The 57,671-nt window shown below is 67.4% G+C and carries 46 protein-coding genes and 10 pseudogenes (1 of these 56 running past the window's edge); 27 read left to right on the plus strand and 29 right to left on the minus strand.

Going from position 1 to position 57,671, the window contains the following annotated elements; genetic code table 11:
* On the plus strand, positions 1-2,720 hold a 2,720-nt coding region (locus ACFWDI_RS27810), incomplete at its 5' end, for a Pls/PosA family non-ribosomal peptide synthetase (RefSeq protein WP_385307833.1).
* A gap of 456 nt (positions 2,721-3,176) precedes the next feature.
* Here ACFWDI_RS27810 and ACFWDI_RS27815 read toward each other — a convergent pair.
* Entirely contained in the window at positions 3,177-3,749 is a 573-nt protein-coding gene (locus ACFWDI_RS27815; protein WP_385307927.1) for an amidohydrolase family protein, read from the minus strand.
* Positions 3,668-4,063, minus strand: coding sequence for a hypothetical protein (locus ACFWDI_RS27820; protein ID WP_385307945.1), 396 nt, complete (start codon positions 4,061-4,063; stop codon positions 3,668-3,670). The genes ACFWDI_RS27815 and ACFWDI_RS27820 overlap by 82 nt, the downstream gene beginning before the upstream one ends.
* 394 nt (positions 4,064-4,457) lie before the next feature.
* On the opposite strand from ACFWDI_RS27820, the gene ACFWDI_RS27825 reads away from it, so the two are divergent.
* Both ACFWDI_RS27825 and ACFWDI_RS27830 read left to right on the plus strand, forming a co-directional pair.
* Positions 4,458-4,586, plus strand: a complete 129-nt coding sequence (locus tag ACFWDI_RS27825; protein ID WP_385307835.1) for a hypothetical protein — start codon at positions 4,458-4,460, stop codon at positions 4,584-4,586.
* Between the two features lie 113 nt (positions 4,587-4,699).
* Positions 4,700-5,182 (plus strand): hypothetical protein, encoded by a 483-nt coding sequence (locus ACFWDI_RS27830; protein ID WP_385307837.1) that lies wholly within the window; start codon positions 4,700-4,702, stop codon positions 5,180-5,182.
* A 152-nt stretch (positions 5,183-5,334) separates the two neighbouring features.
* On the opposite strand, the gene ACFWDI_RS27835 is transcribed toward ACFWDI_RS27830, so the two are convergent.
* The 3 genes from ACFWDI_RS27835 to ACFWDI_RS27845 all read right to left on the minus strand — a co-directional run bounded on the left by ACFWDI_RS27835 (position 5,335) and on the right by ACFWDI_RS27845 (position 7,970).
* Positions 5,335-5,460, minus strand: coding sequence for a hypothetical protein (locus ACFWDI_RS27835; RefSeq protein ID WP_385307839.1), 126 nt, complete (start codon positions 5,458-5,460; stop codon positions 5,335-5,337).
* Positions 5,461-5,747: 287 nt separating this feature from the next.
* Positions 5,748-6,434, minus strand: a complete 687-nt coding sequence (locus ACFWDI_RS27840; RefSeq protein ID WP_385307841.1) for a class I SAM-dependent methyltransferase — start codon at positions 6,432-6,434, stop codon at positions 5,748-5,750.
* 426 nt (positions 6,435-6,860) lie between these two features.
* On the minus strand, positions 6,861-7,970 hold the full coding sequence (locus tag ACFWDI_RS27845) for an alpha/beta fold hydrolase (RefSeq protein ID WP_385307843.1): 1,110 nt from the start codon (positions 7,968-7,970) through the stop codon (positions 6,861-6,863).
* Between the two features lie 292 nt (positions 7,971-8,262).
* Between ACFWDI_RS27845 and ACFWDI_RS27850 the strand changes: the two genes are divergently transcribed.
* The 3 genes and pseudogenes from ACFWDI_RS27850 (at position 8,263) to ACFWDI_RS27860 (ending at position 10,331) form a co-directional block, all read left to right on the plus strand.
* Positions 8,263-8,880 carry a TetR/AcrR family transcriptional regulator gene (locus tag ACFWDI_RS27850; protein WP_385307929.1) on the plus strand — a complete coding sequence of 206 codons (618 nt, stop codon included), beginning with the start codon at positions 8,263-8,265 and terminating at the stop codon, positions 8,878-8,880.
* Positions 8,881-9,041: 161 nt separating this feature from the next.
* A pseudogene (locus tag ACFWDI_RS27855) lies at positions 9,042-9,601 on the plus strand (transposase); the annotation flags it as partial.
* A gap of 67 nt (positions 9,602-9,668) precedes the next feature.
* Positions 9,669-10,331, plus strand: a complete 663-nt coding sequence (locus ACFWDI_RS27860; RefSeq protein WP_385307845.1) for a squalene/phytoene synthase family protein — start codon at positions 9,669-9,671, stop codon at positions 10,329-10,331.
* A gap of 8 nt (positions 10,332-10,339) precedes the next feature.
* Here the strand turns inward: ACFWDI_RS27860 and ACFWDI_RS27865 are convergent, their stop codons facing one another.
* From ACFWDI_RS27865 to ACFWDI_RS27885, 5 genes and pseudogenes are all read right to left on the minus strand, one after another.
* Positions 10,340-10,909 (minus strand): hypothetical protein, encoded by a 570-nt coding sequence (locus ACFWDI_RS27865; RefSeq protein ID WP_385307847.1) that lies wholly within the window; start codon positions 10,907-10,909, stop codon positions 10,340-10,342.
* A 16-nt stretch (positions 10,910-10,925) separates the two neighbouring features.
* A pseudogene (locus tag ACFWDI_RS27870) lies at positions 10,926-11,164 on the minus strand (lyase family protein); the annotation flags it as partial.
* A 65-nt stretch (positions 11,165-11,229) separates the two neighbouring features.
* On the minus strand, positions 11,230-12,192 hold the full coding sequence (locus ACFWDI_RS27875; RefSeq protein WP_385307931.1) for an asparaginase: 963 nt from the start codon (positions 12,190-12,192) through the stop codon (positions 11,230-11,232).
* 95 nt (positions 12,193-12,287) lie between these two features.
* The gene (locus ACFWDI_RS27880; RefSeq protein ID WP_385307849.1) at positions 12,288-13,754 is read right to left on the minus strand and encodes an amino acid permease; all 1,467 of its coding nucleotides are present in this window, start codon (positions 13,752-13,754) and stop codon (positions 12,288-12,290) included.
* Positions 13,751-14,370: pseudogene (locus ACFWDI_RS27885) on the minus strand (FadR/GntR family transcriptional regulator). Before ACFWDI_RS27885 ends, ACFWDI_RS27880 begins: the two are co-directional and overlap by 4 nt.
* Before the next feature lie 443 nt (positions 14,371-14,813).
* Between ACFWDI_RS27885 and ACFWDI_RS27890 the strand changes: the two are divergent.
* Positions 14,814-14,954: a hypothetical protein gene (locus tag ACFWDI_RS27890; protein ID WP_385307851.1), complete on the plus strand. Its 141-nt coding sequence runs from the start codon at positions 14,814-14,816 to the stop codon at positions 14,952-14,954.
* A gap of 327 nt (positions 14,955-15,281) precedes the next feature.
* On the opposite strand, the pseudogene ACFWDI_RS27895 reads toward ACFWDI_RS27890, so the two are convergent.
* Together ACFWDI_RS27895 and ACFWDI_RS27900 are read right to left on the minus strand one after the other, a co-directional pair.
* A pseudogene (locus tag ACFWDI_RS27895) lies at positions 15,282-16,173 on the minus strand (aminoglycoside phosphotransferase family protein).
* 890 nt (positions 16,174-17,063) lie between these two features.
* Complete coding sequence (locus ACFWDI_RS27900) at positions 17,064-17,267, minus strand: hypothetical protein (protein WP_385307853.1); 204 nt, start codon at positions 17,265-17,267, stop codon at positions 17,064-17,066.
* 754 nt (positions 17,268-18,021) lie between these two features.
* Between ACFWDI_RS27900 and fdx the strand changes: the two genes are divergently transcribed.
* On the plus strand, positions 18,022-18,360 hold the full coding sequence (fdx, locus tag ACFWDI_RS27905; RefSeq protein WP_385307856.1) for an ISC system 2Fe-2S type ferredoxin: 339 nt from the start codon (positions 18,022-18,024) through the stop codon (positions 18,358-18,360).
* 504 nt (positions 18,361-18,864) lie between these two features.
* Here the strand turns inward: fdx and ACFWDI_RS27910 are convergent.
* Positions 18,865-19,836, minus strand: coding sequence for an NADP-dependent oxidoreductase (locus ACFWDI_RS27910; RefSeq protein WP_385307858.1), 972 nt, complete (start codon positions 19,834-19,836; stop codon positions 18,865-18,867).
* 158 nt (positions 19,837-19,994) lie between these two features.
* Here ACFWDI_RS27910 and ACFWDI_RS27915 point away from each other — a divergent pair, with 158 nt between their 5' ends.
* Positions 19,995-20,381 (plus strand): winged helix-turn-helix transcriptional regulator, encoded by a 387-nt coding sequence (locus ACFWDI_RS27915; protein WP_385307860.1) that lies wholly within the window; start codon positions 19,995-19,997, stop codon positions 20,379-20,381.
* 118 nt (positions 20,382-20,499) lie between these two features.
* On the opposite strand, the pseudogene ACFWDI_RS27920 reads toward ACFWDI_RS27915, so the two are convergent.
* Positions 20,500-20,610: pseudogene (locus tag ACFWDI_RS27920) on the minus strand (anthranilate phosphoribosyltransferase); the annotation flags it as partial.
* 108 nt (positions 20,611-20,718) lie between these two features.
* On the opposite strand from ACFWDI_RS27920, the gene ACFWDI_RS27925 reads away from it, so the two are divergent.
* Positions 20,719-21,813: a M20 family metallopeptidase gene (locus ACFWDI_RS27925; RefSeq protein ID WP_385307933.1), complete on the plus strand. Its 1,095-nt coding sequence runs from the start codon at positions 20,719-20,721 to the stop codon at positions 21,811-21,813.
* A 396-nt stretch (positions 21,814-22,209) separates the two neighbouring features.
* Here ACFWDI_RS27925 and ACFWDI_RS27930 read toward each other — a convergent pair.
* A pseudogene (locus ACFWDI_RS27930) lies at positions 22,210-22,397 on the minus strand (IS5/IS1182 family transposase); the annotation flags it as partial.
* 325 nt (positions 22,398-22,722) lie between these two features.
* Between ACFWDI_RS27930 and ACFWDI_RS27935 the strand changes: the two are divergent.
* The 4 genes from ACFWDI_RS27935 (at position 22,723) to ACFWDI_RS27950 (ending at position 28,770) form a co-directional block, all read left to right on the plus strand.
* Positions 22,723-23,634: a patatin-like phospholipase family protein gene (locus tag ACFWDI_RS27935; protein ID WP_385307862.1), complete on the plus strand. Its 912-nt coding sequence runs from the start codon at positions 22,723-22,725 to the stop codon at positions 23,632-23,634.
* Positions 23,635-23,874: 240 nt separating this feature from the next.
* The gene (locus ACFWDI_RS27940; protein ID WP_385307864.1) at positions 23,875-25,119 is read left to right on the plus strand and encodes an MFS transporter; all 1,245 of its coding nucleotides are present in this window, start codon (positions 23,875-23,877) and stop codon (positions 25,117-25,119) included.
* Between the two features lie 107 nt (positions 25,120-25,226).
* A complete protein-coding gene (locus ACFWDI_RS27945; RefSeq protein ID WP_385307866.1) occupies positions 25,227-25,469 on the plus strand; it encodes a hypothetical protein in 243 nt (80 codons plus the stop codon).
* A gap of 541 nt (positions 25,470-26,010) precedes the next feature.
* A complete protein-coding gene (locus tag ACFWDI_RS27950; protein WP_385307869.1) occupies positions 26,011-28,770 on the plus strand; it encodes a TIR domain-containing protein in 2,760 nt (919 codons plus the stop codon).
* 173 nt (positions 28,771-28,943) lie between these two features.
* Here ACFWDI_RS27950 and ACFWDI_RS27955 read toward each other — a convergent pair.
* From ACFWDI_RS27955 to ACFWDI_RS27980, 6 genes and pseudogenes are all read right to left on the minus strand, one after another.
* Positions 28,944-29,471 (minus strand): annotated as a pseudogene (locus ACFWDI_RS27955) (hypothetical protein).
* 112 nt (positions 29,472-29,583) lie between these two features.
* The gene (locus ACFWDI_RS27960; RefSeq protein WP_385307871.1) at positions 29,584-29,910 is read right to left on the minus strand and encodes a hypothetical protein; all 327 of its coding nucleotides are present in this window, start codon (positions 29,908-29,910) and stop codon (positions 29,584-29,586) included.
* A gap of 322 nt (positions 29,911-30,232) precedes the next feature.
* Complete coding sequence (locus tag ACFWDI_RS27965) at positions 30,233-30,784, minus strand: YciI family protein (RefSeq protein ID WP_385307935.1); 552 nt, start codon at positions 30,782-30,784, stop codon at positions 30,233-30,235.
* A gap of 32 nt (positions 30,785-30,816) precedes the next feature.
* Positions 30,817-31,054: pseudogene (locus tag ACFWDI_RS27970) on the minus strand (transposase); the annotation flags it as partial.
* 23 nt (positions 31,055-31,077) lie between these two features.
* The gene (locus tag ACFWDI_RS27975; RefSeq protein ID WP_385307947.1) at positions 31,078-31,227 is read right to left on the minus strand and encodes a hypothetical protein; all 150 of its coding nucleotides are present in this window, start codon (positions 31,225-31,227) and stop codon (positions 31,078-31,080) included.
* A 358-nt stretch (positions 31,228-31,585) separates the two neighbouring features.
* The gene (locus tag ACFWDI_RS27980) at positions 31,586-32,047 is read right to left on the minus strand and encodes a UTRA domain-containing protein (protein ID WP_385307937.1); all 462 of its coding nucleotides are present in this window, start codon (positions 32,045-32,047) and stop codon (positions 31,586-31,588) included.
* A gap of 154 nt (positions 32,048-32,201) precedes the next feature.
* On the opposite strand from ACFWDI_RS27980, the gene ACFWDI_RS27985 reads away from it, so the two are divergent.
* From ACFWDI_RS27985 to ACFWDI_RS28000, 4 genes are all read left to right on the plus strand, one after another.
* Positions 32,202-33,314, plus strand: a complete 1,113-nt coding sequence (locus ACFWDI_RS27985; RefSeq protein ID WP_385307873.1) for a DUF1152 domain-containing protein — start codon at positions 32,202-32,204, stop codon at positions 33,312-33,314.
* Between the two features lie 464 nt (positions 33,315-33,778).
* Positions 33,779-34,384, plus strand: coding sequence for a helix-turn-helix domain-containing protein (locus tag ACFWDI_RS27990; protein ID WP_385307875.1), 606 nt, complete (start codon positions 33,779-33,781; stop codon positions 34,382-34,384).
* On the plus strand, positions 34,381-35,694 hold the full coding sequence (locus ACFWDI_RS27995) for an MFS transporter (protein ID WP_385307877.1): 1,314 nt from the start codon (positions 34,381-34,383) through the stop codon (positions 35,692-35,694). The genes ACFWDI_RS27990 and ACFWDI_RS27995 overlap by 4 nt, the downstream gene beginning before the upstream one ends.
* Positions 35,695-35,945: 251 nt before the next feature.
* Complete coding sequence (locus ACFWDI_RS28000; protein ID WP_385307879.1) at positions 35,946-36,734, plus strand: hypothetical protein; 789 nt, start codon at positions 35,946-35,948, stop codon at positions 36,732-36,734.
* Positions 36,735-37,367: 633 nt separating this feature from the next.
* Here the strand turns inward: ACFWDI_RS28000 and ACFWDI_RS28005 are convergent.
* Positions 37,368-37,811, minus strand: coding sequence for a MarR family winged helix-turn-helix transcriptional regulator (locus tag ACFWDI_RS28005; RefSeq protein ID WP_385307881.1), 444 nt, complete (start codon positions 37,809-37,811; stop codon positions 37,368-37,370).
* 103 nt (positions 37,812-37,914) lie between these two features.
* Between ACFWDI_RS28005 and ACFWDI_RS28010 the strand changes: the two genes are divergently transcribed.
* A complete protein-coding gene (locus ACFWDI_RS28010; protein WP_385307883.1) occupies positions 37,915-38,307 on the plus strand; it encodes a nuclear transport factor 2 family protein in 393 nt (130 codons plus the stop codon).
* A 261-nt stretch (positions 38,308-38,568) separates the two neighbouring features.
* Here ACFWDI_RS28010 and ACFWDI_RS28015 read toward each other — a convergent pair whose 3' ends face one another.
* The gene (locus ACFWDI_RS28015) at positions 38,569-38,949 is read right to left on the minus strand and encodes a hypothetical protein (RefSeq protein ID WP_385307886.1); all 381 of its coding nucleotides are present in this window, start codon (positions 38,947-38,949) and stop codon (positions 38,569-38,571) included.
* An 811-nt stretch (positions 38,950-39,760) separates the two neighbouring features.
* Between ACFWDI_RS28015 and ACFWDI_RS28020 the strand changes: the two genes are divergently transcribed.
* The 6 genes and pseudogenes from ACFWDI_RS28020 (at position 39,761) to ACFWDI_RS28045 (ending at position 45,672) form a co-directional block, all read left to right on the plus strand.
* Complete coding sequence (locus tag ACFWDI_RS28020) at positions 39,761-40,876, plus strand: PP2C family protein-serine/threonine phosphatase (protein WP_385307888.1); 1,116 nt, start codon at positions 39,761-39,763, stop codon at positions 40,874-40,876.
* A 63-nt stretch (positions 40,877-40,939) separates the two neighbouring features.
* Positions 40,940-41,086: pseudogene (locus tag ACFWDI_RS28025) on the plus strand (IS5/IS1182 family transposase); the annotation flags it as partial.
* Between the two features lie 197 nt (positions 41,087-41,283).
* Positions 41,284-41,616 (plus strand): transposase, encoded by a 333-nt coding sequence (locus ACFWDI_RS28030; RefSeq protein WP_385307890.1) that lies wholly within the window; start codon positions 41,284-41,286, stop codon positions 41,614-41,616.
* A gap of 76 nt (positions 41,617-41,692) precedes the next feature.
* Positions 41,693-43,093: a hypothetical protein gene (locus ACFWDI_RS28035; protein WP_385307892.1), complete on the plus strand. Its 1,401-nt coding sequence runs from the start codon at positions 41,693-41,695 to the stop codon at positions 43,091-43,093.
* 60 nt (positions 43,094-43,153) lie between these two features.
* Entirely contained in the window at positions 43,154-44,416 is a 1,263-nt protein-coding gene (locus ACFWDI_RS28040) for an AAA family ATPase (protein WP_385307894.1), read from the plus strand.
* Positions 44,413-45,672: a VWA-like domain-containing protein gene (locus ACFWDI_RS28045; protein ID WP_385307896.1), complete on the plus strand. Its 1,260-nt coding sequence runs from the start codon at positions 44,413-44,415 to the stop codon at positions 45,670-45,672. Before ACFWDI_RS28040 ends, ACFWDI_RS28045 begins: the two co-directional genes overlap by 4 nt.
* A gap of 303 nt (positions 45,673-45,975) precedes the next feature.
* Here ACFWDI_RS28045 and ACFWDI_RS28050 read toward each other — a convergent pair whose 3' ends face one another.
* The 3 genes from ACFWDI_RS28050 to ACFWDI_RS28060 form a co-directional block, all read right to left on the minus strand.
* Positions 45,976-47,775, minus strand: coding sequence for a hypothetical protein (locus tag ACFWDI_RS28050; RefSeq protein WP_385307898.1), 1,800 nt, complete (start codon positions 47,773-47,775; stop codon positions 45,976-45,978).
* 133 nt (positions 47,776-47,908) lie between these two features.
* Positions 47,909-49,750 (minus strand): APC family permease, encoded by a 1,842-nt coding sequence (locus ACFWDI_RS28055; RefSeq protein WP_385307900.1) that lies wholly within the window; start codon positions 49,748-49,750, stop codon positions 47,909-47,911.
* Between the two features lie 301 nt (positions 49,751-50,051).
* Complete coding sequence (locus ACFWDI_RS28060) at positions 50,052-51,476, minus strand: M1 family metallopeptidase (protein ID WP_385307902.1); 1,425 nt, start codon at positions 51,474-51,476, stop codon at positions 50,052-50,054.
* Between the two features lie 455 nt (positions 51,477-51,931).
* On the opposite strand from ACFWDI_RS28060, the gene ACFWDI_RS28065 reads away from it, so the two are divergent.
* Positions 51,932-52,798 carry a GNAT family N-acetyltransferase gene (locus ACFWDI_RS28065; protein ID WP_385307904.1) on the plus strand — a complete coding sequence of 289 codons (867 nt, stop codon included), beginning with the start codon at positions 51,932-51,934 and terminating at the stop codon, positions 52,796-52,798.
* 405 nt (positions 52,799-53,203) lie between these two features.
* Here ACFWDI_RS28065 and ACFWDI_RS28070 read toward each other — a convergent pair.
* From ACFWDI_RS28070 to ACFWDI_RS28080, 3 genes and pseudogenes are all read right to left on the minus strand, one after another.
* Positions 53,204-53,623: pseudogene (locus tag ACFWDI_RS28070) on the minus strand (DNA glycosylase AlkZ-like family protein); the annotation flags it as partial.
* A 20-nt stretch (positions 53,624-53,643) separates the two neighbouring features.
* A complete protein-coding gene (locus ACFWDI_RS28075; RefSeq protein ID WP_385307906.1) occupies positions 53,644-56,361 on the minus strand; it encodes a molybdopterin-dependent oxidoreductase in 2,718 nt (905 codons plus the stop codon).
* Entirely contained in the window at positions 56,358-57,185 is an 828-nt protein-coding gene (locus tag ACFWDI_RS28080; protein ID WP_385307908.1) for an FAD binding domain-containing protein, read from the minus strand. The genes ACFWDI_RS28075 and ACFWDI_RS28080 overlap by 4 nt, the downstream gene beginning before the upstream one ends.
* Positions 57,186-57,347: 162 nt before the next feature.
* Between ACFWDI_RS28080 and ACFWDI_RS28085 the strand changes: the two genes are divergently transcribed.
* A protein-coding gene (locus ACFWDI_RS28085) for a hypothetical protein (protein ID WP_385307910.1) crosses the window boundary here: on the plus strand, positions 57,348-57,671 show its 5' portion. Its footprint extends 60 nt past the window's final position; only the first 324 of its 384 coding nucleotides appear in the window; its start codon is at positions 57,348-57,350; its stop codon lies beyond the right edge, outside the window.

Raw genomic sequence — 57,671 nt, forward strand, 5'->3', positions numbered from 1 at the left:
TGCCGGTGGACGGCAATTTCTTCGCGGATCTGGGTGCTGATTCGCTGGTGATGGCTCAGTTCTGTGCACGGGTGCGCAAGCGGGACGACCTGCCGACCGTGTCGATGAAAGACATCTACCAGCACTCGACGGTTCGGAGCCTGGCTGCTGCGTTCACGGACAGCACCTTCTCCCCGGCGCAGCAGGACACCCCGCCCGATGCGGTGGTTGAGTCCCCAACAGATGTGCCAGTCGCCGGCACCGAGAGCCTGCTGGGGGACGTGCTGGCGGGAGTCTTGGGTACTGAGCAGGTGCCGGTGGACGGCAATTTCTTCGCGGATCTGGGTGCTGATTCGCTGGTGATGGCTCAGTTCTGTGCACGGGTGCGCAAGCGGGACGACCTGCCGACGGTGTCGATGAAGGACATCTACCGGCACCCCACGATCAGCAGTCTGGCCGCCGCGTTCGCGGACGCTCCCGCCGCTGTCCAGCCCACGGCACCGGGGCACGCGCCGTCACAGCCCTCCCAGCCCGCCCCGGGAACTGCCGACGCCCCGTCCGACGCATCGGGTGCGCCGCAGTCCGGCCCCTGGCGGTACGTGCTGTGCGGGACGGCCCAGATGCTGATGTTCCTCGTCTTCTCCTCCCTCGGCGCCACGATTGCCGTCCTCGGTTACGACTGGACCCTGGAAGGCTCGGGGACGGCCGGCGTCTACCTCCGGGCGGTGTTGTTCAGTACGGCGCTCTTCCTCGGCGTCTGCGCGCTGCCCATTGCGGCCAAGTGGATACTCATCGGCCGCTTCACCCCGCGCAGGTTCCCCGTGTGGGGTTTCGCCTACCTGCGCTTCTGGTGCGTCAAGACCCTCATCCGAACCAGCCCGGTGCGTCTGTTCACCGGTTCACCGCTGTACGTGCTCTACCTCAGGGCCCTCGGCGCACGCATCGGAAAGGACGTCGCCATCCTTTCCCGCACCGTCCCTGTCTGCACCGACCTCCTGTCCATCGGTGCCGGCACGGTCGTCCGCAAGGACGTGCTGCTGTCCTGCTACCGGGCGCGCGACGGCTGGATCGAGATGGGCCCTGTCACCCTCGGTGCGGATGTGACCGTCAGCGAGCAGGCCGTCATCGACATCGGAACGTCGATGGGCGACGACACCCAGCTGGGTCACGCCTCCTCCCTGCATTCCGGGCAGGCGGTTCCAGCCGGAGAGTCGTGGCACGGCACGCCGGCGCAGCCGACGACGACCGATTTCCGGGCTGTCGAGCCTGCCGCGTGCGGCTCCCTTCGCAGGGCCCTCTACTGCCTGTCGCAGCTGCTTGCCATGCTGCTGGTGTACCTGCCGCTGACGCTGGCGGGGGTGAGCCTTGTGTTCACCGTGGTGCCGCAGCTGAACGCGGTGTTCACCCTGGGGCCGCCGGCCTTCACCAGCCCCGCCTTCTACCTCGAGGCGCTCGTCGCTTCCCTGGTGGCCTTCTTCGGCGGCATATTGGTGGGCCTGCTGGTGGTGAGCACGGTGCCACGGTTGCTCAGCCTGGCGATCAAACCGGGCAAGGTCTACCCGCTGTACGGCTTTCACCACGGCATCCAGCGGGCGATCACGCGGCTCACCAACATCAAGTTCTTCACCACGCTCTTCGGGGACAGCTCCGCGATCGTGCATTACCTGCGGTGCCTCGGGTACAACCTGTCCCACATCGAGCAGACCGGGTCGAACTTCGGCACGCTGGTCAAGCACGACACCCCTTACCTCAGCACGGTCGGCAGTGGAACGATGGTCGCCGACGGCTTGTCGATCATCAACGCCGACTTCTCCAGCTCGTCCTTCCGCTTCTCCCCGACCTCGATCGGGCCGAGTAACTTCCTCGGCAACCGCATCGTCTACCCTTCACGCGGCCGGACCGGCGACAACTGCCTGCTCGCGACGAAGGTCATGGTCCCCATCGACGGGCCGGTGCGCGAAGGCGTGGGACTGCTGGGCTCACCCAGCTTCGAGATCCCGCGCACGGTGCTGCGCGACACCCAGTTCGACCACCTGGCCCACGGTGATGAGCTGCGCCGCCGTCTTGCTGCCAAGAACAGGCACAACGCGCTCACCGCGAGCGTGCACCTGCTGGTGCGATGGTTCCACTTCTTCGTACTCGCCCTCATCACCTTGGCCGCCGTCGAGCTCTCCCAGACCATCGGTGTGCCGGCCTTCGCGCTGGCCGGTCTGCTCACCCTGGTGTTCACCGTCGTCTACTTCGCGCTGGTCGAACGGGCCGTCATACGGATCCGCCCGGTGAAACCGCTGAACTGCTCGATCTACGAGGCCGACTTCTGGGGGCACGAACGCTTCTGGAAGCTGACGTCGCACCAATACATGCAGGCCTTCAACGGCACCCCGTTCAAGTCCATGGTCTGGCGGCTGCTGGGCGTGCGGATCGGCCGCCGGGTGTTCGACGACGGCTGCTCGATCACTGAGCGGACCCTCGTCAGCATCGGGGACGGCTGCACCCTCAACGCCGGGACGGTCATCCAGTGCCACTCGCAGGAGGACGGCGCCTTCAAGTCCGACCGCGCCACGATCGGCGCGGGCGTGACCCTCGGCGTGAACACGTTGGTCCACTACGGGACCACGATCGGCGACCGGGCACAGCTGGCCGCCGACTCCTTCCTGATGAAGGGCGAGGAAGTTCCCTCTCAAGCGCGGTGGGGCGGAAACCCGGCCCGAGAAGACACCGCCGTGGCCCGCGTTCCTTGAGCTTCCTGCGGTCGGCGGGCCCGCTTCACGTCACCGTTGCTGAGCAGCCCGGTGGGAAACGATCTCGCTGTTCGCGGGAAATGCTTACGCGGCGCCACCCGTAGCCCTGCCAGCGGATTTCGTCGATTCCCCCGGGCCAGGTGCGACTTGTCGTCTGGTTCCACTGAGCCCAGTGTCGGCGCTCGGACGGCCCGGGTCTTCCATTGAGCGCCACAGTTGGCCCATGAGCGTTCCAGTTGGCCCGGGTGAGCGCTTGAGGTTGCCCCGGAGAGCGGCTGCCCGAAACGTCGGCGAGAGCAACGCGGACTGCCAACCAGCGCGGACAGGCAAAGCCGGCAACCGGATGAAACGCCGCTCGCCTTGTGGTGGCCGAAGGGTCACGGCCCGGACAGGCCGAGCAGGTCTGCCGCATTGGTGTCGAGGATCATCGTGACCTCCTCCGGGGCGAGCCCCGAGTCAGCGATGTAGTCCACGGTCCCGCAGGAAGACCTCGCCGTCCTCGTACGGAAAATCCGTGCCGCGTACGAGGCGGTCCGCCCCGAATGACGCAGCGGCGGCGACCAGCGCCGGCGAATGCACGTGGCTGACCGTGTCGTACCAGAGGCGGCCGACGGCCACCGAAGGCAGCTCGGGCGTCTCAGGGGACTCGAACGCCAGATGGTCGTCAAGCCGGCGCGGCAACAATGGCAGCGCCCCGCCCAGGTGCGAGGCCAGGATGCGCATCCGCGGATAGCGCAGGGGGATGCCCGCGAGAATCAGGTGCATGACCGCCACCGTGTCCTCGACCGGAGCCCCGACCATCCACGTCATGCTGTGCCCGGTGATCAGCGGGCTGGCGGCCCCTTCGCCGGCCGGGTGGATGTACAGGACGGCACCGCGCCGGTCGAGCTCCTCGTAGAGGGGGTCGAAAAGCGGATCGGCGAGTGTGCGGCCGAGTACGGTCGTGGTCACGCCGACACCGACCGCACCGAGGTCGTCCAGGGCGTGGACGACCTCACGCAGGGCCGCGTCGACATGAGGGAGGGGCAGCGCGGCGAAGGCCCGGAAGCGCCCCCGGGGAAACGGGCCACCAGTTCTGCGTACGACTCGTTCGCCGCGCGCGCCAGCGCAACGGCGTCGGGCTCCCCCATCAGGTGCGGGGACTGCGGTGCCACGGAGAGCACCTGTAGGTCGATGCCTGCCCGGTCCATCAGCGCGAAACGGCGGTCCAGATCGGCCTCGGTCGCGTCGGCGCCGATCCCGCGCTGGGTGCCGGTATCGGCCTTCCCCAGGCGGCGTTCGAGGCGGTCCAGGTACCTCGTGGTCCACAGGTGAGCGTGCTCATCGATACGCAGATGGGTCACCCTTCGATGAAACGCCCCGCGCGCGATGCGGGCCAGCCGGCGGCACGAGCGGTCACGGCGTAAGGCGGCGCAGCCCGCGACGCGGCGTCACAAGTCCCTCGTGCGAAGGTGCGCCACGGATGCCGCGGATTCCGCGGATTCCGCGGCGCCCAAGCCTTGGGCAGTCGGATATGGCTGAGCACGCCCCTGGCGCAGCGTGGCAGTTCAGAGGCATCCGAGGTGGGCGTTTCACCTGGCGGGACGCGGCAGCCGTCCTGCGCGACGCTGCGCTGAACGACGAGCGGGCAGAGGTGCGCTCGGAGGGCCGGCAGGCCGCTGAACGGGCCACCTCGATAGAAGCCGTGTAGCTGGAAGCAAACTTGCCTTTGTCGGTGTGAAGGATGCTGGGTGACCTGTGGATCTGGAGAACATCGCGGACGGGCTGTACGGGCAGGCGCCTGAGGACTTCATCGACGCCCGCAGCCAGCATGCGGCTGCTGCCCGCAAAGCCGGAGACCGGGGGTTCGCGCTGCGGCACAGCTGAGGTGACCGTGTTCGGGGGCGGAAGGTTCTGGCGAGAGCCCACCATTCGCACCCGGCAAGCCTGTCACTACCGAACCAAGTCCCCCCAGGCTCAACCGTGTTGGAATGTCAGGCATGGCCACTCCTGCCAACGGATCCACGCGAATCGCCCCGGACGAGCCCTCGCGTCGCCTGCGTGCCGAGATCGAGCGGTTGCACGAAGAAGCGGCGCGACAGAAGGCACTGGCCCATCGAAGGGCCGAATTCTGGAACACGGCCCACATCGTGCTGGGTTTCCCCGCGGCTCTGCTCGCGGGCGTGGCCGGCGCTGCCGGACTGGCCACGGCGGACGCACGCGTCCCCGCGGCGCTGCTCGCCCTGGCCTCTGCCGGGTTCGCGGCCGGGGCCGGCTTCCTGCGGAGCGATGCCAGGCGCGTGGCCAACAAACGCGCCCGGCAGGCGTGGGCGGACGTGGAGGGCAAGGCAAGCGTGAGGCTGGCGCATGAGCACCTGACTCCCGAAGACCTGCGCGAGCTGCTGGAAAGCCGTCAGGCCGCGCTGGCCGCCTACGACGGTGGCGGCCCTCAGCCGGGCCCGTGGTCGGCGCTGCCCGGCTGAACGAGCGCTCCAGGCGTGACGCCGGGCCCAGCAGACGTCGCAGTGATGTGCGAGAGCGTGGGTGGGCGGCGGCGGCACGGAGGGTGGCCAGTCGCTTGGGGGTCAGACGATGCGCCATGGGATCTCCCCTCTCTCCTGGCTCGATGCCGGGGTTACAGCCAGCGGAAGGCGTCGTGGACCTGAGATGCCGCGCGGCTGAGGTTGTCGGCCTCCAGGCGCTCGTCGAAGTCGTACGGGTCGTCGACGCCGTTCGTGACGGCAGCCGCGGCGGCGTGCAACGGCTGGATCGTCTTCGAGGACGAGGCCGGTCAGTCAATGACGCCGCCGCGCGCCAGGACTTGGGGCCGCAAGGGCAGCACTCCGGTCGTTCGAGTCCGCGGTCGTGGCTCGGGCCGAGTCTCGATAGCGGGCATGGCCTACAAACCCGGAGAGCCGTCCCGCCTGTACGCGGTCCGCGAGTACACCGGCCGCAAAGCTCAGCCGAAGGGCTTCGGCCGGCGCGACCCGGCTGGCTCCACTGCCCATCACCCCTCCCGGCTCACGCGAGCCGCTGAACTGCCCGCAGCTATGCCCGCGCTTCCAGATCTCCGACAGGCTTCCCTGGCTTTCGGGCCAGGAGATATGCCTGCTGGCCCTGCCGGGGCTTCTCCGTCTCGGTGGGCTCGCGGATCAGCCGGGCGTCCACAACAAGCCCGCTCTGGCTCAGCAGCCCAGCGATTCGATCGGGAGACATCCAGTAGACGTCGAGGGAGAGCTCGTGTCCGTATGCATTCTCCAGGTGTCGGTGCTTGTCACCGGCCTTGAAGGCAATCAACAGATGGCCGCCTGGGGCCAGCACCCGGTGGAACTCTGCGAACACCACCGGCAACAGCTCTGGAGGGGTGTGAACGGTTGAGTACCAGGCGACAATGCCGCCGAGAGTGCCGTCCGCCAAATCCAGGTCGGTCATTGACCCTTCGTCGAACTGCAGGTCCGGGTGCGTGCGACGGGCAACCGCAACCGTCTCCGGCGACAGGTCGATGCCAAATGCAGTCACCCCGAACGAGTGCAGGTGTGCCGTCACGTGGCCGGGCCCGCAGCCGAGATCAGCGACGGGGCCGGCGTCGACGACCTGCGTGAGTTCAGCGAACGCGCTTATCATCGCGCGGCCGTATAGGTCGTCCTCGAAGGCGGGGGGCACGAGCTTGGCGTAGTCGACGGCGACGGTGTCATAGGACTCCCGGACTGTGGCGAGGTAAGCGAGTTCAGTCATGTCACGAATCTAGACGAGCGCACTGACAGAGCCTTGGCGTGGCCAACTCTCAAGTCGGCGTCCTCGCCGAAGGATCGCAAAAACAGGTACTCGGTACGTTCGGGAGTGGTTCGCTGGCAAGGACGTCGTGGTCCCGCGTTACACGACGCCGACGAAGGTCTGGCGCGATTGGTTCGGCTCGGACGGCGCCCCGCAGCGGTACCTTTGCTCTGCCGCTGTGGAGACCGGCACGTCCCCTCCACATCCGCATCTGGCACCCCGAGTCCACCCTCAAGCACCTCAGGAGCTGACTTACACGCCCATCGCCGGGCGTGGACTCGCACCACCCTCCCCTGAGGAACGATGAGCAAACGTGGGGTAGTTCAAGCGGCGACAACAGCGTCCGAGCGCTCGCCCTCCGAGCCGGTGACGGGCTGCAGGTCGTCGTCACCTGCGGTCGCGAAGGAAGGCGGGGATCTCGCCGCCGGTCGGGTAGTTCGACATGGGTGCTGGCTTGTCCTCAAGGAATGCGGTGACGATTGCTGCGGCTCGGTCGTTGTTGTCGTCGAGGCCGTTCCACATGTGGTGTCCAACGCCGGGCATGTACTGCGTGCGCTGGATGGCGGGATCATCGGCAAGGATGGCGGTCGCCCATTGACGGACCTGGGAGGAGCACTCGGCGATCATCAGCATCGCGGGGGTCCGGGAGCGTCTCAGTTGCGGGGCGATGGAGGGAGAGTCCTTGACCGTCTGCTGAACGCGGAGGCTGGCGGCGGGGCTGAAGGAGAAGTTCTGTGCCGTGTCCTCGACGGGGATGCGGTGCGCGTCGCGCGCGCAGTAGGCGGATGCGGTGTCGTTCCCGAGATCGGCGGCGGTGAACGCGTTGTCACCTTCGGCCTGTCCGATCAGCCCGGTGTCGGGGGTGAGGAGCCCGAGTCGCATGAGGCCGAATGCGACGGCGTACCGGGGGATGCGTGTCGACCGCGGTCCGGTCGTGGCCGGCGCGAGGCCGCGCGCGGATGGCCGACCCATGTGCCTGGTGATTTGCGCGGTGGGGCCGTCCATCGGGCCGGGCTCGGCAATGATCGCCCGGTGCAAGCGTGCGGCGACACGCGGATCTGCCAGGGCTCGCGTGAGCACGACCGCGCCTGAGGAGAATCCGAGGATGTTGACCCTTCCCTTGCCCAGGCGGTCGACGAAGGCGGCGAGGTCGCGGACCGACCTGGAGATCGTGTACTGGTCCATGGGGAGCAGGTCGCTTCGTCCGCCGCCGGCCTGTTCGTAGGTATAGACGTCGTAGCCCTGTCGCGCCAGGAGCTGCAGGAACCGGTGGTCAAGCACCGAGATGCCGCGAACTGGTCCGCCGTTGAGGTACACGAACGGAATGGGGTGTCGAGCACCGGCGTTTGCGGGCGGGTAGTGATACACCGCGACCCGGCTGCCCGTGGCCAGGGTCCAGCGCTGCGTGGCCACGAAAGGCACGTCGGGCGGGTACCGCCGTGCCGTGGGCACGGTCGGGATGCAAACCGACGCCGTCAATGCTGCCGCGACGACCACCGGCAGGAGCGGCAAGAGCCGCGCCGGCCAGGTACGGCGCCGACCCCACCACAGTGCGGCGACAGTCGCGATTCCAAGGGTTGTCAGCCACGCGGGGAGCCCCGAGCCTGCCCCGTCCGTGAGGACGATGAGCGCCAGGAAGAGGACGACGGGCCCCGCGATGGCAGCCAGGGCCAGCACCAGGCGACCGATCAAGCGGACAGGACCTATGACGGACGTTGGCATGAGGGTCTCCAGCAGTTTTAGAACACTGTTTCAGAACGACGTTATCAAAGGAGGTAAGCTGTTCGCCGTGGGTAGGCCGAGAACGAACGACGAGACCGTCAAAGAGCGGCTTGTGGCGTGCGCGACCGAGATGCTCGCCACTCGCCCGCGGGAGTCGTTCACAATCCGGGCCCTGGCCGCTGCGGCCGGGACGTCAACGACGGCGGTGTACTCCTTGTTCGGCGGCAAGGACGGGCTGATCGGCGAGGTACGCAACAGAGCCGTCGCTGGCCTGTTCCAGGATGTGTCGGCAGTGCCGACCTCCGAGGACCCCCTAGCCGACCTCTACGCGCTGGCCGCCGCATACCGTCGATGGGGACGCGAACACAGCCACCTCTACACGGTTCTGTTCGGTGGTGTGCAACCCTTCGACCCGTCAGGCACAGTCGGCACCAGTGACCCCATCCGACCGCTCCTCGCGGCGATCGATCGCGCCTTGACGGAGTCCGTCATCGCCGGCGAAGCGACGTTCATCGCCCTCTCGCTCTGGGTGACCCTGCACGGGCTTGTGACTCTCGAACTGGCTGGAGCCCTCGACACCGCCACGGCCGAGGCCGCATTCCGATCGACGATTCACGCTACGCTGCGCGGCTGGATGACCCCCGCGGTGTTCCGCAGCCTTCGGCACGCCGACCCCGCCCCGTGACCAACTTCCGTTCAGGCAGTTGACGAACGCTCAGGTCAACTGCCACGAATCCCTGCCACTCTTTGGGGTCTGCTGCAAGGTTGGGTGACAGGTTGACGTGCCCCACCTCTCAAGTTCCAGTTCTGGTGGATAACTGCCGGCCTTCACGAAAGGCTGCAGGCATGCCCCGCGCCTATCCCGCTGAGTTCCGCGCCCGTGCCATCGCGCTGGTTCGGGCAGGGAAAGAACAGAAGCAGACCGCCGTTGAACTCGGCATCCATCCGGTCACGTTGTCGAAGTGGTTGCGCCAGGACGACATCGACAACGGCCGACGGCCTGGCAGGATCTCGGAGGAGTCCGCAGAGCTGCGTGCAGCGCGTCGACGGATCCGTGAGTTGGAAACCGAGCTTGAGATCGTCCGCAAGGCTGCCAAGTTCCTCGGCGAGGACAAGCCGGCCCCAAAAGGCTCTACCCGGTGATCGACCGTCTCGTCGATGCCGGGGCACCGGTCGATCGATGCTGCCGGATCCTCGGGGTCGCCCGGCAGAACTACTACAAGCACAAACGCACCCCCACCACACCGCGGCAGCTGCGGCAGGAGTGGCTGACCGGGCTGATCCGCGAGGTCCATGTCGCCTCACGGGGCACCTACGGCTACCGCCGCATACACGCCGAGCTCACCATGGGAATGGGAATCCGGGTGTGCTCGAGGACCGTGTCGGTGCTGATGACACAGGCCGGGAGACCAAGGGCCACGACGTGAGCGCCTCGCCGCACTCACCGACTGGGACGGACAAGTCCGGACGGCCTTGGAGACCGGCACAGCCGATCAACCGGTTCTGCGAACACTGGCCCACACCATCACCAGACACCCGCAGCTGCGGGAGCACGTCGAGCACTACCTCGACGGAGCACCACTGGAGGTGGAGTGGGAAGGCTTCTCAACCGAGAGCGACTTCCAGCGCTACGTGGACGCATATTCGCTGCCCGCGTTCATGCTCATCGCCTGCTTACTCGCCTCCCCCTCCTCGACGGCTGCCTACCGCGCCGGCTGCCGAACCTTCATCGAGGCCAGCCAGCGGCTCGATTTCCTCGAAGACATCGCCGAGGACCTACACACCGGGCGACTCGGCATCCCCCATGACGCCCTCACCCTGCACGGCGTCACGCGCAACGACCTGCGCCAGGCCCACGCCACCGCTGGCGTCCGTGAACTGATTCACCATCAGATTGCACAGATCCGTCCCGGACTGACGACGTCGTACGGCCTCGTGGAACTCGTGGAACCGCACAGCCGACCGCTCACCCGCACTCTCGTCGCCTTGCAGGGTCTGCGGCTCCGCGCAGTGGACAACAAGGGCCCCGCCCTCCTTCGCGGGACCGCTCGCCCTTCCGTATCTGCAGCACTTCGTGTCCTGGTACGGGAATACCGCGCTTCACGCCATCAGCGCTGCGATCAGCCCAGCGTCTAGCTCCGGTGTCACCGTCCGCCGCTCGGCTTGACGGCACTGACCGGGCCGGATCCTTGGTCGTCTTGGGCACTGGCCAGGTCAATGGCACGGGCACAGGAAGCACCTTGCCGCACGGGGCCTTGTCCCGATCCGTCGAGCGGAGTCTCGCCGACGACCGCGTGAACGAAGGTCTCGGACCCGGAGATCTCTACGAAGGTGACGTCGCCCTCGACACCGGCGGAGGCCAGACTGACGTCCGTTGCCCGCAGGCCGAACTGGTAAGCGCCGTCGGGCAGGTCGGCGAGATGCGGGGATACGTGCGTGGCCTGGAAGCCGGCCACGGTGACCTGACCGCCCTCGATACGGCCCGTGAAGATATTCATGGGCGGGTCGTTGATGATGGACGCCACCGTGGTCGTCGCCGGGCGCTCGAAGACCTCCTGCGGAGGGCCGATCTGGAGGATCTGTCCCTCATGCATGACCAGTACCACGTCCCCCAGCATCATCGCCTCAGCGGGTTCGGTGGTCGTGTAGACCACTATCGTGTCGCCCTGGTCCGAGAAGAGGGTCTTGAACTCGTCGCGCAACTGCTCACGCAACTTGTAGTCCAGGTTCGCCAGAGGCTCGTCGGATCATGTCAACGACGATTGGTCGTGCAGGTGCCCATTACGGATCTCTCGGCAGGCGGCGACGATGGCCTGAGCTTTCTTTCGGTCTGGCAGACCAAGTTCTTCGTTGGCGCTTGCCGCGACCTCCTTCACCGCGGCAAGCGCGTCAACGAGGTGTAGGTAGGTGGAAATCGGCGTTCCGGTGATTGAGAAGTTCTCGCACGCGCGCTGCGTATGGACGCCCCAGGCCGAGTGTCATCGGCGCAGGTCTCCCTGTTTCAGCGTCGGGTGCTGTGCCTGCGAGTTCCTCTTTACGGCCCGGGAGCCGGCGGTCTCGCGGGGAAGCCGTAGGCCAGTGCCCCCACAGCGCTCAGGCTGCTGACCGTGGTCGTGCCGCTGAGTACGGACGTGCTGGCGAACTCGGCGAGGAGTGCGGGGTCGACTCCGCACAGCGCGAGGGCCGCTGCGGCCACTGGCATCCGGGCGCGGTCTGCACCGTCAGCAATCTTCACGCCGATGGCTCGGCCATCGGGCAGGGCGGCCACTTGGACTCCTTCAAATCCGTCTTTGGCCAGCAGGCCGGGGACGGCCCTCATAAGCCGTGCGACATCCCGCCAGGAGCCGGAAGCCATCTCCGGATACTCGCGTATCGCGTAGGCCACGCGGGATTCCTCGGTGCCCGGCGCCGCAGAGTTGATGCTGGCCACGGCTCGGGTGAGTCCGCGCAGGGACGTGGAGAAGAGGGGTGCTCCGCACCCGTCGACTGACACCCGGGCGATGCTCTCGCCGGTCAGCTCCTCAACCGTCCTGGCGATCGACCGCTGCAGCCGATGGCCGGGATCGAGGTAGTCCTCGAGCGGCCAACCCCGGGCCCGGGCCGTCATCAGCATGGCCGCGTGCTTGCCGGAGCACTTCTGAGCGAGCCGGGACGGGCCGCGCCCGCGGCGGACCCACTCCTCCCGCACTGCGGGATCGTAGGGCTGGTCGGGCGTATTGCCCAGGTCCTCTTCAGTCAGCCCGGCAGTGGCCAGGATGCGTCGGACTCCGGCGAGGTGGCGCTCCTCGCCGGAATGGCTGGCCGTGGCCAGCGCAAGCAATTCGTCCTCCAGCGACAGGCCGACGCGCAGCATGGCCACCGTCTGGAGCGGCTTGAGAGCAGAGCGCGGGTAGAACACGGCCTCGATGTCGCCACTTTGGAAATCCACGCTTCCGTCGGCGGCCAGGACGACAACCGATCCGTAGTGGACGCCCTCGACGATGTCTCCGCGCATCATATGGGCGAGCGGAGCGTAGCGGGGCTCGCGAATCACCGACGTCTTGGCCGACGGACGCTCCGGGAAGTCGTCGTCCCTGATGGGCTTCGCCACGGCTAGCGCTCGGTCTCGCTGCGCGTGGCCGCCTGGGTGCTGCGTACGGCCTCCACCCGGCCGCGCACCAAGAACCAGCCCCCGACCAGGGCCGCCGCGATCAGCGGCAGGCACAGCACGGTGGTGCGGCCCGCGCCCTCGTCGGCGTACATCAGGACCAACACGCCAGCGAGGAAGGCGAGCGTGATGATCTGGGTGTACGGGGCCCAGGGCAGCCGGTAGCCGGGGCGGGTGACCCGGCCGTCCTTGGAGCGGTTCCAGAAGAGCAATGAGCTGATCATGATCATGCCCCAGGTGCCGAGAATGCCGATCGCGGCGAAGTTCAGCACGATTTCGAAGGCGTTTTCCGGGACGACGAAGTTGAGGCCGACGCCCAGCACACAGAAGAAGGCTGTGAGCAGGATGCCGCCGTAGGGGACCTGCCCCTTGTTCATCCGGCCGGTGAAGCGGGGCGCGGAGCCGGACATGGCCATGGAGCGCAGGATCCGGCCGGTCGAATAGAGGCCGGAGTTGAGGCTGGAGAGGGCGGCGGTGAGCACGACGAGGTTCATCACGTCGGCCGCGGCCGGGACGCCCAGCTTGGAGAGGACGGTGACGAAGGGGCTCTCGTCGCCGGTGTAGGCGGTGTACGGCAGCAGCAGCGCGAGCAGGATGACCGAGCCCACGTAGAAGACGCCAACGCGCCACATGATCGCGTTGATCGCCTTCGGCATGATCTTCTCGGGGTTCTGGGTCTCGCCCGCAGTGACACCGCACAGCTCGACCGAGGCGTACGCGAAGACGACCCCCTGGACGACGAGCAGCATCGGCAGCAAGCCCGACGGGAAGAGGCCGCCGTGTTCGGTGATGGTGGAAAGACCCGGAGTGTTGCCGTCGATCGGGTGCTGGGTGAACAGCAGGACGATGCCGATACACATGAAGACGACGAGGGCGGCGACCTTGATGATCGCGAACCAGAATTCCATCTCGCCGAAGTACTTCACCGAGATCAGGTTCACGGTGAGGACGACCGCGAGGGCGATCAGTGCGAGCGCCCACTGCGGGATATCGCTGAAGATGCCCCAGTAGTGGGTGTAGGTGGCGACGGCCGTGATGTCGGCGATGCCGGTGGTGGCCCAGTTGAGGAAGTAGAGCCAGCCGGCGGTGAAGGCGCCCTTCTCGCCCATGAATTCACGGGCGTACGACACAAAGGCGCCGGAGGACGGGCGGTACAGGACCAGTTCGCCGAGGGCACGGACGACGAAGAAGGCGAACAGTCCGCAGACCGCGTAGGCGATGAACAGGGAGGGCCCCGCGTTCGCGAGGCGGCCGCCGGCCCCGAGGAAGAGGCCCGTGCCTATCGCCCCGCCGATCGCGATCATGTTGACGTGCCGGGACTTGAGGTCCTTGCTGTAGCCCTCGTCACCGAGGTCGACGTGCGCGTTCGGCGGGTCTTGGCGTACCGCCTGGTCCAGGGATTTGTCAGTCACGTCTGCTGTCCGCCTTGCGTAGAGGGTTGCGTGCGGTCGGGACGCACGATGGAGTTCAGGGTTGTGTTCACGCCGTCAAAGTGGTGGGCCATGGCGTCCACCACTTCGTATTCGGAACCGTGGATGAGTGCCTCGACGATCGCCCGGTGTTCGCGATTCGACTGCTCGCGCCGTCCGCCGAGCTCGTTGAGGAACGCCGACTGGCGTGCCAGGGCGTCACGGAGCTCCTCGATCATCTTGGGGAAGACCAGGTTGTGGGCCGCCTGGCGATGGTGTGGAACAGCGTGTCCATTGCCACCCACGCCGTGGTGACCCTCTCGCGCTCGATCCGTTCCAGCAGGTAGGACAGGTTGTCGAGGTCCTCGGCCGTATGCCGCGCGGCTGCGTAACCGGCCACCGGGAGCTCCACGTACAGCCGCGCCTCGAGCAGGTCGCTCGTCGGCATAGTTGCCGAAGTGGGGGTCCCCCACCGGCCCGTTGGACATGACGAATACTCCCTTTCCCATACGGGAGGCTGTGAGGCCCATGACCTGCGGAGCAGCAGGACCTCGTGGATCACTGGACGGCTGACCTCCAGCTGGCGGCCGAGCTCCGCTCTGGGGGAGCTTGGTCCGATGCGTCACGACACCCGATTACTTGTCTGGCTGTCTGACAAGTGAAGACCTGTCTGGCTGTCTGACAAGTTCTCGTGGAGATCCTGCGGCTATTCAGTGTCACTGTCAAGGGCTTGACTCGCCCCTGGGCGTGGGTAGTTGAAGGAGCGCTCGCGACATCTGCGGGCTGCGGAGGACTCCCGTCGAGGCGGCGGAAAGGCCCGGGCGGCGGTCGGCGTCGCCTCTCTTGGGTGGCCTGTTGAGCTGATCCCGGTGTCCCTGTCACCGAAGGTTGACCATCACCGACCGTTGACCGAGCTGCCGGGGTCCGGCGCACGCCTGCGGGGCCCGGGTGGTCAAAATCGGTTGAGCCGTTGGTCAACCTTCGGTAGGACGAGACACACCGCTCAGCGGCAGGATTACGGCCGGAGGATCAGGTCGCCGACGGGCCCTGACCCGGATCGGCATGATCACCCCGGCGGTGCGTACGGCTCTTCGGACGGTGAAGGGATTCGACCGGCGCCTGTCGTCGGAGTGGGACTACCAGGCGTTCCTCCAGGACGAGAAGCTTCGGGCTGCAATCGAAGACGTGCTCGCCCTTCCATGAGGCGAAGGCGTCGAGGCTCCGACAAAGCGCCCGTGCGCCGCAAGCCAGTCGTGGACGGGCGGCTGACGGCGGCTTCGGCGCCCCGGGCCATCGCCACATCCCGGTGACCGCCTGCGCCCCCGGCGCCCTCGCCGCTACCTGTGGCCTGCTCACCTCGATGCACCTCAAAATTCCCTGCGTTCTTGCCTGGGACCGGACAATCAGCTGGCGGGGCGAGGCCCGGATGCCAGTCCTGCGCGTCCGAACTTTCCGGGGTTGGGAATCACCTGCCGCGCGCCTGGATGATCAATGTCGACGTTCGATGTCACTGCGTGGGTGAGTCGCTCATCAGCTGGACGCCAGGACACGTTCAAGAGTCGCCCAGCCTGCGTGTCCCCATGTCGGCTGGCCGCCGGGAAGGCCCCGTTCCCATGCTTGGCCGATGCCGATGAGGGAGATGCCGCGCAGGACCGCCCATCCTCGTGCGCGTTGGACCGTCTCCCGATCCACGTGTCCGTATGCGTCGAAGAATCGTGAGGCGGCGCCGGCGGGAAGAAGCATCCATGCGGCCGCGAGGTCCGTGGCCGGGTCCCCTGCGCAGAGATCGCCGAAGTCGATCACTCCGGAGATCGTGCCGTCGGAGATGACGACATTGGCCGGATGAAGGTCACCGTGAAGCCATACCGGCGGCTCTTCCCAGCCCGGGGCCGCCACGGCCTCGTCCCAGACGGCTCGGACACCGGCGGCAACGTCGGCGGCGGCAACGGTCTGGATGTTCCGGTCGAACTCGCGCATGAGGGTTCTCAGGGGGACGCCGCGGTGTGGGTTGGCCGGGGCCTCGGGAGGCGCCTTGCGGTGAAGCGCCCTGAGGAAGCCCGCCAATTGGTCGGCTGCGTGGTGGTCGCGGCTGATCGAGGCCCGGTCGCCTGGTTCGCCGGGAACCCAGGTCGCGATGGCCCATGGCCTGGGGAAGCGGGCAGATGGTTCACCGGTCCCGTGCGGGGGTGGGGACCGGAAGCGGAAGACGCGGAGCCAGAACAGGTAGCCACTCCAGCTCCTTGCGGAGGAGGAGTGGAGCACCTGGGGTGCGCGGCAGTCGCACGGCCAAGTTGTCCCCAAGGCGCCACAGTTGATTGTCCCAGCCGGCAACCACCTTGCGGAGGACCAGTCCAGCGAGGTCTGGGTGCTGCTCCTGCAGCAGAGAGCGCACCAATTCCTCATCGACGTCGACATTGCCCATGTGCGGCGACCCTACGCCCGTGGTGTCGACTGCGACACGACTTCCCTGAAGCTCAATGCGGCACATGCACGTCTCACGGTCCCACCGCAAACTCCTTGGTGACGCCCCAAACCGGCATCGCAGGCATGCCGGGTCGTAGGCACCCGCCGTGTACTGGCCGACGGAGTAGAAGTCGGCGACCTGCTTGGGCTTTGCAGGTACGTCGTGAAGCCGTGGGTCGCCACAGCGTCGAGCAGGCCCTGGCCTGGTGCTTCCGTTAGGGGCAACCCCCGGGAACGCGACGGCCCAAGCCGCATGGCTCGCCTCGCCGAACACCTACCGAGGATCGCCGCCGGTTCGGCCAATGGCTCAGCACCAGCCGCTGGTGGCGCCGTGGAGGCTCCCATCCCCCGGCGCCCCACACACGCGCCCGCCCTCGCCATCCGCGGCAACCGTCTGTGGCTCGTCCAGCACCACCTCGAATGAGCCTCACGTACAGCTCGTTGTCGTCGGAGGCGGCGGCCACTTCGTACAGCGGCCTGGCTCCGTTGATCCGGGCCGCCGCTCCAGCCGAGCGCCGGACACCGGCAGCTCGGTCAACGTTCTCTGGGCCCTCCTGCGCGACGGACGGTGTTACGAGCTCACGCCGCCGACGGCCCTCGCGGCTTGACAAACGGCATGAGGAATCGGTGACAGGGGCACCGAGATCAGCTCAACAGGCCGTGATCTCCCGCGTGACGGAGGAAGCGGATTGAGGAGCGAGCGCGAGCGCGGGTGTGGATGGCATCGGCGTGTGGGACGAGCGGTTGCGCTGGGCCCACGGCCCGAGCTGGACTTTTACGTCCAAGGCCGTCGCCGGACCTGATGGGTCGCGTCTGGACGCCCCGCACCACCCAAGTGACCGCCCGCTCCTAGCCGAGCAAGTGGCTGATGCCGCCCTGGCCGTCCGTGCCGTTCCAGACCACGGCTGCCAACCAGAACGGGAACCAGGACGCCTGCTCCGGTAGGAACGGGGCGGCGAGGAGCCAGACGACGGGCAGGACGGTAAACAGCAGGCAGCAGCACAGGCCACTCCTGCCGGTAGCGGCAGGCTGCGGCGTCGAGTTCGTGGACACCCGGAGAAGGTATGCGGTGCCCACGGCCCGCGCATGAGCCCCCGTACCTACAACGTCGCCTGCCGTGGCTTCTGTTGCCGTTCGCCGGGGCTTGGCGCCGACCTTGTGGTGGGCGGGAGGTTCGTGGGGGTGGCAGGCCTCGGGTCGGCCCGGAGGGCAGCCTTCCGACCTGGAGGCAGATCACGGTGCCCTCGATGATGGGCAGTTCAGCGGCGTGGTCGATCCGGGCGCGGCCCGGCGGGTGAGCCGCAGGGAGAGCCGGTCCCAGGACCGGGCCGTTGCCTTTCCGTCGAGCCGGGTCTCGCGGCTGGTCACCACGTGCTCGCCGCCCCAGGTGTCGGGCTGGCCGAAAACGAACTCGCTGCCGTGCTTGGCCGGCCGGCCCCCTTGGGGTCGTGGACCCGGGAAGGGATCGGGTGGCGCATCACCCGGTCCGACCGTGTACGAGGCCGGGCTCGGCGAAACGGTCAGCCAGCCGACCGAAAAGCTCCTGAAGCTCCATGGCCAGGATGCTGATAGACCGCACTGACATCGCAGCCGCCGTGGGTCCTGCCCGGAGCCGGGCAGCCAGTGATGTGCCGGTGATCGCGACCAAGTTGTGCGCCGGGTCGTACACGATCAGGGTTCGCTGTTCTGGTGGGTTCGGCGCAATCGAGTTTGACCACCCGTGTTGACCGGTGTCCGGTCAAAGGGCGCGGCGGCCTCTCCTCGGATCTCCCCACGAGTACTCGAAGAGTTACTTAGAGTGCTGACCATGACACAGATTGTGATCCTTCCCCATCCGACCTACTGCCCGGAAGGGACGGTCATCGAGGCCACCTCGGGTGAAAGCATCTGCGACGCATTGTTGAATCACGACATCGAAATCGAGCACGCCTGCGAGAAGTCGGTGGCCTGCACTACGTGCCATGTGGTGGTGCGCGAGGGCTACGCGTCATTGAACGAGCTCGACGACAAGGAAGAGGACCTGCTGGACATGGCTTGGGGGCTGGAGGCGACTTCACGCCTCTCGTGCCAGGCCCTGATCGGCCAGGAGGACCTGGTCGTCGAGATCCCCAAGTACACGATCAACCACGCCTCGGAGAACCACTAGACGGTCGGCCACCGCACCGGGGAAAGCTTGGAGGGGGCGTCCACCGACTCGGGCGCCAGCAGCGAACCTGGCTGCTGGCGCCCGAGTCGTGGTCAGGCTTCGATGAGACGAACTGGCCGATCTTCGAACTTCGACGAGATCGGTCAGCCTTCGGGGCTGTGACCTGGGGCGACCAGATGGATTGTGACTGCAAGCGGCGAAAACCTCAGCCGATCTGGTCGTGGGCGCGCGGATGCTGGTGCTCGTGTCAGTTGATCTGGTTCAGCTCTTCTCGGTCTCCTCGCCGGCCGCGATGCCCATCTGCTCCGCGAACGCGATCACCGCGTACGCGCGCAGTTGTCGGGGCGTGAGGTCCTTCGCAGCCGCCATCGGCAGCCACACGAACGCCTCGGTCCGCTCAACCGGCCGCGTACGGCGAACCGCCGACGTGCCCCGGCCGCTCCAGCCACGCCAAGCTCGGTGGCGTGCTCCGGTTCGGTGGCACAGAGGATGGAGTCAAGGAGCTCAGTCGGTGACGCGCAGCACCAGCTTGCCGCGAGTGCGGCCCTCCTCGCCCCGGCGGTGCGCCTCGGCGGCGTCCGCCAGCGGCAGCACGTCCTCGACCTCGACGCTCACCGAGCCCTTGTCGATCAGTGAGGCGATCCCGGTGAGCGCCGCGCCGTCCGGCTCCACCAGGAAGGGCTTCGCCCGCAGGCCCTGTGCGCCGGCTGCCTCCAGGAGTTCGCGGGAGACACCCGACGGCACCGCGACGATCGTGCCGCCAGGGCGCAGGGTCTTCAGCGAACGGGAGCTGGTCGAGTCCTGCCCGTCGCCGACCAGGTCGATGACGAGGTCGACGTCGTGCACCGCTTCCTCGAAACGGACCTGGGTGTAGTCGATCAGCTCGTCGGCGCCGAGCGAGCGCAGCCAGTCGTGCTTGGCGGCCCGCGCGGTGCCGATGACGTGCGCGCCGAAATGCTTGGCGAACTGCACGGCGAAGTGCCCCACGCCGCCCGCTGCCGCGTGGATCAGCACCCGCTGTCCTGCCTCGATCCGAGCGGCGTCGGCGAGCGCCTGCCAGGCGGTGAGCGCGGCCAGCGGCACCGCGGCAGCACCGTCGTGGTCAACAGCTGCGGGCTTGCGCGCGAACTGCCGCGCGGGCGCGGTCACATATTCCGCGTACGCACCGGCCTGGCGCGGGAACCACGGCATGCCGTAGACCTCGTCGCCGACCTCGAGCGTATGGACGCCGAAGCCGACCTCTTCCACCACGCCCGACACGTCCCAGCCGAGGACGAACGGTGGCTCGCCCAGCACCTGCGCCATGCCGCCGCCCTCGCGGGTCTTCCAGTCCACCGGGTTCACACCCGCGGAACGCACCCGCACCAACACCTCGGTGGGCAGCGGCGCGGGCCGCGGCACCTCGGCGAGTCGCAGCACCTCGGGTCCGCCGAAGCGGTCCTGGGTGATCGCGCGCATGGTCTCACTGCTGCTCATTCGGGTTCTCCTGCATACCTTGCCGGGGGTGCGGACGCACGGCCCGGTCGGCTGATCATCGACGCTCGAAAGCTACCCGCCGGGTAGTGGTAACCCGCAAGGGCTACTACTATCTACGGGGAAGCATTGAGGTCACAGCCGCGTAGGAGGCACCATTCATGTCCGTTCCCTGTACGACGGGGCAGCACGCCGATCACGACGTGTTCGCGTCAGAGTGCCCATGCCGTGACGTCCTGGACGTCCTGGCAAGCAAGTGGTCGGCGCTGGCCATCGGTGCCATGGCAGACGGCCCGCAGCGCTTCGGCTCGCTGCAGCGGCGGCTCCAGGGTGTCAGCCCCAAGGTGCTCACCAACACCCTGCGCAGACTGGAGCTCCACGGCTTCGTCGACCGCACGGTCTATCCGGCCGTGCCGCTGCACGTCGAGTACGAACTGACCGAGCTGGGGCGCGGCGTCGCCGTGCCGCTGGGTCAGCTGCGCGGCTGGGTGGAGCTGCACCTCGACGACATTCGCTCCGCCGGGGCCGACGAGCCCGCCCGCGACTGAGCTGAACGCCGGGCGCGGTCAGCGGGGGGGCGGGCGCTCCGAACGGCACCTTCAGCCGAATGAAACCGATGCCGACTTCGCGAAGGCATTGCGCCACTTCGCCGGCGGTGAGGTCGAGTGGCAGGCCCAGGGCTTCCAGAACGCCGGCGGAACCAGCCTTGCTGGACACCGAACGGCCGCCGCCCTTGACCACCGGGGCGCCGGCAGCAGCGACAACGACGGCCGCCATGGTGCTCACGTTCACCGTGTGGGCCGTCGGCCGCCGACGCCCACGATGCCCACAACACCTGCGCACTCCATTCCGTCACGGCGTACCAAGTACCCTTGCAACGTGACGATGCACAAGACCGTCGATGTCAGTGTTGACGCGATGATTGAGGACCTCAGGACACTCGTCGAAATCGAGTCTCCATCGCGCGATGTCGACGCCTTGACGGCATCAGCCAAAGCTGTCGCCGCTGTCATCGAGAGCCGTCTTGGCGGGCAGGCCATCCTCGTTGAGAGCGAAGCCGGGCCGCACGTCCACTGGTCAGCTGGTGGCGATCCCAAAGTACTGATCCTCGGTCACCATGACACGGTGTTTCCGCTCGGCACCCTTGAACGCCGCCCGTTCATGGTCGAAGACGGGCATGCAAGCGGCCCCGGGGTTTTCGACATGCTTGGCGGTTTGGTACAGGCGGTTCATGGCCTGGCGACGCTCGATGACCGATCAGGCGTCGAGATCCTGATGACCGCCGACGAAGAGGTCGGCTCCCGGTCCTCTCGAGCTCTCATCGAAGAACGAGCCCTTGCCTGCAGCGCTGTACTTGTGTTCGAGGGCGCCGCTGATGGCGGAGCCCTGAAGACCGGCCGTAAAGGCTGCGGCACGTTCAAAGTCTCCATCACGGGCCGGGCGTCGCACGCAGGCCTTGAGCCCGCAGCCGGGGTCAACGCCCTGATCGAAGCATCACACCAGGTACTGGATATCGCAGCGCTTGGTCGACCCGACATGGGCACGACTGTTACCCCGACCGTCGCGTCCGCAGGAACCCTGGACAACGTCGTTCCCGCAGAGGCGACCGTCCTCGTCGACGTCCGGGTCGAGTCGGCCGGCGAGAAGGAACGAATCGAAGCTGCGTTCGCAGCACTGGCTCCGCATCTCGATGAGGCGAAGATCGCGGTTCAGGGAGCTGTCAGCCGACCCCCGATGCCTGAGTCGGCGTCGGCCGAGCTCTTTGCGGTGGCAAGGCAGCTGCTTCCTGGTCTCGAAGGCAAGGCAGTCGGCGGCGGAAGCGACGGCAACTTCACGGCCGCACTGGGGGTGCCAACACTCGATGGCCTTGGAGCAGTCGGGGGCGGTGCCCACGCCGACCACGAGTACCTGGTGATCGAAACAATGGCCGTGCGGGCGAACCTTGCTGCTGGACTGGTGAACGCGATTCAGACCACATAAAAGAACGAGAGCATGCGCGACCTGTGAGCGATCACGCGAGGTCGCGATCTGCGATCACCGAGATTCGCGTTCGGTGATCGGGCCCGCTGCCGACGGTGCGGTTTGCGGCGCCTCCTCTCGGGGGCGGTGGCGGCGATCTCGAGCCCGTTGTGCTCGCGGAGCCGCCAGGCCGGGCTGCGGACGCTCCCCGGGGTTCGGCCACCTCACGGTCGAGGTGGAGGCGCACCACCATTACGAGATCGGCCCGTTCGTGGTGACGTGCGTGCCCAGTGAGCACGTGAAGCTCTTGGCCGGGTCAAGGTGCCGAGTGGCGGCGAGATCACCTGCGAACACGTGGGCGAGCTGCGACCCGATGGGTACGGGTGCCGACAGGTGTGGGGCGTGCGCATCGAGGTGGCCGGGGCAACGCGCTCTCCAGTCGCAATGGATCTTCCAGTCCTTCATTCGGGAGGGTGCATGCTCGACGCGGGCCGTGGCTCGCCGATGGACGGCGTTGTCTGCTTGTCGGTGAGCGTGCCGCCGCGAGGTTTGCGGTGCGGGATCAGGGCGCCGGTGCCCGGGTAGCCGCCGTCGCCAGGAGCGGGCCTGGGCAGCTCCGGCTGGTGTCGGTGCGGCCTTGAGGAGTTCGCGGGCCTCGGGACGGCACAGTCCGGGTGTCTGACCCGGCGCAACATCACCGTCTCAGCACGCAGCTGATGGGGATCCCGGAAATCCCCACCCCCTGCTCAGTAACTCCCGGACCCGCTAGCCGTGTTCCCCACCCGTCAGCTCTGGCCAGTGGCCGAGTTCGCCCGCATTCACCCGACAGCCCGGCCGGGCTTCTACGCCAACGCGATATAGCCTCAGTGGGAACTGCGGATCGAACAAAGGGGAAGACGTGCCGATAACGACACGAGCGGAGCGCGCCCAGTGACCACAAGTACGCCCGCTTCAGGCGGACCTCACGGGCGGGCGGTCGCTCTAGGAGCAGGAGGAGCCGTCGGTACAGCCTGGATGGCCGGGCTCGTCGTCGGGCTGCACGAGGCCGGTGTGGACCTGGCCGAGGCCGACTTGTTCATCGGTACCTCGGCAGGCGCGATCGTCGGCGCCCTGCTGGCCTCCGGCCAGGACTGCAGCCGACTCGCTACCCCCGCGCGGGCCGTTGGTTCCCAGGGCACTCCGCCCCAGGTGGACGGAGACCGGCTGGGTGAGGTGTTCGCCGTGCTCCGTGACACCGGCTTGACCCCGGCCGAGAAACGGCCTCTCGTGGGCCGGCTCGCGCACACCGCCGCCACCGGCCCCGAGCAGGCGCATATCACCAGGATGGGCGCCATGGTCGGCACAGACCGATGGCCGGACCGGAAGCTGCTCATCACCGCGGTGGACGCCGGTACCGGCGAGTCGGAGGTCTTCGACGGTGCCAGTGGCGCCCCGCTGTCATCCGTCGTCGCGGCAAGCACTGCCTTCCCGGGCATCTATCCGCCGATTACCATCAACGACCGCCGGTACATGGATGGTGGACTGCGGTCGGGAACCAGTGCCGACCTCGCCGTTGGTGCGCGCGTGTTGGTCGTCATCGAGCCGATGGCTCATCTACTCCCCCGCGAGCCGCTCACCCAGGAACTCGCGCAAGCCGGTTCGGACGCGGTCGTGACGATCGGTCCTGACGAAGAGACAGCGCAGGTATTCGGGCGCGACCTGCACGACCGGGCGGCCTGGCAACCGGCCTACAGGGCCGGGGTCCGGCAAGCCGGCGAAGCCGCTGAGCGGATCCGCGCTACGTGGCATAACCCGCGGCAGCCGCCGAGATTGACGATCGGCTCCCGGGAACAGGCACCGTAATACGCCCGCGCGCCGCCTCTGTAGAGCGCCGCACTGTCAACGCGCAGGCGCATCCGACTCCCTCGTTGATCGTGCAACCAAGTGGGGAGGAAGAGCAGGAGTAGCGATTTTCAAGGATCCTCATCACAGCAACAGCCGCCGCCTCTCGACAAGTTCCTACCGCCATTGCACACGCGCCCCGGTCGCGGGGCCCGCCGAACAGGTGCAGTGCAGAGATGCCCCGCTGGGTACGCTCCGATCATGCCGCGTCTGATGGACGTTCCTGGGTACATACGCTTCTGGACCGCCTCCGCAGTCTCAGCTTTCGGCTCGCAGGTCTCTGGGCTGGCCCTGCAGATCCTCACCGCCGTCACGTTGAGTGCATCTGCCACTGAGGTAGGCCTTGTCAACGCAGCCCGCTGGGCTCCCTACCTGCTCTTCGGCCTCTTGGCCGGGGTACTGGTGGATCGCTGCCGGCGCAAGCCGATGATGGTCACCATGGATCTTGGCAGGGCTGTCCTGCTCAGCGCGATCCCCCTGCTGTATGCGCTGGACCGGCTCAGTATCGCTGCACTGTGCGTGTGCGTCTTCGCCTTCGGAGTGCTGTGCCTCTTCTTCGAGGCGGCCAACCAGTCCTACGTGCCACGGCTGGTGCCCAAGGAACTCCTCAACGCAGGGTACGCCCGCATGGAGCAGGCCAGCGCGGTGGCCGGTTCGACCGGTCCACTGATCGCCGGAGTGCTGATCCGATTCATCGGTGCACCGCTTGCCATCCTGGTGGACGCAATCACCTATCTGATGTCAGGCATGCTGCTCGCCTCGGTACGAGCACACGATCCCGTCCCCGATCGAGGCGCGCGGCGCAGCCTTGGCAGCGAGTTACGCGAGGGTGTGGCCTGGGTCTACCGCCATCGGACGCTGGCATCCATCGCGCTGACCTCGCACGCGATGCTCCTCTTCAACACCATCGTGAGCACGGTCTTCGTGGTTTACGCGCTGCGTGAGTTGAAGATCGGGGACTTCGGCCTGGGAGTGACCTACGCCTGCGCGGGGCTCGGTGCGGTACTTGGTGGTGCGCTCTCGGGGTGGGTGGTGCGAAGACTGGACGTTGGTGCCACCTTGATCGTGTTCCGCATCCTTGCCGCGGCTGCCTGGCTGCCGATGGTCCTTGCTGAGCGTGGACCGTGGGGGCTGCTCTCGGTATCGCTGGCCTTCTTCGTGGTGTCCTTGGCGATCTCGATCGAAAGCCCGGTGGAGATGAGCTATCGCCAATCAGTGACGCCCGACCGTCTACGGGGCCGGATGAACGCCACCATCCGCTCGTTCAACTGGGGGATGGTGGCGGTGGGGGCGCCACTCGGCGGATTGCTCGCCGACCAGGTCAGCTATCGGTTCGCCTTGTGGGTGGGACTGTGTGGAGCGGTCATCCAGGCACTCGTACTCGCGGTATCCCGCACCCGGGACGCCCGCGCCGCCGATGAACTCGAGCCCTTGGCGACTGCGTAAGACAGGGCGGGCCGGGTCGGTGAAGACCCGCCACCTGGGTCGAACTGAGCGGCAACGGGAAGAGGTTGGTCACGGTCGGCCGGGACAGGACGATCCGCAGCTACGATGTGGGCGCAAGCGACACCGCTCTGCGGGCGATTCTGCACATCGACCATGGAGCCGACACCGAGCTGTCCTTCGCCGGGGACGATCACACCCTGGCCGTCAGCACCACTTACGGAAAGACCAACTTCTGGGAGCTCGACCCGGACTCCAACATCGAAGAGCTGTGCACGAGGGTCGGCAAGCGAATCACCCCTGAGGAGTGGACGCGCCACGTGCCGGACCTGCCGTACCGGCCGCCGTGCTGATGAATCACGCCGCGGGCCCGGTTCAGCATTCAGGATCCCCGGCAAGGCCGAGCCGCACTGTCCGGGCGGGTAGGACGGCGCAGGGCAGGACACATGCGGCACCATTCAGCACCCCAGCAAGGGCCGGGCTCGCGCAGACGCTACATGCCCCGGAGACGCGAGCGAGATACGACGCAGGGCTCGCCGAAGCGGTTGCGCACCGCAATATGCCTGCACCGGCGAATCCCACCACCCGCAAGCCGACGTACGGCCCCCTGCCAGACAGATCGGTGCGACCCCCTATCGACATGCGCTGACGGCCCACGAGGTCGGCGGCGGTGGGGCAGGCACCGACTGATGCCTGCCCACCCGACAACGTTGCTCGGCCCTATGCCCCGCAGAACGCAGCAACGCTCGCCAACCCGTCACGCTCCTCGGCCTCGGGTGATCACAAAACGGACGTCGGTCGACTACGCCGAAGCCCTGGCAGGCGCACAGCCGCGGTGAAGGGGTTTTGAAGCAGTGCGGGGTGTGGCTCGAGGCTTTCGGATACGATCGCGAAGTGGGAAGAGGACGCAGCGGGGAGCGCGACACCAAGCAGATCGATGTATTCGTCTCCTATAGCAGAGCAGCCGACTCTCGGCTCGCTCCGGCAATCCAGCGCAGTCTTTCGCGCCTCGCCAAGAAGTGGTACCGGATACGCGCATTGACTGTGTTCCGGGATCAAACGGACCTGTCCGCGTCCAATTCTCTCGGCAGCTCGATCGAGCAGGCGCTGGCCGACGCACGGTTCTTCGTGCTGCTCGCGTCACCCGCCGCCGCGGAGTCGAAATGGGTGCGCAAGGAGATCGAATTCTGGCAGCGCACCAAGGGAAACGACAAGTTCATCGTCGCGCTGACCGACGGGACGATCCGCTGGGATGACGAACTGGGTGACTTCGACTGGGAGGCCACCGACGCCTTACCTCGAAGCCTGTCGGGATACTTCGATGCGGAACCACTGTGGCAGGACTTCACCTGGTCCCGCGACGCGACGCATCTGTCTCTGCGGCACAGCGAGTTCCGCAGCGCGATCGCGACGATGGCGGCTCCGGTACACGGCCGCTCGAAACGCGAACTCGACAACGAGGACGTCGAAGCACACCGAAGGCTGGTGGCCATCGGTGCATTGGTCATGTCGGTGATCCTCTTGTTGACGGTCGGCTTAGGAGTCGAGTACCTGCTGGCCAACGCCGAAAGGAACAGGGCGATCAGGAACGCCAGCGATGCCACCGCGTTGAGCTCGATCGCGCAGGCACAAGCCCGGTTAGCCGACCCCGATACCGGCGACGACGTTCGCGCCTATCAATGGCTGATGGCGGCACAATCGCTTGCCGTGTCACCCGCGGTGAAGGGCGCCGCTTACAACGCCGCGCTAGACGCCGTTTACGCACGCCCGAATCTGCTGAGCGTCACTGAACCCGCCTCGCACGTCGCCGACGGCCTCACCGCCGTGACCACCGACGGCCTGCGCGCCGCGTCTGCCAACAAGGGGCGGCTTCAGCTGTGGGACACCCGGACCGGGCTGCTTTCCGGACCCGCACTGAAGCCCGCAGCGACCAACGACTTCACCATTCTCGCCATTGCGTTCACCCCTAACGGCAGCCGCGTCGCCGCCGCGTACGATACACGCATTGTGGTGTGGGATACCGCTTCAGGGAAGAAGATCACCGAGTTCGCCAAGGACGGCTACACCACCGAATCCCTGGCGCTCAGTCCCGACGGGAACACCGTCGCCGTGGCTGGCGGGGGCGTGCGCCTCTGGGACGTCCGCACCGGAAAACCGATCGGTTCACCCATTACCGCCGAAGGTGGTCGCGTTGCCTTCAGCCCTGATGGACGAAGGATAGCCTTTGACAGCCTCGATGACGGGGGGTCGGTTGTCCGTATTCGCAGTCTCGGCTCTGACAACGCCGACGAGTTCCGAATTGGCTATCGGAACAACAACATCAGCAGCATCGCCTTCAGTCCGAATGGACGTAGCCTCGCCGTCGGCACCGACGACGGCAGCTTGCAACTGTGGGATCCGGGCTCGGGAAAACGCGCAGGCTCCGTCATGTCCGGTCACCGAGGCGGCATCGAAGACATCACATTCAGGCCTGACGGCACCCACATCGCCACCGCCGGTCAGGACAAGACCATCCGTGAGTGGGACATGGCGACCGGGATGGCGATCGGCTTCCCGTTGACCGGCCACGGTGGCGTTGTCGACTACGTCCGATTCACGTCTGACGGAAAGAATCTGATCTCACTCGGCGACGACGGTACCGTGCGCCGGTGGGACGCCATGACCGGTTTCGCGCCGACCGGACTCACCAGCAAGACTGCCCGGGCTGCGATTGCGGTCGATCCGCGTGGCACTGATGTGGCTGTGGGCAGTCCCGACGGTGTGCGCCTGTGGAACTACGAAACCGGCGCACAAGTCAAGACATTGCCACTACCGCACGGCGCCGAGAGCGTGAGCTACTCGCAAGACGGCAAATCGATTCTGATAGTGGACTATGCGGGTGGAGTTCTCCTGTGGGACGGAACCACCGTCCGCAAAGTGAAACTCGACCCATCCATCAGCTTGGTCACGAGCGCCGCCTTCATGCCCTACGGCAAGGAAATCGTGATCGGATCCGCGTCACGAAAGCTGGTCTTCGAAGACCTCGATGCGAGCCTCACCGGCAAACCCGGCGCGTCGATCGACATCGGCTGCGCCGCACAGCACATCGTCGTCAGCCGGGACGGCAAGCGCGTCGCGTACAGCTGCGACAACAACAAACTCGGCATCGCCGACCCAGACACCAAATCCCTTCCCGTCTACAACACGCAGAGCACCGTTGAGGCGATGGCATTCAGCCCAGACGGCCACACTCTGATCCTCGGGACCGCCGACGGCACGGTCTGGCGGCGAGAAGACGGCGTCAAGACCTTCATCGCGGTCGGCGTGCGCAGAGGCAGAGTGACGGCCATCGCCTACAGCCCCGACGGCCAGTGGTTCGCGTCCGCAGGTTCAGACGGCTCCGTCGTCATCTATCCAACAGGAGCCACGCTGATCTCCGCCCGAATCTCCGCCTACACCGATCCCGTCGCGGCCCTGACATTCACCCCCGACAGCGGCCATCTCATCTCCCTTGGCGACACCGACAGCTCCGCCCGCATCTGGCACCTCTTTCCGAATCCTTTGGACGAACTCTGCGAGCGCGTGCCCTCCAACATGTCCGAATCCGACTGGAAAAAGTGGGTCTCGGACGTCATCGGCTACCAAGACCAATGCAAGGGCAAGCCGCGAGCGTAGAACATTGATTTACCTTGGCACGTTCGACCAGATGATGAAGTGGCGACCTGGACCCTCGTACTGCTTCAAAATGGCTGCACAGCATCTGACCTGCTGGGTTGCCGGGCGGTCAGCTCGCCGGGCGGTACTCGTTGATGAGGCCGGCCGACAACCAGACGCCCCAACCAAGTATTTCAGTGATCTTCTAGCCCGGCCACGCCCCGCGCGAGCGTGAACCGTCCCGGCGCCGGCTCGGCCAGCCAGCCACGGCCACCACCCGCTTCGCCTTCGACCGCAGCGCCTCCACCTTCGTCGGCACCGGGTCCATGCCGAAGGCGGCGGCCATCTCCTGGCAGGTCAGCGGACCTTGACGGAGCCGGTTCCGGTCGGCCAGGACCCGTAGGATGCGCTGGTAGTCCCTCGACAGTGCCGACCAGGCCGGCCCCGCGCGCCACATCGGCACCACCGATTTCGGCTTCGCCTCTTCTTTCGGGGGCTCGGGCCGCACCGGCTGCCCATCCGGATCCCACAGGTCCTGCGAGACCGTCGCCGCCCGGGGCCAGCACCTCGCCGACCCGCGAGCGGGCGACAGCCCATTCCTTCCAGTCCTGCTCTGCCACCGCCAGCTCGGCCTGGATACGGTCGGCCTGCTCCCACACCTCGTCCGCACGACGGCGAGCGGTGAGCTCGCGCTGTTCCAGCAGCCCCACGACCGACGGCATCCCCGACCTCCACGGGAGCGACGACACGACACGTCACCACTCCCACGAGATCGCCGACCCTATGCCCGACCAGCGACAAGGCAGTCCTCAAGCCCGGAAAGACAACAGCGACTTAGTCCAAGTTGGCCGCGAAGCCGCTGTCGTGAATCACGGGACACGCTTGTTGCGTGGTGACGATCCAGGCATCGACCGCATCAGGGGATGTCCTGATGGCACTGATCAGCTCTTCGACGACTTCCAGCTTCAACTTGCCCACGTTCATCCTGAGTTGCTCAATCGACACCTCCTGATACGACATGCTCACCTGCCACAACAACCGCATGAGATAGCGGCACTCCTGCTGATCCCGGTCGTCCGCGAGCCGGTCATGGATCACTGCCTGGACACGTCGCCGCTGAGCGTCGTCACGAAAACCTTCACTGAGGTCCGTCAAGGTCACGGTCGGACACTACCAACCACGTTCATCAGCTATCGATCGGTCAGCAGCAGGTTTTCGACGACCTTCCCGAGCCAACGTGCTCAGCCGTCTGGGAGAAGATCAAGCCCGGCTGGCGAACCTGGCCGGGCCGGGTGTCCCCTGCCGGGGGGAGTCGATGTCGGAGCCGAGACCGGCGGTGATCCCACCACAAGCTGCCGGACACACGGCCAGACAGGCTTTGCCGTGCCTGATGACACGATCAGGGTGAAAGCGGGCAGCTGATTCCGTCAGGAGCTCTCACAACGGTTAACACAATGGCGTGGAAGGTTGGCGACGCCTCGGTTCATGACGGCCGCCCGCCGAACTGCCAGTTGTGAACCTCGATGTCGGCGTACCGGTCCGGGGTCAGGACGGCGCGTGCCGTGTCCGGGTCCGATGCCCGCACCAGCGCCGCCGTACCCAGCCAGGTGGCGCCGTCGTCAGACAGCAGCGGCCCGTACGCGATCAACTCGTCCTGGTCGGGCGGCACGGCGAGGTCAGCAGCCTGCCCCGTGCCGAGGCCGAGCACCAGGTACCGGTTGCCACCGGTGCGGCCACCGGGGAAATCCCACATGGTGCGCCCCAACGTGTTGCGCCACCGACGCAGCAGCACGTCCCGGTACACGCCTGCCTGGTAGCCAGGCTCGTCGAAGGCGAACGCGCGGGCGGCGGCGGGATCCGGCAGATCGACGATGTGCACGCTGCCGGTGGGCGCGTCGCCGTCGCTGGTGAGGGTCGGGCCGCGGGCGATCATCTCCGTCGCGTACCGGTCCATGTAGGACCAGTGCTCTTCGAGCAGCTCGTGGCGCAGCGCCACGGAGCCGGGCCGATCGCGGTGGTAGCAGAAGAACTCCATGCCCACAGTCTTCATCACCATGCTCAAACCTCTTACAACGGCTCACACAGTGAGCTGAGTTGGCAGTGGGTGATGAGACGGCAGGCCGGTTTGAGGAAGGCTTCACAGATGGCGGTCTGCCGTTCCCAGCAGATCCTGAGGCGTTTGAAGCCGTGAAGCCAGGCGAAGGTTCGCTCGAACCACCCATCGGTAGGTTCCCAGGCCAGTTCCGTGCCGGGTGCCCCGGCGGGCGATGGCCGCCACGATGCCCAGGGCTCGGACCTCGTCGCGCCTACACGCGCTCGAGAGGGCCGCTACGCCCTTCTGCCGGTCGAGGTTCGAGCGGTGGACTGACCGACCCGCACCATCGCGCCCTTCGGCGTCACCCCGGACTCCGTCGTCAGGGTGTGGCCGGCGCGCCGAAGGTCGTAGAAGCGGAAGTTGTCCGGCAGTCCGACCTTCACGCGAGCCCCAGCCCACTTGCGGCCGAACGAAGTCCGCCGGAACAGGGCGCCTTCCCACCGACGAAGAGCAGGCCGTTGACCTCCCATTGGGCGAACCATTTGAGGTCCCGCTCCACGTCCTTCTGTATCAGACGCGGCAACACACGACCCGCTTCCCGCCTCGGACTTCGTCTCGCCCACCGCCCGCCGACCAGTGGTCAGCTCGTGGACGGCCCGACGCACCCACCCACCGAGCGGCGCCAGGCTCACGGCCGACCGCCTGTTCCGGCAAAGCTGCCCGACCGACGAAGGACCCGCTCCGCTCCTGCCACCTGCCACCTGCAGCCGGGCCCGAGCAGGTCGGGCCATGAAGGCGGTTTCAATGCCTGCCGATACGGTCCGGCCATGGCTGCCAGACCTTCTGAGGCCGGCGTGACGGAGCGGCCCGAGGAAGCCCGCGCACTCCGAGCGGGAGCCAACACGCTTCCAACCTCGCCCCCGGCATCCACCGCACCCGCAAGCGATTCACGAAGAGAGACGCGACGTTCCAGCCGATCGGGTATCCCTTCTCGAACGCCCAACAGCCGGGCGGGTACGTCGCCTCGTCGACCTCCACCGGGTGATCCTGCATGTCGTGTACGACGTGATGAACAATCAGCACCGCCGAACCAGGCTCCAGTTCCAGCTCCAGATCGGCTGCCTCCCCCTCGGTGGCCGGCCGGGCACACATCCGGTCCTCGGCATAACTGCCCTGCCGGACAGTTTGATTCTCGACGTACATCAGCGTCCCCTCCCGGCTCCGGTCCGATTCCGCGAGGTTCGGCCCCCCGCTGACCCGTATCCGGACCGAACCATGAGGTGGACAGGGTGATCGGGCCCGGGCTCATTCTTGGTAACCCGGTGCCGGTGTATCCCGGGCGCCGGCCGTCAGATGCAGCGCCTCGGCAACGTAGCTGGGAGCCTCCCGCCATCCGGCCGAGGTGATCAGTACGCTGATGAGGGTGACGCGCTTGATCGTGGCAGCAGGTGGAGGGGGCGACGCGGTCGCCGCCGCAATGCTCGACGCCGCCCTCTACAGCGGAGAGAGCCCGGCGGTGATCCTCACCTATGCGTGGGACCGCCTCTTGATCGACCCCGTGCCCGGTCCACGAGGGCCGGCCAACTTCACCGGCCTGCGCCCTCTCACCAGAAGCGTCCAAGCCGTGCCCGCCGACGCGACACCCGTCGCGCCCGCCGGATCGACACTCCCCCGGCTTGCCGCCGAGCTGCCGCACACCTTCGCCCTGATCGACCCGCATCACGGCGCCGAGGGCATCACCCGCCAGCTCGAAGAGCTCATCCAGTACCTGGAACCTGAGTCGATCGACCTCCTGGACGTCGGGGGCGACATCCTCGCGCGGGGCGACGAACCAACCCTCCGCAGCCCACTCGCCGACGCCCTCACGCTGGCGGCTTGCTGCCAAGTCAACGCTCCCGTACGGCTCCTGGTCGCTGGCCCCGGCCTGGATGGCGAGCTTTCCGCCGACGACCTACGCAACCGCATGGGCCCACCGGTCATGACTCTCACGGCCGAGCACGTCGAGCCAGTCACCTCGGTCCTGGAATGGCACCCCTCCGAAGCAACGGCAATGCTCGCGGCCACCGCCGGAGGAGTTCGAGGCCTGTGCGAAGTTCGGGACGCCGGTCTACCGGTCCCCCTCACCGACGAGGCCCCCACCGTCCATGAAGCCGACCTGGACGACGCCCTCAATCGCAACGCACTCGCCCGCGCCATCCTCGCCACGGAAACGCTCGACGAGGCCGAGCAGCACAGCCGTGAAGTCTGCGGCTACTCCGAGATCGACTACGAACGCAACAAAGCTAGTTGGCTCGGCACCCAGCCAGAGCAGAGGCTCGACCCCGAGACCACGCTCCACCAACTCGACCGATTCGAGGCCGAGGCCCGCAGTCGGGGCGTCACCCACACGACGTTCCGCCGCATCACCGAGGCCCTTGGCCTCGGCGGCAAGCAGCGCCAGGACCTCAGAGCGTTGCTGCTCAGCAGCCGTCCTGAGCAGTACGCGGCCCCGCTCTGGCACATCCCTTCCGATGTGTCGAGCTTCGGTTGACGGCTGACGATTAGGCGTCGGGTGATGCTTGACGTCTGTCCTGGACGATCTTCCGGCGGGTGTACTCACCGGGCTCGCTAACAACTACCTCCTTGCCCGTGGTACGGGGAACGGCCGGGCTCCGTTCCCCCGTGAAGCCACCGAACCAACCCTCCGCCCAGCCCTAACTTCACGGTTGGGCTTGGGACGCCTCCCCGGTCCGCGGCCCGGTCGAGCTGGACATCTACTCCGAAACTGTTGTCCTCAGCGGCTTTCGCCTCATCACACTGGTGTGAGCACAACCATTTACCCACCGGGACCAGTTCAAGATCTGCAGTCCTCTCCGCGATCAACGAGTCGAACGCTTCCACCTGCTTGGCTTGCCCCTCAGGCCCACCGAGCCGGTAGCGGGTCCCGCGCCAAGTCGCAGCGAAATGTTGCAGAGTCTTCTCTGCAGAGAAGACTCTGCAACATACGCTGTTGGCATGTCCGACCAACCCGAACGCACACCAAAGCCCGCCAAGCCCACCCGGCGCATCGACGCGCGCAGCCTGCGGGGGCTGGCCCATCCGCTACGAATGAACATCTTTGAACTGCTCAGTCTGGACGGCCCCGCCACCGCCACCGGGCTCGCCGAACGCCTCGGGGAGAACACCGGCACCATCAGCTGGCACCTGCGCCACCTCGCCGAGCACGGCTTCATCGAGGAAGAAACCGGACGGGGCACAAAGCGCGAGCGCTGGTGGAGAAGGATCGGCATCACGAACGAGCTGAACACCGCCGATTTCCGCGACGATCCCGACACCCGGGGCGCGCTGTCGGTCTACCTGCACGAACTGGTGCGGCACTACTTCAGCCGGGTCATGAACTACCTCAGCGAGGACTGGGACGACAGGTGGCGGAGCGCCGGCACCATCTCGGACTGGCGTGACCTGCGGATGACACCGGATCAGCTGGAGGCGCTCAACGCGGAGCTGATGGCCGTCATCGCCCGCCATACCCCCGCCCCGGACGCCGAGCCCGCCCCGGACGCGCTCCCTGTCGTTGTGCAGCTCCAGTCCTTCCCCCGCAAGGAGCGTGGCACCGCATGAGCGAGGGCATAGGCGGTGGCCTCCTGCGGCGCCACCGCGATTTCCGCCTGCTGTGGTGCGGCGAGACCGTCGGCAAGTTCGGCGCGTCCGTCACCGGGGTGGCGATGCCGCTGGTCGCGGTCTCCACCTTGCATGCCAGCACGTTCGAAGTCGGTCTGCTGAGCGCCGCCGCCTGGGCCCCTTGGCTGATCATCGGTCTCCCGGTCGGTGTCTGGGTGGACCGGCTGCGGCGCAGACCGATCATGGTGGCCGCCGCCGCGGTCTCCCTTTTACTCTTCGCCGGTGTCCCGGTCGCCGCCTGGTTCGGCTGGTTGAGTATCGGACTACTGCTGGCCGTCGCACTGCTGACGGGCACTGCAGCGGTGTTCTTCCAGACCGCCTACAGCGCCTACCTCCCCAGCATTCTGGAACCCGACGACCAGCCCGAGGGCAACGCCAAACTGCACGGCAGCGCGTCCGCCGCCCAGATCGCCGGGCTCGGCTCCGGCGGCCTGATCGCACAGTTGGCGGGTGCCGTGAACGGGATGTTCGCCAACGCCGCGACATTCCTCGTCTCCCTCCTCTGCCTGGCAGGCATCCGGCATCGCGAGCCACGCGTCACCAGGACCGATCACCGCCCCAAATCATTGGTCAGTGAAGTCCGCGAAGGGCTGCGGCTGATCGCCGACGACCCCTGGTTCCGCACACTGACGCTCTTCGGGGCCGCCTCCAACCTGGCTCTGATGGGATACCAGTCGATCCAGGTGGTCTTCCTGGTCCGGAGCGTCGGCCTGACCCCCGGGCCGGTCGGCGCACTCATCGCGGCTACCAGCACCGGAGGCGTTGCCGGGGCCTTCGTCGCACGCCGGGTCGCCGGCCGGATCGGCACGGCCCGCGCCACGCTACTGTTCGAACTGGGACTTCCCGTGCTCGCTCTGCTCATCCCGCTGACCGTCGGCGGAGCCGGGATCCTGCTCTTCGTGACAGGCGGCTTCTGCGTCTCCGCAGGCGTCGTGGCCGGCAACGTCATCAAGGCAAGCTTCCAGCAACGCTACTGCCCGCCGGATCTTCTCGGTCGCCTCACCGCAAGCACAGCATTCCTCAGCTACGGGACGATCCCTCTCGGAGCACTGCTCGACGGCACGCTCGGAACCGCGCTCGGCATCCGCACCGCAATGGCAATCACGACAGCGGGGGTCCCGCTCGCCGCACTGATCCTGTTCTTCTCCCCGATCCGGCGGTCCCGGGACCTGCCGACGTCCCGTCAGCCCACGAGCAATTCCAAGCTTCCGCTGGATCCCGATGGCGAGCCGGTCCTACCTCGTCATTGACCACGACCGCGTCTGGCGACCGTCCCTCGGAGCAGAGCGCCAGGACCTCCCTTTGGATCTCACGGGAAAACTGCCGCGCGAAGTGAGGGCCAAGCCGCCGGCGCGCCAACGGTTCAGACACACCCCAACCCATAACCCACACCTCCGCCGGATTTCCACTTGAGGGCGGGAGCAGTAAGGCCGACAGTCCTGCGTACGGCTCAAGCGACGCGCCCGCGGACGGGCGGTGTGTGTGACGTAGCGTCATGGTCATGAGCACGCCGTCACAGCAGCCACACCAGAGTCCGGGCCCGTACGGGCAGCCCGCACAGCAGCAGAATCCGCATCACGTCCCGTCTCAGCACCCGTACGGTCAGGCCGGGCCCTATCCGCAGTTCTCGGGCACCTGGGTGCCGCCGCAGCCCAAGAAGAGGGCGGGTCTGGTAGCCGTCGCCGGCGCCCTGGTCCTGCTCGGCGGCCTCGGCTACGTCCTGTTCCTCGTGCTGAACGCGGCCGGGGTCGCGGACGGCAACTGGCCGAAGGCCACACATCAACTGACCGTGCCGAAGACGCTGCTGGACGACGAGTACACGCTGGCCAAGGACTCGTCGGAGACGGAGGGGAAGCAGAGCCTCAAGGATCTGCACGATCACCGTATCCGGAGTCATGCGGCGACCATTGCCACCTACACCGGCGGGGTGTCGGGTTCCGATGCGCTCGTCATCACCGGTCTGCACGGACAGATCCGGGAGGCGAAATACGTCCGCCGGGAGATGGTGCAGGGCCTCGAGGAACCGTCCGAGGGCAACGAGCTGTTCGCCCCACCCAGGGACATCACCCCGGCAGGGACCGGCGTGACGCTGAGCTGCGCCGTGATGAGCTCCCACGACCACAAACCAGTCACCAACCCTGCCTGCGCGTGGGCCGACGGCAGCACCGCAGCCACTGTGTTGTTCGCCAGCGCCGAGCTGGACAAGCAGCGCCCAGAAAACATCGACCTCAGCAAGTACGCAGAGCTCACCCTCAAGGTCCGCGCTCAGACACGTCAGCCCATCAGCTGATCCGACAGGAGGCCGCCCCGCCCAAGGTGCTCAGCCAGCAGGGAGGCACAGCCGTTTGAAGGGCTCATCAGGTCTCCATTACGGTCGCGCACTGGGCACAGACGAGCTGGGCGTACTTCGGTGTGTACCACGATGAACCGGGATGCTCCGAGGGCTTCCAGGAGGCCGCCTCCATGGCGAACGTGTCGTGACCGCACAGTGTGCGTGGCCCTGGAGTGGTAGAAGACCCAGGAGCGGCGTTCGCCGCGTGCACGCGCAGGACGGGCCGCTCCTCTACCGGGGACCTTCCGGTGAATGATCGCGCTGCAGGCGGCTGATCGAGCTCGTACATCACGAAGATCTCGCTCATGTTCCGAGGGTAGGCCGCTACGGCGGATCATGCAGCGGTGACGTGGCCCCGTCGGCTGGTCCGCAGCAGCTTGGCCGATGCGCTCTCTCCCTGACCGCCCATCGGTGGATGCGCACGTGCAAGTGCATATTGGGCGCGACCAGGCGCACTGAAATCAAGCATCACAACGGGGAGTCGATCCGCTGGAACACCTTTCGTACCCACGCCGCAACCGCCACCGTCGCGCTCGTGGCGGGCTGTCCCTGACGGCTCGCCGGAACAACGACAGCGCCAACGCGACCAAGTCATGCGAACGGGCCTTCGCTTGTGAAGCGGCGCAGGTGGTGGGCGAATGTCTCGGCTTCGCCCGGCGGCCACGAGGACAGGCTCGCCACGATGTGGGCAGCCAGACGTGTTCGCAGTTCTGCCACTGCGAGTTCGCCCTGCTCGGTGAGGACGAGTAGGTGTGCGCGTCGGTCGGTGGGGTCCGTCTCGCGACGGATGAGGCCGGCGGCCTCCAGCCGGGAGGCGCGGCGGGTGACGCCGGAGCGGTCGACTCCGACGTCGGGGGCCAGGTCGGCCGCGCTGCGGGGTCCGGTCCGGGCAAGTGCGCTGAGTACCGGGTACGTCAGTTCGTCCACCGCCTCGCCCATGCCCGTGGTGAGCTTCTTGTGCAGCTGTGCGCGAGTGGTGCGCCGCAGCAAGATGCCCAGCGCGTCTGCGATCTCGTGTCCTACTTCGTTCTCCACACTCCAAGAATAGCGTGCGCCGCGCACGCATCGCCTGCTACAGTGAAGGTGAAGCGTGCACGGCGCACGCATTCTTCGTTCTCGTCCTCGAAAGGGAAGTCCCGTGATCCGTACCGGTATAAAGGCCGCCCTCACCGATCTGATCTTCAGCAGCGACCTCACCGTGCAGGAGGCTGCCGACCGCCACTTCACCCCGGAGTACCGCCAGCGCACCGACGGGACGTGGGACGACCGAGCCGGGTTCGTCGAGCACATCACCCACGTGCGCACCATTGTCGCCGGCGGCCACGTCGAGGTTCACGACGAGCTGTATGACGGCAGCAAGTACGCCGACCGGCACACCGTGCACATCACGAAGGAGGACGACTCAACGGTGAGCATGGAGGTTTACGTGTTCGCCGAGCTTGCACCCGACGGCCGATTCAGTCGCATCGAGGAGACCACCTTGATGCTCCAGGGTTCCGACGCCGATCGCAACATCGGCAGTGCACGCTAGTACCCGGCACTCGATCACCGACTTGAGGCATGTGGCCCACGGGTGACAGAGACGCCTCGGGCGGCGAATCACCCGTTCCCAGCCCCTTTCGATGCCCGGCATCGCCCCTGATAGGCAGGGTGTTGCCGACCCGTGACGGCGTCGGATCCGCCCTGGCCGGCAAGTATGAACCGACAAGCATGCAGAAGTCCTGGTCAAGGCGGGCGACTGAACTGGCTCGTGCAGTTGCATCTTCTGAGCTCGTGTCGGCGGCGGGAGGCATCACTGCCCGAGCTTGGGCGCCTGAGCCGTAGCCTCCTCATGGACCACGCGGTCGAACTCGTTGCCGTTCAGATATTTCCACTTGCCCAGGTAGATCGGGTCTATACCGACGTGCTGAAGCTGGGCGACGAGGTGGCGGAGTGTGCGCTCGGGAAACGCTGATGAGGGATATCCGCTACGGAAGATGCGGGTATCGGTCTTCCCGGGGGCCGTGGTGTGGGTGCGTGAGATGTTGATGTCGATGCCCGCGAGGTCGGCCTCGACCCACGCCCAGTAGTTCTCCACGTCGGTGATGTGAACCCGCGCGTCGAGCGCTGCCGCGAGTTCTTCGAGTGACAGATGGCTCCGGAACCAGATGTCGGTGGACTCTTGGGCTTCCATGGATGTGTCGGCTCCTTCGGCCGGAGAACCGGCCCCTATTCGGTAACGGCGATTCTGCCGAGGCTAATTAATGGTGGCCACCGCGGGATCACGGGTGCATGTGGAGTCAACTTCAACACATGGACCACCATGTCGCACCGGAGTAAGAGCCGGTGGGCAGCTGCGGCCCGCTGCGCCATCTCTGTTGACCTGCTTGTAGCTCTCCTCGATCCAGTGCCGGATGCCACAGGAACTCGATGGCCTTCCGGTCACCGACGCGTTGCCGCTGCCCAGATATACGCCGTTGCCGCCCTGTCCCACCGTGACGAGGCGGGCCCGGTCACCAAGGGCCCGGCGCATCTTCAGGGCGTCGCAGCCCGGTCGTCCCCAACGTTCAGGAGTGCCGCGCCGAAGGCGCACAGGCTGTACGGACGGTTGACGGCTCCGGGGCCGGGTGTGCGACCTATTCCGCCGATGGCAGCGGGACGGATACCTGGAAGCAGATTTTCACCGAGCTGCAGGCCCAGGCCAAGGGGCGACGATCCTCGTCGCAGCCATCAACGAGTGTCTGTAAACAGCACATTCGATACACGCCTTGGCCGGGTGGGCGCTGCGCGGCGTGCTGCCTGGTCAGCCTGGACGACTCTGCGGGTGCAGATCAGGACCTCGCTGCCACCCGGCTGCTTCGACCAACGGCCTCAGCCCCCCTGCGAGCCGCCGAGGGCCGCCCGGGTGACCTGCCCGGCTCCACGGCATGAGGAACACCGGTGCCCTGGCTCCACGCTCCTATCGTGAAAAGACACACGAGCGGCGGCGTCGAGGCGGGAATGACGTGACGGAACCGGAGATCGACTACACAGCGGTGTTCCAAGCCCTTCCGGGGGCGGTGGCGCTACTGACCCCGCAACTCCTTTACACGGACGCCAACGACGGGTTCTTGCGCATGCGCGGCCTCACCCGCGAGCAGGTGGTCGGCCGCTACCTGCCCGACGACGTCCCCGACAACCCGAACGACCCCACCGCGGCCGTCCTGCGCAACCTTGAGGCGTCACTGAGCCGGGCTGCAAACACCGGCGAGCGCGACACCATCGCGCTGGAGCGCGTCGACGTGGAAGACCCCGACCAGCCTGGGGTATGGGACGAGCGGTACTGGAGCCTCATCAACGTCCCCGTCATCGGTTCGGACGGGCGGGTGGCGCTGCTGCTGCACCGAGTGGAGGAGGTCACCGAACTCATCCGCGCCCGCGAAGTCGCGCTGAGCCTGCAAGAAGCGATGCTGCCCCGCCCCCGCCCGGTCGGGCGCCACCGGGCGGCTGTACGCTACCGGCCCGCCATCGGCACGCTGAACGTGTGCGGCGACTGGTACGACCTGGTGGACCTGCCCGGCGACCGCATCGCGGTCGCCGTCGGCGACGTTGTCGGTCACGGCCTGTCCGCTGCCGGCGTCATGGGACAACTGCGCAGCGCGCTCAGCGCCGCCTCCCGTGCCGTCGACGGTCCTGCCCGGGCTCTGGAAGTCCTCGGGCTGTACGCCCGCTCCGTCGAGGGCGCTGAGAACACCACAGTGGCCAAGACGTTCATCGACTGGGGCACCCACACCATCACCTACAGCAGCGCCGGCCACCCCCCACCGGCCCTCCTGCAGGTGGACGGCACCGTCGAGTTTCTGGACCAGGCCACCGACCCCCCACTCGGCGCCCGCATCGAACACGGCCCCCGGGTCCAGGCCGCTGCGCCATTCACCGAGGGCGCCGTCCTCGTGCTGTACACCGACGGCCTGATCGAACGCCGTCGCGAAGACATCGACACCGGCCTTGCGCGGCTCGCCGGCTCCCTGGCCCGCCATCAGGCGGCCGACCCCGAAACCCTCGCCGACGCACTGCTGGCCGACCTGCTCCCGCCCGACGGCGTCACCGACGACACCGCATTGGTCATCGTGCGCCTATGACTCGGCCCGCCGCCGCGTCCGCCGCATCCGCGTCGAGCCAGCGAAATGACCTGACCTCATGTCGAGAAACTTGCCATCTGCACCGAGCGCAGGGCGCGTGTCATCGAGGCGTGCATCGTGCTCACCAACGCGATCATCATCGTCCGCCGACTACTGGCCCAAGCCTGGACCAGCCACCGCTGGGACACCCGACCCAGCCGATGCCCCTGACCTATCCGCGCGATCTCGTAGAGTCGACGTCTTCCGTGTTTCTGTTGGGCGGAGTCCAACTCCGCTGCTCGGCCTTGCGGTTGCTTCGCCCACGTATACGGGGACGCGGCCGACCGTGGCGAGCGTACGCGACGCTACCCGTCGGACCTGATGGACGCCGAGTGGGCGGTCGTCCGGCCGCTGCTTCCGGCCCCCGCATGGCTGGAGGGCCGGGGCCGCAGCCGGAGGGCCACTGCCGCCGCCAGACGCTCGACGCCATCCGCGACCACGTGGACAACGGCGTGAAGTGGCATGCCCTGCCTGCCGATTTCCCCACATGGGACCGGGTCTGCGACTTCTTCCGCCGCTGGTTGCGCCATGGCCTACGGGCGGAGTTCCACGACCGGCTGTGCGTCAGGGTGCGACGGGTTGAGGACCAATCAGCGGAGCCGACAGCCGCCGTGATGACCGACTCGCAGTCCGTGCGCTCCGCGTCCGCTATCTGGGCCCGGATTTCGCTCCGACCGGGGGCACCTGGCAGATCGAGGTAAGGAGCGATATGATCACCGCGATGATGACTCATTCTGTGAGCAGATTGGGGGTCCCGTCCGCGCAAGGTGAGTGCTGATGCTCACTCAGATCGCGAATGGGGATTCCCGCCTTTCCTTCTGGCTGCGCGTGCGAGAGTTCGCCGTGCCGCCGTCCATGATCGAGACTGCGACCGCCCGCCGTTGTGCCGGGGACTGGGCAGGGGCCTGCGCCGCCGCAGGCGTCGATGTCGATCTCAATCTGCGGTCCGTGGCGCGCACCCACGGCCAGGAACTCGCAGCCCAAGTCCGGGCCGATCTCCGCCATCTGGCGCCCGACCTGTTGCGTTGGCATATGCCGAGGATCGCTCCTAACGGGCTGCTGCGCCCAGGTCTGACCATCTCTCTGGCTCGGCACGACGCCGCGGGGCGTGACGGCGCAAGCCCGATGCATCTCGTGGCCCGGACTCCGCCGGCTTGGGCGGATGCCGGACAGCGGATCGGTCTCGCACTGTGGGACGGATCCGACCACGAGGCCGGCGCCTCCCCTCATCCGCACCCCCGTCCCAACCAGCGGTTCCGCCTCGACCTGCACCGCCACCTGTGGGACGCGCGCAGGACCGATGAGCTGCGGATCCGGTCCGGGGCCGATCGGCGGCCCGCCGAAGGCCGCCCTGTGCTGGACCCGGAGCTGCTGGGGACGGTGCCGCACGGGCACCGCTGCGCCGTTGACCGGTGGGCGGCCGAGACGGGGATTCTGCTCCGCGCCGAAGGGCGGTCCACCGGTACCGTCACCGTGCGGTTCCGGGCCCGGCATCGGCTGGTCTTGGACCTGGTCGCGGACAGGGACGGCGCAGCGCCCGCATTGCGGATCGCGGCGGCGTCCACAGATGGCAGCGCCTCCGCGCTGCCCGTCCTGCCCGACGCCGCAACCTGGGTGCTGCCCGACCTGGAACTGATCCGCACCGGTTCGATCGAAGCCGATCGGCTGCACCCGCTTGTCGCCTCGGCACTGGTACCGGATCATTCGCCGGCCTGCCCGCCCCGGACTCCGGACCGGGCAGGACAACCGCGCCTCGTGGAGTGCCGGGGAGCTCAGCACCGGATCGGCCTGGTCAACGGGGTACTGGCCCCGCTGGACCACGACCCGGCCGAGATCCGGCGGGAGGAACTGCTCGCCGCGCTGACCGGTACTCCGCTCCCCTGCCTACAGGCAATCGACGAGGCGCACCGTCATCCGGACTGCCTCACCGGCGTCCGCGAACGCCTGGACCATGGCGACACAGCCGGTGCGCTGGCCGTCGTCGAGGGCCTGCTGGGCCCCGACGCACTGCTGCGCACCGGCGCTCTGCGGGACGAACTGGAGACTGCCGCGCTACGGCGGATCACATACGGGCTGTACAGGTCAGGTCTGATCGGTCCCGGACCTGGCCGCATCCGCCCGGATCGTCACCGTCCCCGTGACCAACGCTCGCACCCGCGCCACGCGACCTCTCGCTGACCGGGGACCTCCGTCCCTCTGCACCCACTCGGCTCACCACGAACCCATAGGTGATCACACATGCCCACATGCTTCCCGTTCGCTGCTACCGGCACCGTCTCCGACCCAGCCCACGCCTCCCAGCTCGACGTCGCCGGCGAATTGCTGACCCTGCTGCGCGACGCAACCACCGAACCGCGCCCCGACACACAACTGGAGGCCCTGACTCTGGCCGTGGCCGCCGACCTGCCCGTGCTCCTGTGGGGTGAGCCGGGGATCGGCAAGACCGCGGCCCTTACACAGCTTGCCGCGGCCCTGGGCCTTCCGCTGACCACAGTGATCGCCAGTGTTCACGAGCCGTCCGACTTCTCGGGCCTGCCCATCGTCGGAGACGATCCCGCGGAACAGGGTGTCCCGATGGCCCCGCCCGACTGGGCAGTGCGCCTGGTACGGGCCGGCCGAGGGCTGCTGTTCCTGGACGAGCTGTCCACCGCACCACCGGCCGTTCAAGCCGCCCTGCTCCGGCTCGTACTGGAGCGGCGGATCGGCGCCCTGCAACTGCCGCCCGGTGTCAGGATCGTGGCTGCCGCCAATCCGCGATCCTCGGCGGCCGACGGCTGGGAGCTGAGCCCGCCGCTGGCCAACCGGTTCGTTCATCTTCAGTGGACCCACGATCACGAGGTCGTCGTACGCGGCCTCGGTGGGACGTGGCCCCGGGCAACACTGCCACGGCTCGCCCCGGAGAAGTTGCCGGAGGCCGTGGACTTCGCGCGGCGCGCGGTGTGCGGGCTCCTCACCGCCCGCCCCAAACTCGTGCACCAACTGCCCAGCAATGAAACGCGCCGGGGCGGACCCTGGCCGTCACCCCGAAGCTGGGAGATGGCCCTGTGCCTGATCGCCTTCGCGACCGCGGCCGACTCCTCCCGGGAAGTACTTGCCCTCCTGGTCAGGGGCACCGTGGGGGACGGTCCGGGACTGGAGCTGCTGGCCGGCCTGGACCGGATGGACCTCCCGGACCCCGAGGTACTTCTCGCCGACCCGGCGAGTGCCGCCCTGCCCGAGCGGGGGGATCTGCGCCAAGCCGTGCTCGACGGTGTCGTGGACGCGGTCCGCAAGCGCCCGGAGAAGTCCCGCTGGGACGCAGCGTGGGCGCTCCTGGTCCGGGCGTTGGAGACCGGCGCCCCCGACCTGGTGGTCGTCCCCGCGACCACCCTCGCCACACTGCGCCGGGAGGACTGGGACGTTCCTGCATCGATCGAGCGGCTCGCCGGAGTGGTTTCCCTGTCCCGGCGAGCAGACCACGCGGCAGCCCGGGCCGCGGTCGCCGCGAAGGCCGGCCGATGATCCCGGTCGCACCGGGGACACTGGACCTCGACAAGCTCTTCGCCGCCCGACTGCACGCCGTCCGGGTCCGGCCCTACTTGGCTACGGCCCTGTTCGCCCTGCACACCGTCGAGTCGCGGCTGGTACCGACGATGGCCGTCGACCGGCACTGGCGGTGCTACGTCTCACCGGCGTTCGTGGACCGCACGCCGGAGGAGGAACTGGCCGGGGTATGGGTGCACGAGGTGTCGCACCTGCTGCGCGACCACCACGGGCGCAGTGACCGGGTCGCGCGGGAGCACGGGCTGAGCGGCCCGGGGGAACGGCTGCGGATGAACATCGCCGCGGACTGCGAGATCAACGACGACGTGTTCGGCGACGGGCTGGTCCGGCCCGAAGGTGCTGTCGAACCGGTGTCCTTGGGGCTGCCCGAGGGGGAGCTCATGGAGGACTATCTGCGCCAGTTCCGGCTCGGGCCGCGTACGCAGAGCATGGCCTGGCTGGACTGCGGCAGCGGCGCCGGCGGACTGGAACGGGAGTGGGAGCTGGGACCGGACGGCGCGCACGGCCTCAGCGAGCAGGAGCGGGACGCGGTCCGGTTCCGGGTGGCGCAGGGCATCACCGCCCGTCCGGGGAACACCCCGAAGGGGTGGCAGCGGTGGGCGGAGGAGGCGTTCCACCCGCCGCAGCCGTGGCGGGCGTTGCTGGGCGCGGCGGTCCGCTCGGCAGCCTCCGGCCCCGGCGCAGGCGAGGACTACACCTACGGCCGGCCGTCGCGGCGCTCGGCCGGGGTGCCCGGCGCTGTTCTGCCGAGCCTGCGGCGCAGGCCGCCTCGGGTCTCCGTGGTCATAGACACATCCGGCTCGGTCAGTGACACCGAACTGGGCAGCGCGCTCCTCGAGGTTGCCGCGATCTCCCGTGCCGTGGGCGGCCGTCGCGACCTGATCACCGTGCTGTCGTGCGACGCGGCGGCCCGGGTCGTACACCCGCTGTGCCGTGCCGAGGGAATACCGCTGGTGGGCGGCGGGGGTACGGATCTGCGCACGGGCTTCGCCAAGGCGCTCCGAGCGCAGCCCCGCCCCGATGTCATCGTGGTCCTGACCGACGGCCAGACGCCCTGGCCGGGCACACGACCACCGTGCCGGACGGTGGTGGGTCTGTTCCCTCGGCAGCATGCAGTCCGGTCGTGGGACGAGGACGATCCCGATTACGAGCCGGACTCGCCGCCCGCGTGGGCACGAGTAGTTGACATCGGGTCGGCTCCCACTGCTCAGTGAGCCCCCTCAGAAAGGCCCGGACGCCTCTCTTCCGATGCGTCACTGACAAGTCGTTGCTCTCTCGATCAGGGTGAGCGTGGGATCGAGTATGGCTTCCCGGTCGGGTGATCTTCTGGCTGGCCGGCCATGAGAACAGGGGCCTCCTGCACATCTCGTGGGTGTTCGAGTCCATCCGGGCAAAAGGCGGGAACGGGGCGTGCACCATGGGGGCGGTCGAGGGGAGATCGCCCGCGCGGCCGGCCCGGAGTGCGGCGCGGGCCGCACTCCGGGCCGCCTGGAGTCGCTCTCCCAGACCGCCACCGGTCAGGCCGTCGGCCCCTCCCCCCTGCGGACCAGCCGCCAGGCCTCGGTGAACAGCTCGGGGAGCGTGCCCGGGAGCAGCTCGAAGGCCCTCACCTCGCTCCCGTCGGCGCTCAGCTGCGCGCCGATCAGGGGCGCTTTCCAGGACTCCATCGGCGGCAGCGGCTTCTTGGCGTGCGCCCACGGGCCGGGCAGGAAGAGCGTGCGTCCCGCGCGGGCCCGGCGGTCCTCCACCACCAGGCCGCGCGCCACCAGAGCCGCCGCGGCCGCCTTGTGGCGGGCCGCTGTCCAGGCGTTCCAGCGCCGCACGTTGCGGTCCGACGGCACGGGGAGCAGCAGGAGCTGGAGGTAGAGGGCGGCGGCGTCCTCGGGCAGGTCGAGGGTGGCGGCGACGTCGGCGACCAGGTCGGGGGCGCAGGCGCGCGGGTCGGACTCGTAGCGGCCCGGAGGCAGGTCGTCGGCGGTCATGCGGGCTATGACGCGATCGCAGGTGCCGTCCGCCAGCCAGTCCCAGCGCCGGCTCCCCCGGTTGCCGCGGATCACGCCCGAGCGGAGGACCCGGGCCGGTGAGTCGCGGCCGGCCAGCACCTTGCGCAGGTGGTGGACGGCCTCCGGCGCCCCGGTGCGTAGGGGGTCCCCGGCGGGGAGGTCCGCGTACGCCCACGGCAGGCCGGCGAAGACGGCGTCCGCGACGGTCTCGGCGTCGTAGTCGCCCATGACGTCCCACGCGGTGCGCAGGTGGCGGTGCTCGGACGGGCAGGGCCAGGCCCGCAGGTAGAAGCCCGGCGGCAGGGTGGCGTTCGCGGGGTCGAGGAACAGGTGGCACAGGTGGGTCGCCGGCATCCGGGTCTCCAGGGCGACCGCGGCCTGCCAGGTGCTCCACGGCGCGTGCGGACGGGCGCCGTGCTGATCCGCCCAGGCCGCGGCGGTGCGCTCCGCGACGCGGGCGAGGCCGCCCGGCCCCCACAGGTCCACGGGGTCCGCGGGCATCACGTCGGCGAGCAGGGCGAGCCGCTCGTCGTCGTGCAGCATCGACAACTCGGCGCGCGCCGATTCGAGTTCGCCGGCCTTGAAGCCGAACGCGGCGCGCTCGTGCTCGTCGAGGAAGGGCGTGTAGTAGCCGCCCGCACCGGGGTTGCCCGCCAGAACGAGGGCCGCAGCGGGGCGGCTCAGGCCGGTCGCCTCGCTCAGGGCGAGGGCCGCGTCCACGTCCCAGGCGACCGGGCCGCGCTCCCGGACGAGCTCCACCAGGCGCAGGAGCTGCGCCGGAGTGCCCCACCCGCGGTGGCAGTCCACGACGTAGAGCGGTTCCTCGGGACGCGGGGCGGCCTCGCCACCTGGGAGCACGGCCTCGAAGTAGCGAGTCTCGCGCGCGGCCGGCAGGTGCAGGCCGAAGGAGGCGCCCTGGTGGTCGCGGACGGTGAACGAGGTCGTTCCGGCGAGCCGGCCCAGGCGGAAACGGTAGGCCGGGTCGGCGAACGGCGTCCGCGCCCACATCTCCAGGAAGTCGAGCAGCACCTCGCGGCGCTCCGGCCGGGTCGCGGGGGCGGCCGCGCGCAGCGCGAGTGCGCCCGTGCGCCCTATGAGTTCCGTCCAGCTGCCCGCCGCGGGCGGACGGACCTCCCGTTCGCCCGGCTCGGGTGCCCAACTGCCTTCGATGTAACGGCCGATGCGCCTGATGTCGGCGAAGGAGTCGTCGTTCCAGCAGCCCGAGGCCCCGACGAGACCCTGCAGGGCGGCGGATGCGGCGAATCCGCTCCACGTGCGGGGGGTCCGGGTGGCGGCCGTGTCGATCTCGTTCATGCGTCCGATCATGACGGACGGCACCGACAACGGGTCGCGCCGGCCCACGGCCCGCTTCGCCCCGCCGCCTCGGCCACCACGCAGCCGGACAGACGGCCGCACCCCGGGCGCGGCGGGCTGCCTGACAAGCAGCTCAGCCCAGCCGGAAGCGGAGTCGGCAGATCACCGCGTCCGTGTCACGACGCACCGCATGCGCCACGACCGCACCACGCTGGTTCTGCAGAACCCGCTGCCACAGATGCGCGGGCTCGACCTCCGGGATCAGCACGGTGACCCGGGCGCCGGGCTCGGCTGCCGCCAACTCCCGTACGTACACGGCGACCGGGGGGCCCAGCGTGCGGCGGTCCGACGACACGCGCACCAGCTCCACGCCCGGGTTCCACAGCGCCCAGTCGCGCTCCAGCGCCTCTGTCTGGGCGCGGTCCTCCGCGTCCGGGTGGCAGACCGTGACCGCCCGGACCTCGTCGCCCAGGGACACCGCCGCTGTCAGGGCCTCGCTGGTGAGACGGGTCAGAGAGGAGACCGGAACAATGACCAACGAGTGGTCGCAGTGCGGCGGTTCGGGGATGCGGCCGACGCCGAGGCGTTCGCCGATCTTCCCGTACGCACGATGGATGCACTCGAATACGGCGACCAGCAGGGGCAGGGCGACCACGATCAGCCAGGCGCCATCGTGGAACTTGGTGGCGGCGACGACGACCGCACTCACTCCGGTGAGCACCGCGCCCAGTCCGTTGAGCAGTACCTTGCCCGCCCACTTCGGGCCGCGCTCCTGCCGCCAGTGCAGCACCATGCCGGTCTGCGCGATGGTGAAGCCGACGAAGACGCCGATCGCGAACAGCGGCACGAGGGTGTTGGTGTCGCCACCGGAGAAGACCAACAGCGCAGCGGAGACACCGGCGAGGGTGAGCACTCCGTGTCGGTGGACCTGCCGGTCGGCCTTCAGCCCGAAGACGTGCGGCAGGTAGTTGTCGCGGGCGAGCAGCTTCAGCAGCACCGGCAGACCGCCGAAGGAGGTGTTGGCGGAGAGCGCGAGCAGCGTCATGGTCGCGAACTGGATGACGTAGAAAGCCCAGTTGTGGCCGACAGACGCGTCGGCGAGCTGCGCGAGTACGGTCACGCCCTCGACCGGCTGCAGCCCGAAGCGGGAGATCAGCACGGACAGGCCGATCAGCATCACGCCGAGCAGGGCGCCGAGCGCGACCTCCGCGTGCTGGGCGCGGCGGGCGGCCGGAGCGCGGAACGAGGGTACGGCGTTGGCTATGGCCTCGACGCCGGTCAGCGCCGAGCAGCCCGAGGCGAAGGCCTTCAGCAGAAGCAGTGCGCCGACGGTGGTGGCATTGTCGGCCAGAACGGAGGCGTGACCGACGGCCGCCTCGGTGGAGAGGGGGGCGTCGCGGAACAGGCCGACGGCGATGAGCACGAGGATCGAGCCGATGAAGACAACCGTCGGCACGATGAACGCACGCGCCGAGTCCACGATCCCGCGCAGATTCACTGCTGTGATCAGGACCAGCACGCCGAGGCACAGCCATAGCCGGTCGTCGTACAGCTCCGGGAAGGCCGACGTCAGCGCGGCGACGCCCGCAGTGACGGCGACAGCCACATTGAGCACGTAGTCCAGGACCAGGGACGCGGCGGCGACCAGGCTCGTACGGGCTCCCAGATGCGCCTTGGCCACCGCGTAGCTCCCACCCCCGTCCGGGAAGGCCGCGATCACCTGCCGGTACGAGGCAACGAGCACCGCAAGCAGTCCCGCGATGGCGAGTGTGACGGTGAGCGTGAAGCCCAGCCCGTAGCCGCCGGCGGCGGCCAGGACCAGCACGATCGCCTCGGGCCCGTACGCGACCGAAGCCATCGCGTCGAGGGAGAGCGCGGCGAGGCCGGTGACAGCGGTCAGCTTGTGACGGGCCCCGGTATCCGGGGGCTCCTCAGCGCTGGGCGCGGTGCTGGCCTCGGTGGTCATGGCGGACATGCGGGTGAGCTCCTTTGTTCCAGGTCCGCTCAGGGTGGACCCGTATCCGGCCGGCCTTGCTTGGCGCTGGCGCCTTCTTGTCGCGTGGTGGCCGCATCTTCACGAATTCATGACGCGCCCCGTCAGGACGACGTCACAGATGACCGACACACGTCAGCGGTTCATCAATGAACCGAGCGCAGGCCGCCGACGCCCCTTGGCGTCGGCTGCAGGGGACGGCGAACAGGGACCGGACCGCCCGCCCGTTGAACAGAGCACTCACCGACGCGGGTGGTCGGATTCACCGCGGGAAACGATCAGTTCAAGGGCGTGCCCGGGACGGCTTTCCTGGCTTGTAGAGCCAATCGTTGAACAGAGCATCGAGGGCCAGCCCGGACTTTTTGCGGCACAGGTCGATAAAGTCCGCCGACTGGGCGCCTCCATGCCGGTGCTCCTCAGTCCACGTTCGCAGTATGGAGAAGAAGGTCTTGTCGCCTACTGCTTTGCGGAGTTGATGCAGGGTCATGGCTCCTCGGCCGTAGACCGGCGGGTCGGACACCTGTTCCGGAGCGGGCGGAGCTGCCGGGGGAAAGTCCCAGATGCCTTCGCTCTCCGGGTGAGTGCCGTTGTAGAAGGCGTCGAAGGTCTCCTGGGCTGTGTTGCCATCCTGTTCTTCTTCCCACAGCCATTCTGCGTAGGTGGCGAAGCCTTCGTTGAGCCACATGTCCTTCCACGAGCGGGGCGTCACCGAGTTGCCGAACCACTGGTGAGCAATCTCGTGGATGACCAGCTTGTCGTCCGGGGCCTGGTGGAAGTAGGGCCTGGTCTGTGTTTCGAGGGCGTCGTAGCCCAGCTCGGGGAAGTGGTCGACGATGGCACCGGTGGATGCGAACGGGTAGAAGCCGAATCGCGTGGCCGCCCAGGCGGTCGCTTCGCTCACCAGCGAAGGTATGCGCTGTGCCTTGTCTTTTTCGTCTGGGTCTGTCGCCACGTACACGGGCAGGCCACCGCTCTCGGTCTCGCTGATGTCGAAGTCGCCGACCGCGACGGTTGCGGCATAGCTGGGCATGGGCTCGGGGCTGCTCCACGCATATGTCGCCCATCCTCCTTTCGCTGTGTGGTGTTTCAGCGTGCCGTTGGAGATGGCCTTCAGTGTCGCGGGGACAGTGATGGTGATGTCGTAGCCGGCTTTGTCGGAGGGGTGATGGTTGCCGGGGAACCAGGCCATGGATCCTGTGGGTTCTCCCAGCCCCACCGCACCGTCGTCGGTCTCCATCCAGCCTTCCGTCGCCCCTTTCGAGTCCTCAATGGTTTCCGGCACACCGTCGTAGACGATCACGGTGGTGAAGTTCTGGCCTCGGCCGACTGTGCCTGATGGCGTCACTATCAGCTCGTCACCGCGGCGCACGGTCTGTGCCGCATGCTTGTTGACCGTGGCCTTGCGCACGGAGAGGCCGTGCAGATCCAGGTTGAAGGAGCTCAGCGACTGGGTGGCCCGCGCAGTGATCACTGCTGTGGCCTTCAGCATGTTCTCGTCGGGCTGATAGGTGAGAGTGAGGGAGTAGTGGGCAATGTCGTATCCACCGTTGCCCAGCCGGGGAAAGAGCGTGTCGCCGACGCCGGCCGCGCCCGGTGAGGCAGTGGTGTGGGAGGTGGGCTTGTCTGTCGGCGTTGAGTCAGTACAGGCCGAGCAGGCCAGCAGAACGGCGGCGGCCGGCAGAGCCAACTGCCGCAGTGCGCGGGACACTCAGTCTCCTTGTCACCAGATGTGGGGTGGCTGTTCAAGGCGGGAAACAGTTCGACGCTATCGCACAAGGGAACGCGACGCCCGTGTGATCACAGGCGTCGCTTCTCATTGACCTTGACCTCACTCCAGAGAACCGTGGGGGCAAAGTCGCAGAAGCTGAGTGCGGAATCAACCCGTCAAGCGCCACCGGGCCGTGGCCACGAGATACAACAAGCCCGCCGTCCGCTACGAGGCGACCGCGTGGTCGCGGCCATGAGCGAGTGGCTGCGACCACGCGGTCGCAACAGCCCCCGATATCCCTTTGCAGAGGGGCTGCGGAGCGGTTACGTTCTCCCGGACGTCCCTGCTGTTCCGGACCAGCGCCGTCGACAAGGAGGTGTGGAGCACATGCGCAGGAGTGCCCAGCGATTGATTCCGCGTACTGAAATTCGCCACCTCCTCACGGCGGAGACACCTTGTCGCTTCACATCACCCCACTGACCGACCCCGATGTCAGCCTGTACAGCCCACGTCTTGTTTGGCTGGCGAGCGACGCCGATGCCATACCCGTCGGGACAGCTTTCCTACGCCTGTTCGCCGATGCCGGGCAGAAGCACCTGGCCGAACTGACCATCCATGTCCATCCGGCGGAGCGGCGCAAGTGTGTCGGTTCCCGGCTTCTCGACGTCGCTGTGGCAGCCGCCCGGGACGACGCCAGACGCTGCGTCATCGCACAGACCGAGTCCGGGACTCCTGGGGACCGGTTTCTGTCGGCCCGAGGCTTCCGCAAGGTCCTCACGCTGAAGTTCACCCGCTTGTCACTGGCCGACGTGGACATCACCACGCTCGCCGAGATCATTGAGCGTCCGCGTCCCGGCTACCGGCTGGCGTCGTGGCAGGGAACCGTTCCCGACGACATCGCCCAGACGTTCGCCGCCTCACGCCGCGCCATGGACGACACCGACTACGGCACCGTGACCTGGGACGTGGACCGGGTCCGGGCCGTGGCGCAGGCCGTCGAAGAGCGCGGCGATCTGCTGCACACTGTCGTCGCCATCGACAAGTCCGACGGCTCGATCGCCGGGTTCACAGAACTGGTCGTGCCCGGCAATGGCAAGGGCGATGGCCAGCACTACGGCACTGGCGTGCTGCCCGAACACCGCGGGCACGGCCTCGGCCGATGGATGAAGGCTGAGTCGATCAGCCAGGCCCATGGGCGCTACCCGGACCTCGGCGGCCTGTTGACGGACACCGCCGACAACAACACATTCATGAGACACATCAACGACAGCCTCGGCTACCACCCCACGCACGAGGCGCTCCAGTTCCAGCTCGATCTGTAAGGATGAAAGGACGGGCGGGGCCTGGGCACCACCTGGGTCCGGCCCGTCGATCGTGCTGTTGCGACGGCACGGTCATGCGTCAACCAGCCGCTGCTGACGAGCTCGCAACAGGCTCTACTTCAGCGCGTCGTCCATCAGTTGAGAACCCAGAGGTCGTGCAGGCCCTGGAGGCCCCGCGAAAAGCACCGGCTGAGCCGACCCTGGCTACGCGCTCCCTTGCCGCTCAGTCCGGACGCTGGTGAGATCCACCCCTACCCACGGTTCTTAGTGCCACAGGCGCACTTCGCCGACGCGTCTGCGCCGCCCATCCGGAGCGCACGGCGAAACTGCCCAGGTAGTCGGACAGTTGCCCGCCGCCCCGGCACGGCACGGCACAGCGGGGAAGGGGACCTCGCTGTGTACCGCTCAGCGGGAAGACGCGGCGACCCGTACGCGGTGGCTGTCGGTGTCGGAGAGGAACGACGCCAGCGCCCGCCCCTGCTCGGCGACGGTGGTGCGGTCGGCTGGGGAGAAGGGCGCGTAGCGGGGAGACAATCACGGTGCCGGCCTTGACACTCCAGGTCGCGGCGACCCGGCCGTCGAACAGGACAACGCGAGCGCCGATAACCGATAGGCCGCGGTCGGCGTCGTCGATGACCCGGCTGCGGCCGTGATATAGCCGAGGATCGCGTTGTCGACAGCCGGCCGGAACCGCACGGGGGCGGGTGCGTCGAGGTCGGGGCGCGGTGCACCGGGGAGGTCGAACAGCTCGCGGCCGTGCTCGTCGCGGAAGGTGACCAGCTCCTCGCGTATCGCGGCGACTGCGGCCGGCAGTCGGGCGAGACCGCTTTTCGGTGTTCATCTGCTCAGGCCGTCGGCACCGACTGGTTTTCGCTGAGCCGGCTGTAAATTCGTTCCGGAGTCAGGGGCAGCGCGCGGTAGCGGACGCCCGTGGCGTCGTGGAGCGCGTTCGCCAACGCGGGGGCCACCGGGTTGATACAGCTTTCCGCCATCCCCTTCGACCGCATGGGCCCAACGGAATCCGCCGAGTCCACCAGGAGCACCTCAGTGCGGGGGATATCGGCGTAGGTGGGGATGCGGTAGTTGCGAAAGTTCGGGTTGACCATGACACCGTTCGCGTCGACGTGGTAATTCTCGGTCAATGTGAAGCCGATTCCCTGGGCGACACCGCCTTCTACCTGTCCCCGGACTTGTGCGGGGTTGATGACTACGCCGGCGTCGGTCGCCTGGACGCTGTAAAGGATACGGATCTCACCCGTCACCCGATGGACAGCGATGCGGAACCCCTGCGTATTGGAAATGACGCTTCGGGGTGAGCCGTAGGCCTTGCGGGCGGCGGTGAATCGAATTCCGCGCGCTCGGGCCAATGCGACGAGCTCGGCCAACGACACGCGCTGGTCGCCGCAGACGACAACCTCGTCGTCCATCGAGCACAACACGAGATGGATACCCGTGTGCGCGGCAGCAAATTCCAGGATGCGGTCGCGCACAGCATTGGCCGCTCGAAGTACCGCGTTGCCCGAAACGAAAAGGCCTGCACTCGCAAAGGCGCCGGTGTCGAATCCCGTGCGGTCGGTGTCGGATTGCACCAGGCGAATCCGCGACGGCGTCGTGCCCAGCTGGTTGGCCGCGATCTGGACATGCGCGGTCGACGTACCCTCGCCGAATTCGACTGTTCCGATGGCCAACTCGTACATGAGGTCGTCGCCCAGCGTGACCCAGGCCTCGGAGATGTGTTCGGTCGGGGGCGCGGTCTCGTGCAATGAACTCGCGACGCCGGTCCCGACGAGCCACTCGGGGCCGGGGGACGGCTCATCGGCTGTACGGGCCATGGCGTCATTCACTAGATCGATGCACTTCGCGAGTCCGTCCTCGGTGAACATCACGTCGTCGGGGCCTTCATGCATGGCGACGAGCGGATCACCCGGTCGCACGATATTGCGTCGTCGCAGTTCGAGCGGATCGATGTGCAAGGCGAGTGCCAGTTCGTGCATCGCCGATTCCACGGCGAACGCCGGTTGCGTCATCCCGTAACCTCGCAGTGCCCCGCTCGGAACGGTGTTCGTATAGACGGAGAACGCGTCGTACTTCTTGTTGGGGCAGCGGTAGATCATGACGGCAGCGCCGCCTGCATACAGCGTTTCGCCGCCGTGGTTGCCGTAGGCGCCCGTGTTCGACACATTGCGGACCTGGAACGCCGTGAGTGTTCCGTCCGCCTTCGCGCCGAGCTTGACCGTCAACGTCATCGGATGTCGTGGCGAAGCCGTTGTGAACTCCTCCTCGCGGGTGTACTCGAAGCAGACGGGTCGCCCGGTGTCCAGGGTGGCGAGTGCGACCAGATCCTCCGAGATCACTTCCTGTTTGCCGCCGAAACCGCCGCCAACGCGTTTGCAGAACACGCGGAGCTGGTCCGGGCGCAGCGCGAACAGATGGGCGAGTTTGACTTTCCCGATCGACGGTGACTGCGAACTGGTGCGGACGTTCAGACGGCCGTTCTCCATCCAGGCAATGGAGCCGTGGGTCTCGAGATGCGCATGTTGCACTCGCGGTGACGAGTACGTGCCTTCGTGGATCAGGTCTGCTTCGGCGAACCCCGCGTCGATATCGCCGATGTGCGAATGGATCTCGAGCAAGATGTTGTGGACGGGATCACAGACGAATGGATCGTCCGCGCCGTGCAGCTGTGGCGCCCCCTCGGCCATTGCCTCTTCAGGGTCGAATACTGCCGGCATTACCTCGTATTCGACGACGACCCTTCGGCAGCCCTCCTCTGCCGCCCCGACCGTGTCGGCCAGGACCGCAACGACGCGTTGGCCGACGAAGCGGACCGTGTTGTCGAGGATGAAGGTGTCGCCCGGATCGACAAGATGGTCGCTGTGGATCGCCGTAGTAAAAGGCTTGCGCGGCACATCTTCCCAGGTGTAGACCCGATGCACGCCGGGAACTGCGAGTGCAGCTGTCTTGTCGATCGAGACGATCCGGGCGTGCGCGTGTGGTGAGTGCAGCACCTTGAGGTGCAGCATGCCTTCGATGTGGGTGTCCATCGTGAACTCGGCGCGACCGGTTACCACGTCGTTGGCTGCCGGCGCACCGACGCTCGTCCCGACGGCCTTTCCTGGCGCGGCTGTCTCCACGCCGGCGACGCCCTTCACGGCATCCTCGATCCCTCGATAGCCGGTGCAGCGGCAGAGGTTGCCCTTCAACGCCCGTGGCAAGTCCTCTTTCTGGGCCTCGGTGAACGTTGCCGACGTCATGATCATCCCTGCGGTGCAGAAACCGCATTGGAACCCCGGGGCGTCGCGGAACTGTCGCTGCATTGGATGCAGGTTGCCGGGTGATCCGAGACCCTCGATCGTAGTCACCTCGCGACCGTCCGCGCGGAAAGCAGGGGTGATGCAGCTGTGCACCGGACTGCCGTCCAACCACACCGTGCATGCGCCGCAATCGCCTGCGTCGCAACCCTTTTTGACGCCATAGAGGCCGAGTGAGCGGAGGAATGTGCGCAGGCACTGGCCGGGGTCTGGTTCTTCGTCGAAGCTCGTGCCGTTCACGATGTATGTCATGCCAAGCCCCCAGCTATGAGTTCGCGACGAATCTCCTCCGCGAAGTGCTTTGTCAGGTGGCGACGGTGGTCGGGGGACCCGTTGGGATCGGCGAACCACACGTCGGCTGGGACAACGTCGATGCTCTGCTGCAGAGTTCGGGCATCGGGCATGGCGTCGAAAGCAATACGCACAGGCCGTGTAGTGCCGGCTGTGACGGTGAGCAGCAGGTCGCTCATTCCTGGCCTTTGAGTACCGATGAGGAATACCGTCGAACGGCCGAGCTGGGTCAGCGTGAAGCGGCGGTGCGCGGTGCGTTTCCTCAGGGCACGCGCTGGAATGTCGATGCGCCGCAAGATTTCCCCGGGAGTAAGAATGTTTTGATTGTTGCCGGTCACGAAGTCGAGGGCATCGACGATGCGCGCGGACCCGTCAGGAGCCCACAGCTCGTACTTTGCCTCGAGTGCGACCGTCAGCGTGATCATTGGGCCAGCAGGCAAAGACATGCAGATATTGCCGCCGACGGTCGCCGAGTTCCAGACTTTGAACGAGGACAAGAACGCCTCGCAGCTTTTCGCGAAAAGGGTGCCCGCGATCCAATCACCTAGCGGCGCAAAGGTATACAGGTCGCGGATGGTGCACGTTGCGCCGATTTCGAGGCCCGCGTCGCTCGGGAAGAGGGGATCCCAACGCAACGCTGTCAGATCGATCAGGCGGCGCAGGCTTGGCTGCTCCGCGGAAAACAGCCACGTTCCACCTGCGAGCCAAGCGTCGCCTTCGCGCCAGTCCACGCCTGGCCGATCGGACGGGCGCCGGATGACTTCGGTGATGGTGTTGAGGTCCATGGGAACTGATCTCCCTCACGACGATAATCGTGCGACGGACCGCCTACCGAACTCGATCAACCAGCGCGTGGCGCCGCTAGCATCTCCCCGATCTGATTGTTGCAGGTAGGGCTGCGAACATACTTTTTCGATTGCGGACATTCGGCTCGATACACTCGTCGAATGTCGAAACGGGTCACGATGCGCTGGGAGCGGCACAACCTCGAGCGACAGAATCAAATTTGGGCCGCTGCGGTCGAACTGCTCGAGGAAGGACCGGCGGGCGCATGGATTCCTTTCAAGCATATCGCGGAACGGTCCGGCCTCGCCAAGTCAGGGCATCGCAGCCGCACCGACGGCGCGCGGGGCGCCGATGGCAAGGTGGCGCCGGGTCGCCGTGGCGCGGGGCGCGTTGCCGGTACGAAGCTGGGAGCCGTCCTCGCCGAAGGTCACATCGCGGATGTGGTGCAGGGGTTCCACGGCCCAATGACCGCGGATCATGGACGC

It is taken from the genome of Streptomyces sp. NPDC060064 (assembly GCF_042736455.1).
Classification (GTDB): domain Bacteria; phylum Actinomycetota; class Actinomycetes; order Streptomycetales; family Streptomycetaceae; genus Streptomyces.

Coding starts and splice junctions, on each gene's coding strand:
- ACFWDI_RS28045 (WP_385307896.1), top strand. CDS start 44,413: ATGATCCCGGTCGCACCGGGGACACTGGACCTCGACAAGCTCTTCGCC.
- ACFWDI_RS27965 (WP_385307935.1), bottom strand. CDS start 30,784: ATGGAGTTCTTCTGCTACCACCGCGATCGGCCCGGCTCCGTGGCGCTG.
- ACFWDI_RS27910 (WP_385307858.1), bottom strand. CDS start 19,836: ATGAGCAGCAGTGAGACCATGCGCGCGATCACCCAGGACCGCTTCGGC.
- fdx (WP_385307856.1), top strand. CDS start 18,022: ATGACACAGATTGTGATCCTTCCCCATCCGACCTACTGCCCGGAAGGG.
- ACFWDI_RS27995 (WP_385307877.1), top strand. CDS start 34,381: ATGAGCGAGGGCATAGGCGGTGGCCTCCTGCGGCGCCACCGCGATTTC.
- ACFWDI_RS28080 (WP_385307908.1), bottom strand. CDS start 57,185: ATGGACCTCAACACCATCACCGAAGTCATCCGGCGCCCGTCCGATCGG.
- ACFWDI_RS27985 (WP_385307873.1), top strand. CDS start 32,202: ATGAGGGTGACGCGCTTGATCGTGGCAGCAGGTGGAGGGGGCGACGCG.
- ACFWDI_RS27830 (WP_385307837.1), top strand. CDS start 4,700: ATGGCCACTCCTGCCAACGGATCCACGCGAATCGCCCCGGACGAGCCC.
- ACFWDI_RS28055 (WP_385307900.1), bottom strand. CDS start 49,750: ATGTCCGCCATGACCACCGAGGCCAGCACCGCGCCCAGCGCTGAGGAG.
- ACFWDI_RS27890 (WP_385307851.1), top strand. CDS start 14,814: ATGATCACCCCGGCGGTGCGTACGGCTCTTCGGACGGTGAAGGGATTC.
- ACFWDI_RS27840 (WP_385307841.1), bottom strand. CDS start 6,434: ATGACTGAACTCGCTTACCTCGCCACAGTCCGGGAGTCCTATGACACC.
- ACFWDI_RS27940 (WP_385307864.1), top strand. CDS start 23,875: ATGCCGCGTCTGATGGACGTTCCTGGGTACATACGCTTCTGGACCGCC.
- ACFWDI_RS28050 (WP_385307898.1), bottom strand. CDS start 47,775: ATGAACGAGATCGACACGGCCGCCACCCGGACCCCCCGCACGTGGAGC.
- ACFWDI_RS28075 (WP_385307906.1), bottom strand. CDS start 56,361: ATGACATACATCGTGAACGGCACGAGCTTCGACGAAGAACCAGACCCC.
- ACFWDI_RS28015 (WP_385307886.1), bottom strand. CDS start 38,949: ATGGAAGCCCAAGAGTCCACCGACATCTGGTTCCGGAGCCATCTGTCA.
- ACFWDI_RS27925 (WP_385307933.1), top strand. CDS start 20,719: ATGCACAAGACCGTCGATGTCAGTGTTGACGCGATGATTGAGGACCTC.
- ACFWDI_RS27875 (WP_385307931.1), bottom strand. CDS start 12,192: ATGATGCGCGGAGACATCGTCGAGGGCGTCCACTACGGATCGGTTGTC.
- ACFWDI_RS28040 (WP_385307894.1), top strand. CDS start 43,154: ATGCCCACATGCTTCCCGTTCGCTGCTACCGGCACCGTCTCCGACCCA.
- ACFWDI_RS28035 (WP_385307892.1), top strand. CDS start 41,693: ATGCTCACTCAGATCGCGAATGGGGATTCCCGCCTTTCCTTCTGGCTG.
- ACFWDI_RS27915 (WP_385307860.1), top strand. CDS start 19,995: ATGTCCGTTCCCTGTACGACGGGGCAGCACGCCGATCACGACGTGTTC.
- ACFWDI_RS28000 (WP_385307879.1), top strand. CDS start 35,946: ATGAGCACGCCGTCACAGCAGCCACACCAGAGTCCGGGCCCGTACGGG.
- ACFWDI_RS27990 (WP_385307875.1), top strand. CDS start 33,779: ATGTCCGACCAACCCGAACGCACACCAAAGCCCGCCAAGCCCACCCGG.
- ACFWDI_RS28030 (WP_385307890.1), top strand. CDS start 41,284: ATGGCTGGAGGGCCGGGGCCGCAGCCGGAGGGCCACTGCCGCCGCCAG.